The 51742-nt window shown below is 55.6% G+C and carries 47 protein-coding genes (1 of these 47 cut by a window edge); 24 read left to right on the top strand and 23 right to left on the bottom strand.

Features of this window, described 5'->3' with window-relative positions; all coding sequences use genetic code 11:
- Nucleotides 1-393, top strand: a 393-nt coding sequence (locus JHC09_RS04535; protein WP_199530980.1) for an IS1 family transposase, incomplete at its 5' end; no start/stop codon positions are given.
- A 112-nt stretch (nucleotides 394-505) separates the two neighbouring features.
- Here the strand turns inward: JHC09_RS04535 and rpsD are convergent.
- The 5 genes from rpsD to JHC09_RS04510 form a co-directional block, all read right to left on the bottom strand.
- Entirely contained in the window at nucleotides 506-1123 is a 618-nt protein-coding gene (gene rpsD, locus JHC09_RS04530) for a 30S ribosomal protein S4 (RefSeq protein ID WP_169195066.1), read from the bottom strand.
- Nucleotides 1124-1340: 217 nt separating this feature from the next.
- Nucleotides 1341-2579 (bottom strand): MFS transporter, encoded by a 1239-nt coding sequence (locus JHC09_RS04525; protein WP_199530979.1) that lies wholly within the window; start codon nucleotides 2577-2579, stop codon nucleotides 1341-1343.
- Between the two features lie 63 nt (nucleotides 2580-2642).
- Nucleotides 2643-3443, bottom strand: coding sequence for an RNA methyltransferase (locus tag JHC09_RS04520; RefSeq protein WP_182394031.1), 801 nt, complete (start codon nucleotides 3441-3443; stop codon nucleotides 2643-2645).
- Nucleotides 3444-3500: 57 nt separating this feature from the next.
- Nucleotides 3501-4097, bottom strand: a complete 597-nt coding sequence (locus JHC09_RS04515) for a GNAT family protein (protein WP_199368495.1) — start codon at nucleotides 4095-4097, stop codon at nucleotides 3501-3503.
- Nucleotides 4098-4182: 85 nt separating this feature from the next.
- The gene (locus JHC09_RS04510; protein ID WP_199530978.1) at nucleotides 4183-4764 is read right to left on the bottom strand and encodes a GNAT family protein; all 582 of its coding nucleotides are present in this window, start codon (nucleotides 4762-4764) and stop codon (nucleotides 4183-4185) included.
- Between the two features lie 95 nt (nucleotides 4765-4859).
- Between JHC09_RS04510 and JHC09_RS04505 the strand changes: the two genes are divergently transcribed.
- The 3 genes from JHC09_RS04505 to JHC09_RS04495 all read left to right on the top strand — a co-directional run bounded on the left by JHC09_RS04505 (nucleotide 4860) and on the right by JHC09_RS04495 (nucleotide 6979).
- On the top strand, nucleotides 4860-5309 hold the full coding sequence (locus tag JHC09_RS04505) for a GFA family protein (RefSeq protein WP_349236511.1): 450 nt from the start codon (nucleotides 4860-4862) through the stop codon (nucleotides 5307-5309).
- Nucleotides 5306-5641 (top strand): TfoX/Sxy family protein, encoded by a 336-nt coding sequence (locus JHC09_RS04500; RefSeq protein WP_199530976.1) that lies wholly within the window; start codon nucleotides 5306-5308, stop codon nucleotides 5639-5641. The genes JHC09_RS04505 and JHC09_RS04500 overlap by 4 nt, the downstream gene beginning before the upstream one ends.
- Before the next feature lie 120 nt (nucleotides 5642-5761).
- Nucleotides 5762-6979 (top strand): NADP-dependent isocitrate dehydrogenase, encoded by a 1218-nt coding sequence (locus JHC09_RS04495; RefSeq protein WP_199530975.1) that lies wholly within the window; start codon nucleotides 5762-5764, stop codon nucleotides 6977-6979.
- A 271-nt stretch (nucleotides 6980-7250) separates the two neighbouring features.
- Here the strand turns inward: JHC09_RS04495 and JHC09_RS04490 are convergent, their stop codons facing one another.
- On the bottom strand, nucleotides 7251-8990 hold the full coding sequence (locus tag JHC09_RS04490; RefSeq protein ID WP_199530974.1) for a VWA domain-containing protein: 1740 nt from the start codon (nucleotides 8988-8990) through the stop codon (nucleotides 7251-7253).
- A gap of 366 nt (nucleotides 8991-9356) precedes the next feature.
- Here JHC09_RS04490 and JHC09_RS04485 point away from each other — a divergent pair, with 366 nt between their 5' ends.
- Nucleotides 9357-10241, top strand: a complete 885-nt coding sequence (locus JHC09_RS04485; protein ID WP_199530973.1) for a DMT family transporter — start codon at nucleotides 9357-9359, stop codon at nucleotides 10239-10241.
- Nucleotides 10242-10295: 54 nt separating this feature from the next.
- Here the strand turns inward: JHC09_RS04485 and alaS are convergent, their stop codons facing one another.
- Both alaS and recA read right to left on the bottom strand, forming a co-directional pair.
- Nucleotides 10296-12935 (bottom strand): alanine--tRNA ligase, encoded by a 2640-nt coding sequence (alaS, locus tag JHC09_RS04480; RefSeq protein ID WP_199530972.1) that lies wholly within the window; start codon nucleotides 12933-12935, stop codon nucleotides 10296-10298.
- Nucleotides 12936-13171: 236 nt separating this feature from the next.
- A complete protein-coding gene (gene recA / locus JHC09_RS04475; protein ID WP_169195257.1) occupies nucleotides 13172-14245 on the bottom strand; it encodes a recombinase RecA in 1074 nt (357 codons plus the stop codon).
- Between the two features lie 280 nt (nucleotides 14246-14525).
- On the opposite strand from recA, the gene araD1 reads away from it, so the two are divergent.
- A complete protein-coding gene (gene araD1 / locus JHC09_RS04470; RefSeq protein WP_199530971.1) occupies nucleotides 14526-15521 on the top strand; it encodes an AraD1 family protein in 996 nt (331 codons plus the stop codon).
- 68 nt (nucleotides 15522-15589) lie between these two features.
- Here the strand turns inward: araD1 and JHC09_RS04465 are convergent, their stop codons facing one another.
- The 7 genes from JHC09_RS04465 to flgB all read right to left on the bottom strand — a co-directional run bounded on the left by JHC09_RS04465 (nucleotide 15590) and on the right by flgB (nucleotide 21647).
- Nucleotides 15590-18157 (bottom strand): cell cycle histidine kinase CckA, encoded by a 2568-nt coding sequence (locus JHC09_RS04465; protein WP_199530970.1) that lies wholly within the window; start codon nucleotides 18155-18157, stop codon nucleotides 15590-15592.
- A gap of 99 nt (nucleotides 18158-18256) precedes the next feature.
- Nucleotides 18257-19339 carry a flagellar biosynthesis protein FlhB gene (gene flhB / locus JHC09_RS04460; protein ID WP_199530969.1) on the bottom strand — a complete coding sequence of 361 codons (1083 nt, stop codon included), beginning with the start codon at nucleotides 19337-19339 and terminating at the stop codon, nucleotides 18257-18259.
- A gap of 3 nt (nucleotides 19340-19342) precedes the next feature.
- Nucleotides 19343-20110 (bottom strand): flagellar biosynthetic protein FliR, encoded by a 768-nt coding sequence (fliR, locus tag JHC09_RS04455; protein ID WP_349236510.1) that lies wholly within the window; start codon nucleotides 20108-20110, stop codon nucleotides 19343-19345.
- A gap of 1 nt (nucleotide 20111) precedes the next feature.
- Entirely contained in the window at nucleotides 20112-20378 is a 267-nt protein-coding gene (gene fliQ, locus JHC09_RS04450) for a flagellar biosynthesis protein FliQ (RefSeq protein WP_199530968.1), read from the bottom strand.
- Between the two features lie 89 nt (nucleotides 20379-20467).
- Nucleotides 20468-20797 (bottom strand): flagellar hook-basal body complex protein FliE, encoded by a 330-nt coding sequence (locus tag JHC09_RS04445; protein WP_199530967.1) that lies wholly within the window; start codon nucleotides 20795-20797, stop codon nucleotides 20468-20470.
- Between the two features lie 26 nt (nucleotides 20798-20823).
- Nucleotides 20824-21234 (bottom strand): flagellar basal body rod protein FlgC, encoded by a 411-nt coding sequence (flgC, locus tag JHC09_RS04440; RefSeq protein WP_169195251.1) that lies wholly within the window; start codon nucleotides 21232-21234, stop codon nucleotides 20824-20826.
- A gap of 8 nt (nucleotides 21235-21242) precedes the next feature.
- Nucleotides 21243-21647, bottom strand: a complete 405-nt coding sequence (flgB, locus tag JHC09_RS04435; RefSeq protein WP_169195250.1) for a flagellar basal body rod protein FlgB — start codon at nucleotides 21645-21647, stop codon at nucleotides 21243-21245.
- A gap of 188 nt (nucleotides 21648-21835) precedes the next feature.
- Between flgB and JHC09_RS04430 the strand changes: the two genes are divergently transcribed.
- Nucleotides 21836-22504 (top strand): flagellar biosynthetic protein FliO, encoded by a 669-nt coding sequence (locus JHC09_RS04430; protein ID WP_248308878.1) that lies wholly within the window; start codon nucleotides 21836-21838, stop codon nucleotides 22502-22504.
- A complete protein-coding gene (gene fliP, locus JHC09_RS04425) occupies nucleotides 22473-23258 on the top strand; it encodes a flagellar type III secretion system pore protein FliP (protein WP_248308877.1) in 786 nt (261 codons plus the stop codon). The genes JHC09_RS04430 and fliP overlap by 32 nt, the downstream gene beginning before the upstream one ends.
- Before the next feature lie 244 nt (nucleotides 23259-23502).
- Here the strand turns inward: fliP and JHC09_RS04420 are convergent, their stop codons facing one another.
- The 5 genes from JHC09_RS04420 to JHC09_RS04400 form a co-directional block, all read right to left on the bottom strand.
- Nucleotides 23503-26772, bottom strand: coding sequence for a hypothetical protein (locus JHC09_RS04420; protein ID WP_199530966.1), 3270 nt, complete (start codon nucleotides 26770-26772; stop codon nucleotides 23503-23505).
- A gap of 232 nt (nucleotides 26773-27004) precedes the next feature.
- The gene (locus tag JHC09_RS04415) at nucleotides 27005-27928 is read right to left on the bottom strand and encodes a hypothetical protein (RefSeq protein WP_199530965.1); all 924 of its coding nucleotides are present in this window, start codon (nucleotides 27926-27928) and stop codon (nucleotides 27005-27007) included.
- Entirely contained in the window at nucleotides 27925-28368 is a 444-nt protein-coding gene (locus tag JHC09_RS04410; protein ID WP_169195246.1) for a DUF6468 domain-containing protein, read from the bottom strand. Before JHC09_RS04410 ends, JHC09_RS04415 begins: the two co-directional genes overlap by 4 nt.
- Nucleotides 28368-29411, bottom strand: a complete 1044-nt coding sequence (gene fliM / locus JHC09_RS04405) for a flagellar motor switch protein FliM (protein ID WP_248305977.1) — start codon at nucleotides 29409-29411, stop codon at nucleotides 28368-28370. The genes JHC09_RS04410 and fliM overlap by 1 nt, the downstream gene beginning before the upstream one ends.
- Before the next feature lie 146 nt (nucleotides 29412-29557).
- A complete protein-coding gene (locus JHC09_RS04400) occupies nucleotides 29558-30037 on the bottom strand; it encodes a flagellar basal body-associated FliL family protein (protein WP_169195244.1) in 480 nt (159 codons plus the stop codon).
- Between the two features lie 276 nt (nucleotides 30038-30313).
- On the opposite strand from JHC09_RS04400, the gene flgF reads away from it, so the two are divergent.
- From flgF to JHC09_RS04360, 8 genes are all read left to right on the top strand, one after another.
- Nucleotides 30314-31054 (top strand): flagellar basal-body rod protein FlgF, encoded by a 741-nt coding sequence (gene flgF / locus JHC09_RS04395; protein ID WP_210338100.1) that lies wholly within the window; start codon nucleotides 30314-30316, stop codon nucleotides 31052-31054.
- 15 nt (nucleotides 31055-31069) lie between these two features.
- The gene (flgG, locus tag JHC09_RS04390; RefSeq protein ID WP_169195243.1) at nucleotides 31070-31855 is read left to right on the top strand and encodes a flagellar basal-body rod protein FlgG; all 786 of its coding nucleotides are present in this window, start codon (nucleotides 31070-31072) and stop codon (nucleotides 31853-31855) included.
- A gap of 14 nt (nucleotides 31856-31869) precedes the next feature.
- The gene (flgA, locus tag JHC09_RS04385) at nucleotides 31870-32817 is read left to right on the top strand and encodes a flagellar basal body P-ring formation chaperone FlgA (protein WP_199530963.1); all 948 of its coding nucleotides are present in this window, start codon (nucleotides 31870-31872) and stop codon (nucleotides 32815-32817) included.
- Between the two features lie 16 nt (nucleotides 32818-32833).
- Nucleotides 32834-33580, top strand: coding sequence for a flagellar basal body L-ring protein FlgH (gene flgH, locus JHC09_RS04380; RefSeq protein WP_182394045.1), 747 nt, complete (start codon nucleotides 32834-32836; stop codon nucleotides 33578-33580).
- 192 nt (nucleotides 33581-33772) lie between these two features.
- Entirely contained in the window at nucleotides 33773-35269 is a 1497-nt protein-coding gene (locus JHC09_RS04375; protein ID WP_199530962.1) for a carboxypeptidase M32, read from the top strand.
- A gap of 171 nt (nucleotides 35270-35440) precedes the next feature.
- On the top strand, nucleotides 35441-35875 hold the full coding sequence (locus tag JHC09_RS04370) for a curlin (RefSeq protein ID WP_199530961.1): 435 nt from the start codon (nucleotides 35441-35443) through the stop codon (nucleotides 35873-35875).
- A 61-nt stretch (nucleotides 35876-35936) separates the two neighbouring features.
- Entirely contained in the window at nucleotides 35937-36317 is a 381-nt protein-coding gene (gene csgH, locus JHC09_RS04365; RefSeq protein WP_199530960.1) for a curli-like amyloid fiber formation chaperone CsgH, read from the top strand.
- 177 nt (nucleotides 36318-36494) lie between these two features.
- The gene (locus JHC09_RS04360) at nucleotides 36495-36908 is read left to right on the top strand and encodes a curlin (RefSeq protein WP_199530959.1); all 414 of its coding nucleotides are present in this window, start codon (nucleotides 36495-36497) and stop codon (nucleotides 36906-36908) included.
- Between the two features lie 104 nt (nucleotides 36909-37012).
- On the opposite strand, the gene dksA is transcribed toward JHC09_RS04360, so the two are convergent.
- Nucleotides 37013-37429 (bottom strand): RNA polymerase-binding protein DksA, encoded by a 417-nt coding sequence (gene dksA / locus JHC09_RS04355; RefSeq protein WP_169195236.1) that lies wholly within the window; start codon nucleotides 37427-37429, stop codon nucleotides 37013-37015.
- A gap of 166 nt (nucleotides 37430-37595) precedes the next feature.
- Nucleotides 37596-38015: a flagellar assembly protein FliX gene (locus JHC09_RS04350; protein ID WP_282567658.1), complete on the bottom strand. Its 420-nt coding sequence runs from the start codon at nucleotides 38013-38015 to the stop codon at nucleotides 37596-37598.
- A 247-nt stretch (nucleotides 38016-38262) separates the two neighbouring features.
- On the opposite strand from JHC09_RS04350, the gene JHC09_RS04345 reads away from it, so the two are divergent.
- The 8 genes from JHC09_RS04345 (at nucleotide 38263) to flaF (ending at nucleotide 51344) form a co-directional block, all read left to right on the top strand.
- Nucleotides 38263-39387, top strand: a complete 1125-nt coding sequence (locus JHC09_RS04345) for a flagellar basal body P-ring protein FlgI (RefSeq protein WP_169195234.1) — start codon at nucleotides 38263-38265, stop codon at nucleotides 39385-39387.
- Nucleotides 39387-39710, top strand: a complete 324-nt coding sequence (locus JHC09_RS04340) for a rod-binding protein (protein ID WP_199530957.1) — start codon at nucleotides 39387-39389, stop codon at nucleotides 39708-39710. Before JHC09_RS04345 ends, JHC09_RS04340 begins: the two co-directional genes overlap by 1 nt.
- Nucleotides 39707-40174 (top strand): hypothetical protein, encoded by a 468-nt coding sequence (locus JHC09_RS04335; protein ID WP_169195232.1) that lies wholly within the window; start codon nucleotides 39707-39709, stop codon nucleotides 40172-40174. Before JHC09_RS04340 ends, JHC09_RS04335 begins: the two co-directional genes overlap by 4 nt.
- Before the next feature lie 582 nt (nucleotides 40175-40756).
- On the top strand, nucleotides 40757-44542 hold the full coding sequence (locus JHC09_RS04330; protein ID WP_199530956.1) for a flagellin: 3786 nt from the start codon (nucleotides 40757-40759) through the stop codon (nucleotides 44540-44542).
- A gap of 317 nt (nucleotides 44543-44859) precedes the next feature.
- The gene (locus tag JHC09_RS04325; RefSeq protein WP_199530955.1) at nucleotides 44860-47862 is read left to right on the top strand and encodes a flagellin; all 3003 of its coding nucleotides are present in this window, start codon (nucleotides 44860-44862) and stop codon (nucleotides 47860-47862) included.
- A 218-nt stretch (nucleotides 47863-48080) separates the two neighbouring features.
- Nucleotides 48081-50489 carry a flagellin gene (locus tag JHC09_RS04320; protein ID WP_282567657.1) on the top strand — a complete coding sequence of 803 codons (2409 nt, stop codon included), beginning with the start codon at nucleotides 48081-48083 and terminating at the stop codon, nucleotides 50487-50489.
- A 113-nt stretch (nucleotides 50490-50602) separates the two neighbouring features.
- Nucleotides 50603-50998 carry a flagellar biosynthesis repressor FlbT gene (flbT, locus tag JHC09_RS04315; protein ID WP_199530953.1) on the top strand — a complete coding sequence of 132 codons (396 nt, stop codon included), beginning with the start codon at nucleotides 50603-50605 and terminating at the stop codon, nucleotides 50996-50998.
- Complete coding sequence (flaF, locus tag JHC09_RS04310) at nucleotides 50979-51344, top strand: flagellar biosynthesis regulator FlaF (RefSeq protein WP_199530952.1); 366 nt, start codon at nucleotides 50979-50981, stop codon at nucleotides 51342-51344. The genes flbT and flaF overlap by 20 nt, the downstream gene beginning before the upstream one ends.
- 120 nt (nucleotides 51345-51464) lie before the next feature.
- Here flaF and JHC09_RS04305 read toward each other — a convergent pair whose 3' ends face one another.
- A protein-coding gene (locus tag JHC09_RS04305; protein WP_199530951.1) for a hypothetical protein crosses the window boundary here: on the bottom strand, nucleotides 51465-51742 show its 3' portion. 1696 nt of this gene lie beyond the right edge of the window; 278 of the gene's 1974 nt are visible here — the last part of the coding sequence; its start codon lies off the right edge, out of view; its stop codon occupies nucleotides 51465-51467.

Below are 51742 nucleotides of genomic sequence, written 5' to 3'. Positions count from 1 at the left end.
CTATACCTACGTCCAAAAAAACAGCAGCGAGCGGTTATCTGGACCGTTTATAGCCGAAGACAGCGCCGCGTTGTTGCCCACCACATCGGTGACAAAGGCGTAGAAAGTGCGATCACGGCCTACCGCTTGGCCCTGCAGGCTGTGGGTGAGATCGGGGCCATCTTTACCGATGCCAACTCTTGTTACGCACTCGCTTTCAAGCGCAATGGCGTGACCGTGCCACACCTGGAAACAAAGGCGCAAACCCACCTGATTGAGTCCTCAAATTCCTCAATCAGGGACAATCTTGCGCGGTTCAATCGGCGGACAAAGCGCGTCTCCAAAACAATGCAGATGCTCGAGATTACGCTCAATTTGTTCTTCAACAGACACCTCATAAGGAGTCCCAAATGAACAGTCCCTCCTCAGGGGGAGGCTAGGTGGGGGTAAACGCACGCACCAAAAAAACAAAAAAGGGCCGCTCCGAAGAGCGACCCTTTCCGTATCGAAAAATTCGAAACGCGGATTAACGCGAGTAGAATTCGACGACCAGGTTTGGTTCCATCTGAACTGGATACGGAACGTCCGACAGAGCCGGAACGCGCACGTAGGTCGCAGTCATCTTGTGGTGGTCAACATCGACGTAATCTGGAACGTCGCGTTCAGCAAGCTGAACAGCTTCGAGCAGAACGGTGAGCTGCTTGGAGCGCTCACGAACTTCGATCTTGTCACCAACCTTGACCTGGTAGGAAGGAATGTTGACGCGCTTACCGTTGACCAGAATGTGGCCGTGGTTCACGAACTGACGAGCTGCGAATGGAGTAGCAACGAACTTCGCGCGATACACGATCGCGTCCAGACGGCTTTCCAGCAGACCGATTAGGTTTTCACCGGTATCGCCCTTGCGACGAGCTGCTTCGTCATAAAGACGACGGAAGCCCTTTTCGGTGATGGAAGCGTAGTAGCCCTTGAGCTTCTGCTTAGCGCGGAGCTGTAGGCCGTAGTCGGAGAGCTTGCCCTTGCGACGCTGACCATGCTGGCCTGGGCCATATGCACGGGTGTTCAGCGGGGACTTTGGGCGGCCCCAGATGTTTTCGCCAAGACGACGATCGATCTTGTACTTAACGGAATGACGCTTCGACATCGCGTATCCTTCTCGTAGAGAGTTGAAGGTTTCGCGCCCTCCTTTGCCTTGCTTGCACAAGGCCGACAGACTCCCTTGCGAGAATCCCGGGTGCGCCTATAGCCCCGAAGGGCGGGATAGGTGAGCCGGTGTTTATTGACCGACTCCCCAAGAGTCAACCCAAAGCGCCGGAAAACGCGGCAATCTTCCGCCCGCGCCGTCGCTTTTCGCACTCATGTTACACCATGCGCTTGTTGATCTGGCGCTGCTCACGCAATTGCGGAAAGACCCGGCTCCAGATCACGGCAATTGCCATGGCCCCAAACCCGCCGATCACCACCGCTGGCACAGCCCCAATGAAATGCGCCACAGTCCCGGCCCGGAACTCGCCCAGCTCATTGGACGCACCGATAAACACCGAATTCACGGCATTGACGCGACCACGCACCTCTTCGGGCGTCCACAGCTGCATGATGGTTTCGCGAATGGTCACGCTGACCATGTCCGAGGCTCCGACCAATATGAGAGCCGGGATCGAAAGCCACACGGTCGAAGACAGACCAAAAATCACCGTAAACAGGCCAAACAGCCCAACAAACAAAAACAGCAACTTCCCGGCATGATCACGGATCGGGAACCGCGTGAGGTAGAGCGCCATGGCAATGGCCCCGATCCCCGGCGACGCGCGCAGCAACCCCAGCTCCACTGGGCCCGCATGCAAAATATCCTTGGTATAGATCGGCAGCAGCGCATAGGCCCCGCCCATCAACACCGCGAACATATCGAGCGAGATCGCGCCCAACACGACCTTGTTCGAAAATATGTAGCGAAAGCCGCCGAAAATGGTCTCAAGGCTCGTCGCCTGCCCTGCCTTATGCTGCGCAGGCTTGGGGATCAGCATCACAGTGATCATACCACCGGCCAAAAGCAGGGCCGCGGTCCCGAACGCGAAGGCCGGCCCCATCCCATAGAGCAGGCCCCCCAAGGCTGGTCCGGTGATGGAGGCGAATTGCCAAGCCGAAGCGTTGACGGTGATCGCGTTCGAGAGCGCCTCAGATGGTACAAGGTTCGGCGCCAGAGACTGCGCCGCCGGTCCCCAGAACGCCCGCGCCGTGCCCAAAAACACCAGCACAACGAACATCGGCCAGACCTCGTCGCTGTTTCCCCCTGTCAGCACCAAAAAGCTCAGTGCGCATAAGAGCTCAACAGCCAAACAAATGGCCATGATACGGCGTCGACTAAACCGGTCCGCCGTCAGCCCGGTCACCAGCATCAAAACCAGCGCCGGCAAAAACAGCGCCAGCCCGACAAGCACAAGCAGCAACGCATTGCCCGTCACATCATAAATGTGCCACGCAATCGAGACCGACATGATCTGAACGGAAAAGCTGACGAGCAATGTCGTCAGCCAGAAAAAGCGGAAACCGATATAAGTAAAAGCCAGCTTGGACGGCTCAGAGGGGGCGTGCGTACTCATGAGTACACTGCATCGCACTTTGCCTCCACGCCGTCAAAGACCAAATAGAGCGAGAACTCTAGCTCACTCGTCTTTCTGCGACTTCTGCCGATTGGGGTTCGGCCGCTCATGGCGACGATCAATGGAAGAGATCACGCCCCGCAAGGTGCGGATTTCTTGGCTCGTAAAGCGACCACGCGTCAGCGCCGTACGCAGATTGGTGATCACGCTGGGCTTTTTGTCAGGCGCGGTGAAGAACCCCGACCCTTCCAAAACGGTTTCCAGATGTTCCATCAGCCCCACCAGTTCGTTGCGTGGCGCAGGCTCATGCAGCCCATCGCCAAATGGCAGGGCTTTGCCTTCTTCGCTGGTGCGACGAAACTCATAGCTCATCAGCAAGACAGCTTGGGCAATGTTGAGGGAGGCAAAAGCCGCTTCAACCGGCAGCGTCACAATGGCGTCAGCCAGCGCGACTTCATCATTGAGCAGTCCCCAACGCTCACGGCCAAACAGCAAGCCGACCTTTTCGCCCTTGCGAATATGGGTCGCCATGGTCGCTGACGCTTCTTCCGGCCCATAGACTTCTTTTTGCATATCGCGCGAACGCGCAGTGGTCGCATAGACCAGCGTCAAATCGGCAATAGCTTCTTCGAGAGTTTCATAAACCGTCACGCGTTCCAGCACGTGGTCAGCCTTCGACGCCGCAGCAATAGCCTTTTCATTGGGCCAGCCATCGCGGGGGCGGACAAGGCGCAAGTCCCACAAGCCGAAATTGGCCATGGCACGCGCGGCCGAACCGATGTTTTCTCCCAACTGAGGCTCACACAAAATGATCGCCGGAGTTGGTGCGTAGTTGATCGGTTGAGAACTGTCCGTGCCTGCCATGTGCCGCCCATCCTAGAAAGTCTGGGCGGCATATCGCAATTGCTGGCTAGGGGCAAATCAAGCGACGCGGCCACGCACCGGTAATTGCACGATTTTTGTAGCCGGACGCCAATCGCGGTCGAGCAGTGCGAAGTGCATTTCTTCGTCCCAATCGCCTTGATAAAGAGCGTGCTCACGGTAATGCGCTTCGAGGCGCATACCCAGTTTCTGCAGCAATTTCACGGTGTTGTGGGACCGTGCATCACTGCGCACCACGATACGATGCATATTGAAATGGTCGAACCCCAATTCGAACATGGTCGACAAAGCCTGCGTCAAATAACCTTGCCCACTCATGGTCGGCTCAATCGCAAATGTCATTTCGCCCTGACGCGCCATGGCATCATACCAACGCAAGCTAACCTGCCCGATCAGCCGTTCATCACCCTTGCGGCACAGCGCTAGGGTGAGCACATCACCGGGCCGCACCAGATCGGTTTGCTTACGCATCAGCTCGACCGCGTCGGCCTCGTCTCCCGCATATCGAGACGGACGCTCCAAATAGCGGGCAAGCGTTGGCAGAGCGTGATAGCGCGACACGGCCTTCACGTCCGCGCGCTCAAAGGGGCGTAAGATCAGATGAGCAGTTTCAATCGGAAAACGCAAAGTCGACATCCTCGGGTCCCTTTCAGTTGAGTGAAATATCAGCACTTGCCCGTTGAACGGCGTGAGGTGCTCGCGGTTCCCGAAATATTGTCTCCTATAATAGCGTCTTAGAGCCTTGATTTTGCGCGACCCACTCACGGCTCAGCATGGCGTAGTACAGTTCTTCATCCCAGCGCCCTTTGAACAAGCCGTGCTCGATGAAATGGGCTTCCTTCCGCATCCCCAAGCGCTCCATCAAACGCCACGATGGGGTGTTAGCAGCATCGCAACGGGCAAAAACGCGGTGCAGTTCGGCGCTTTGAAAGGCGAGAGCCAACAGCACACGGCACGCTTCGCTGGCGTAGCCCTTGCCCTGATGATCTGGATGGAAAATCCAGCCAATTTCTCCCTGACGCGCTTCAACATTACGCAGGATAAGACACACCTCCCCCACTAGGGTCCCATCGCGTGTCTCGACCGCCAGCGTCAGCCGACTATCGACCTTATCCAAATGCACATGATTTATCCTCTGCTGGATGGCCAGCGCGCATTCTTCGCGGGTCAGCGCCTCATCCATCAGATACTGCGCCACGTCCTCACGTCCGCGATACGCAAACATTGCGTCAGCGTCCCGGCGCGAAAAATGTCGCAAAACCAAACGCTCAGTCTCAAGAGGCGAGTGTAGGTGAAAATCCATGAGCTTTATCACGCCATTGGCGCCTTCCCACTGCTCAAAACATTTGGCACTTTTGGCCCCTTGCGCCACGGAATGCCAAATGCAAGCCTATCCAGATGCCACAAGATGTACAGCATAATGCCATAGTAGAAGCCAATGGACGCTGCGACTGCGGGGCTGTCACGGTCAGGGCGAGCGGTCGCATCCTTTCCATGTTCACCTGTGCCTGTCTTAACTGTCAGACAGTCACTGGCACCGGCCATAGCAGCATAGCGCTCTTGGCAGCAGACGATATTTCCTTCACCGGCGAAACCAAGCCCTATACCCGTGACGCCGCCTCAGGCGCGCGGTTCACGCGCCACTTCTGCCCGATGTGCGGCACCACGCTCCACGCTCAAAGTTCTCGCGCTCCGGGCGTCAGCATCCTACCTGTCGGTATTTTCGCAGGCAATAATCAGTGGTTTAAGCCCAAACAACTACTCTTCGGGCGCAGCCGCCAGCCTTGGGACTGGTTACCAGAAGGCCTCCACATCCACGAAACCTATCCCGAGAAAGCTGCGCCATGAGCATGGCCATGCAAGAGCTACTCGACCGCTTGGACGCAATCATTCCGCCAAGCCTTGTCTACTCGACCAAGAAAATGTTCGGCGGCACCGCCCTTATGGTCCGTGGCCACATGGCGCTTTGGGTCGGAAAAGAGGGTAATATACTCGTCCGCGTCGGAAAAAGCGGAATGGAAACAGCGCTCAAACACGCAGGCACCTCGCTCATGGAAATGACCGGACGCACCATGGGCGGCTTCGTTCTGGTGTCCGGCGATGTGCTGGAAGACGAGGAAACGCTGGCCTTCTGGTTACAAACGGGCCTCGCCTCAGTCCAAATTCTTCCGCCGAAGTGAACACAGACTTCTCGGCATGCCCCCTTGCCGAGCCTAACTTTGCTCTTTCTTTGGCCGATGTTATACGGCTTACTCACGCGCGGCTAAGATGCCGCTATCATGCTTTTAAGGGAGTTTTCGATGAGCAAGATCAAAGTCGCCAACCCGGTCGTCGACCTCGACGGCGATGAAATGACCCGCATCATCTGGCAGGCCATTAAAGACAAGCTCATTCATCCCTACCTCGACCTCGACATCGAATATTACGATCTGTCGGTCGAAAACCGCGACGCCACCAACGATCAGGTGACCATTGACGCTGCAAACGCGATCAAGAAGCACGGCGTTGGCATCAAGTGCGCGACCATCACCCCAGACGAGCAGCGCGTCGAAGAATTTGGGCTCAAGAAAATGTGGAAGTCGCCAAACGGCACCATCCGCAACATCTTGGGCGGCGTTATCTTCCGCGAACCAATCATCTGCAAGAACGTGCCACGCCTCGTTCCAGGCTGGACCCAGCCAATCATCGTTGGCCGTCACGCCTTCGGCGATCAGTACCGCGCCACCGACTTCACCTTCCCAGGCAAGGGCACGCTGACCATCAAGTTCGCGGGCGAAGACGGCACCGTCATCGAGCACGAAGTCTTCCAGGCTCCGGGTTCTGGCGTTGCTATGGCCATGTACAACCTCGACGACTCGATCCGCGATTTCGCTTACTCGAGCTTCAACTATGGTCTCGCCCGTGGCGTTCCGGTCTACCTCTCGACCAAGAACACCATCCTCAAGGCCTATGACGGTCGCTTCAAGGATATCTTCCAGGAAATCTACGACGCCGAATTCAAGCAGAAGTTTGAAGAAGCCAAGATCTGGTATGAACACCGCCTGATCGACGACATGGTCGCCTCCGCCCTCAAGTGGTCCGGTGGCTATGTTTGGGCTTGTAAGAACTACGACGGCGACGTGCAGTCCGACATCGTCGCACAGGGCTTTGGTTCGCTCGGCCTGATGACCTCGGTTCTGGCCACGCCAGATGGTAAGATTGTTGAAGCAGAAGCTGCCCACGGCACCGTGACCCGTCACTACCGCCAGCACCAGCAGGGCAAGGAAACCTCCACGAACTCGACCGCGTCAATCTTCGCTTGGACCCGTGGCCTCGCGCACCGCGCCAAGCTCGATGACAACGCAGAACTCGCCAAGTTCGCGCTGACTCTGGAAAAGGTGGTTGTCGACACCATCGAAGAAGGAAAAATGACTAAGGACTTGTCCTTACTCGTTGGTCCAGATCAGCCATGGCTCTCGACCCTCGGCTTCCTCGATGCGATCGACGAAAACCTGCAGAAGGCAATGGCTAAGACCTAATCCCTTCCAATACAAAATCAAAGAAACGGCGCCCCTGTGGCGCCGTTTTTTATTCGTAGAACCAAAGACTTACACCGTCCAAAGGCTACGCCGGCACACCACCATGTCCTGCGAACCAACCGCTACAAACGCCACCCTGCCCAAGACCCCTGTGGCCTCACTAAAGCACGGTCGAACACCAAAACGGGCCTCGACTGCCGTCCTAATCCACTCACACAGAAAACAAAAAGGGCGCCCATTGGGCGCCCTCCTCAGATTGAAACCGACCACTCTATTTCGTCTTTTTCTTGCCCTCTGTAGGCTCAGCGGCAGGGGCAGACGACGCTGGCTGATCAGCGGCGATACCGGCAGCAGCGGCGGCAGCTTCAGACACTTCCACCTCCACACGCTCACCAGCGATAACCGTGAACGGCACCTCATATTCTACGTCGTCGGCAAACTGCCCCACGGCAACATAGTCGCCCTCGGCAAAAGCGTACTGCCATTCGACGTCATACTTGGTAGTGACCTCACGGCGCGTGCCATCGATACCTAGCCCGGCTTCATAAATGGCCATGCGCTCTACGCCCGGCGCAGTGAAAGCCGCAACCCCGGCATTGAGATTGACCACAAGGTCCAGCCGCTCACCATCGACTATGGTAATAGGGGTCTCAACGCTGACAGCTTCAAAGTCAGTTTTGAGGATATAATCCCCTGGCGCTGCGTAAAATTTAGCCGACGTATCGTATTCCACGTCGATTTCTTCACGGCGTCCGTCGATGGATTTACGGGCCGACATCAAACCATACCGCAGCTGATTGCTGGTCACATCCACGCCTTCGGCATAGATCGCCGTCGCCTCCATAAAGCCCGCGTGGAGATTGATGTCCTTCTCTAATATTTCACCCGCAGTGAGAGAAAACTCTTCGGTATAGGTGACGGTGTCATGGGTCACCTCCATCTCCAGCGGTCCTGCTGGAAGCCGGAAAATGCCTTCGCCGAACTCAATAGACCTGTCATCACCATAGGAGATGCGGATCTGGGTATTGCTATTGGGCGTCTCACCTTCCGAGGTTACGGCTCGGACCTTCACCAAACCGGCATTCAGATTGACCACCGGTTCGGCCAACTCACCGTCGCCGACACTGATTTTCTGCTCGACCGTCGCCCCGCCCAAAGTGGCGCGCAGATAGTAATCACCGGGCTCAACGTTGAACTTGGCCCCTGAGTCATATTCGGTTTGCAAACGCTCACCGACACCGGTTGCAGCGACTGCGTGCACCTCCCAGACCAATTGGCCCAATTCATTATGATAAGGCACGCCCTCGGCCAATACGGCCTGCGGCACCAGATTAAACTCATGTTCCACTGGGGCAGGTTCAGGTGCTGGTTCGGGTTCTGGAGCTTGGGCGACTTCGGCTACGGCGGTGCCGAGCGCATCAACCAGCCCTGCCCCATCATCAGCCGAGAAATACTTGCCGCCGGTGTTCTCCGCGAGGCAGGCGACTTGTCGCCCTTCCTCATCTGTCAAACCAAAACCCAGAACGTGGGTGGTGAAATTGACGCCTTGCGCTTCTAACTCATTGCCCAGCGCACAGGGATCAACCTCGCAAGTCTCCAACCCGTCAGTAATGAGAATGACCGTTGCGGCATCCTCTGTGTAGCGCAGTTCCTCCGCCGCCAAACGCACAGCATCACTGAGTGGCGTCATGCCCTTAGGGTTTATTTTCGCTGCAGCTGCATTGATTGCCGCAGCTGTCCCAGACGCAGGCGCCACCAGCAACTCGATATCGCCGCAGTTTCCCTTTTCGCGGTGACCATAGGCCATAAGACCGAGCTCTAATTCACTCGGCAGGGTGGACAGCACTTCGCTCAACGTATCGCGAGCAATGCCAATTCTGGGCGTTCCATCGACTTGGGCCCACATTGATCCGGACCCGTCCAAAACAATAATGGCCTGTTCCGCGGACGTTACCGGAACAACCATAGCCAGAGCGACGCAAGCTCCGGAAAAGAGTTTAATCAAGTTCAATCTAGGCTCTCCTCACGAGGCAGAACCGAAACCAGCCCTGCACTATGCTTCGCACCCAGAGACGAAAATAGGCAAACAACTAAACTGATAGCAATAGATCACGCCATCACAAGTCAAACTAACCCATAACAGAGGCCAATAAAGTAACGCACAAATGCAATTTGGAATTGAGCCAAACCAACGACGAAGAAATTAAACAACTGTCGTTTAATAATTTTCACATCCTGAAGCGACGTAACCACCCCCTGTCTTCATCACCTTCTTGAAAATTCATACAAAGCGGCGCACTCCGTGAGTGACGGAGTAAGATTTCGCTCGTATGGTAGTTTCTCCTAACGAATCTCCCTTTTTCACTGAGTGATCCTGATGCCTATCGGCGTCCTACTTGCGTTTGTCGCCTACGCCGTTTTCTCTATGAGCGACGCTCTGATCAAAGTGATCGGCTCTGGCATATCTGTCTTTGAAGTCGCGTTTTTTACGGCCATATTCTCCATCATCCCTTTGATGCTCCGCAAAGACGGCGAGCGTTTTCGCGACATATACAAGCTCCACCACCCTTGGCTCTTGCACCTCCGCTGCGCGACGGCAATTACGGGGAGCGCCTGCGTAGTCTACGCTTTCACGCATATTCCCTTTGCCGACGTCTATGCGATCGGCTTCACCACACCTGTATTCGTCACCGTACTTTCAGTGGTGTTTCTCAAGGAACACGTCACCATCCAGCGCTGGCTGCTGCTGGTCCTGTGTTTCTTGGGTGTTGTATTGGTCATCCGCCCGGGCGTGCGTGAAGTCCTACCCGGCCACTACATTATGATGTTCGGCGCCTTCCTTGGCTCGATCACCACCATCATTCTGCGCCATGTGGCGCCCCGCGAGCGGCGCGTTAGCATTGTCGGGCTGCAAGTGCTCTATTCGGCGATCATCAATGGCTTGTTGATGATCCCAACCTTCGTCATACCAACGTGGGAACAGATGCTGATCTTCCTCAGCATTGGCCTGCTCGGAGGGCTCGGCGGGCTACTTGTCATTGCAGCCACGAAGGTCACACCCGCAAACATCGTGGCCCCTGTCCAATACAGCCAGCTCATCTGGGCTATCCTATTTGGGGCACTCTTCTTTGGCGAATACCCGGATTGGGTCGCTATTATCGGCATGGTGATCGTGGTGATTGCAGGCCTACTCAACGTCATCAGCGACCGCAGACCGATCCGCTGGAAGCCCCGCATCTTCTTCTTTCGTACCGGCCAATAGCCATAAAAAAAGCCCCGTCTCACGACGGGGCTTTTGTATATCGAGCGGACGCGCTTAGAGCAGCGCGCGGATCGCTGCCACAGCGTCTTCAGCCTTGGAGGCGTCTGGACCACCACCCTGAGCCATATCTGGACGACCGCCACCGCCCTGACCGCCGAGAGCAACTGTAGCGGACTTGATCAGTGTGCCTGCTGCGTACTTGGCGGTAAGGTCGTCGCTGACGCCAATAGCCACAGTGCCCTTGCCGTCTTCACCCTTGAGGACAACGACAACGACGCCGGAACCAATACGCTTCTTCTCAGCGTCAACGACCGACTTGATGTCTTTAGCCGCAATGCCTTCAACCACGCGACCAACGAAGGTCACGCCGTTGACTGTTTCCGTCGCGCCGCCACCCTCGCCGCTGCCGCCGAGCGCCAACTTCTGACGGGCATCAGCAAGAGCCTTTTCAGCACTCTTAAGCTGGTTCTGCAGCGCTTCAATGCGATCAAGAACCTCGTGGGTTCCCGAACGCAGGAGACCGGCCGCCGAGGAAACCAGCTGGATATTGGTGTTGCCACGATGACGAGCTGATGTGCCGGTGAGTGCTTCAACGCGACGGACACCAGCAGCAACTGCGCCTTCCGACACAATCGACACCAGACCGATATCGCCAGTACGCTTCACATGCGTACCGCCACACAGTTCAACGGACCAGCCAACACTGTTACCGGTTGGCTCACCCATTGAAACAACGCGAACTTCGTCGCCATACTTTTCGCCGAACAAAGCACGCGCGCCAGATTCCTTGGCTTCTTCCACGCCCATTAGGCGTGTTTCAACTGGGGTGTTCTGGAGAATGATCGCGTTGGCGATGTCTTCAACTTCTGCCAATTCCTGTGGGGTCATTGGCTTGGTGTGGACGAAGTCAAAGCGCAGACGATCGGCCGAAACCATCGAGCCCTTCTGCGCAACGTGATCACCGAGAACGAGGCGGAGCGCTTCGTGCAGCAAGTGGGTCGCGGAGTGGTTCGAACGGATCGCCGAACGACGTGTGTGATCGACAACCAGCTCAACAGCCTGACCGACCTTCAGCGCCCCCTCCTTGACGGAGACACGGTGCGCGAAGACGCCCTGATACTTGTTGGTATCGGTGACAATGGCAGTAACGCCATCAGCCTTGATCACGCCGCTATCGCCGACCTGACCGCCGCTTTCGCCATAGAACGGTGTCTGATTGACGACGACAATGCCGTCCTGACCAGCGGAGAGTTGAGTGACTTCCTTGCCATCGACCAAGATGACATTGATCTCAGCTTCAGCGGTTTCGGTTTCGTAGCCGAGGAATTCGGTCGGGCCGAGCTTGTCCGCAAGACCGAACCAAACGGTGTCGGTGCCCGCTTCGCCCGAACCAGCCCAGTTCTTGCGCGCTTCAGCCTTCTGCTGCGCCATAGCGGCATCAAAGCCTGCTTGGTCAACAGTGATCGAACGCGAACGCAGTGCGTCTTCGGTCAGATCGAGTGGGAACCCGTAGGTGTCGTAGAGCTTGAACGCGGTCGCGCCAGCGAGAACGTCGCCTTCGCCCAGCGAAGCGGTTTCGGCTTCGAGAATCTGCAGGCCACGGCCAAGGGTCTTGAGGAAGCGGCCTTCTTCAAGACGGACGGTTTCCGCGATCATAGCTTCGCCACGACTTAGTTCTGGATACGCCTGACCCATTTCGCGCACGAGAGTTGGAACCAACTTGTGGATCACTGGCTCGTTAGCACCCAGAAGGGTCGCATGACGCATCGCACGGCGCATGATGCGGCGCAAAACATAGCCACGGCCTTCGTTGGATGGCAGAACGCCCTCAGCAATGAGGAAGCTCATCGAACGCAAGTGGTCGGCAATTACGCGCAGCGAGCGATTGCCCGGACCGTTGATGTCGGAATTGGTTGCGTGAGCGGCAGACGAGATCAGCGCCTTGAACAGGTCGATATCGTAATTGTTGTGAACCCCCTGCATCACTGCAGCGATACGTTCAAGACCCATGCCGGTATCGATGGACGGGCGTGGCAGGCCAGTACGCGAACCATCGGCATGCTGTTCGAACTGCATGAAAACAAGGTTCCAGATTTCGATCCAACGATCGCCATCTTCATCAGGAGAACCCGGAGGGCCGCCCCAGACCTTATCGCCGTGGTCATAGAAGATTTCCGAGCACGGACCGCAAGGGCCGGTATCGCCCATCTGCCAGAAGTTGGACTTGGCGCCGAGGCGAACAATGCGATCTTCAGAAAGACCAGCAATCTTCTTCCAAAGCTCCATAGCCTCATCATCGTCCTGATAGACGGTGACCATCAGCTTGTCTTTTGGAAGAGCCCAGTCCTTGGTGAGGAGGTTCCAGGCCAGTTCAATCGCGTCCGACTTGAAATAATCGCCAAACGAGAAGTTGCCGAGCATTTCAAAGAAAGTGTGGTGGCGAGCGGTAAAGCCCACATTGTCCAGATCGTTGTGCTTACCGCCAGCGCGTACGCACTTCTGCGCCGTCGTTGCGGTCGAGTAAGGACGCTTTTCAACGCCGGTGAAGACGTTCTTGAACTGGACCATGCCCGCATTGGTAAACATCAACGTCGGGTCATTGCGCGGGACGAGCGGGCTCGAGGCAACGGCTTCGTGGCCATTGCGTGCAAAGTAGTCGACAAAGCTCGAACGAAGATCGTTTACGCTGGTCATACACAGGCTTTCATGGCGAGCGGGCGCAGTGACGCCCGAGTAGGAAAATTTGGGGGCTATTTATCGTGATGGCTCGTTGTGTGTCCAGCGTTGGACGGGGAAAAACCGGCGAGTTTTCAGCAAGTGGCGCATTTGCCCCAAGCGCTGTGACGGCTTTGTCAATTATTTGACCTAAAGCGTCCCCCCGGAAAACAAAAACCCCCGCCGAAGCGGGGGTAGTGCAATCCATTTCAATCTTAGTCTTCGCTACCTGCGTCGTCTTCGCCGGCCGCCACCAAGAGCACTTCACCGAGGAGGCCGGAGCTTTCGCGCACACCCTGTTCGATGGTGTTGGCGACTTCTGGATTATCCTTGAGGAACTGTCGGGCATTTTCACGCCCCTGCCCCAGACGCTGACTTTCCCAAGAGAACCAAGCGCCCGCCTTATCGACGATGCCGGACTTCACACCCAGATCGAGCAATTCACCAGTCTTGGAAATGCCTTCGCCATACATGATGTCGAATTCAACCTGACGGAACGGCGGTGCAAGCTTGTTCTTGACCACCTTGACGCGGGTCTGGTTACCAACGATCTCTTCGCGATCCTTGAGAGCACCGATACGACGGATGTCCAAGCGAACCGACGCATAGAACTTTAGCGCGTTACCGCCTGTGGTGGTTTCTGGCGAACCATACATCACACCGATCTTCATACGGATCTGGTTGATGAAGATGACCAGACACTTCGACTTCGAAATCGACGAGGTCAGCTTACGCATGGCCTGGCTCATCAGACGCGCCTGCTGGCCCGGCAGGCTATCGCCCATTTCGCCCTCAAGTTCAGCGCGAGGGGTGAGAGCCGCAACCGAGTCGATGACGAGCACGTCGATCGCGCCCGAGCGCACCAAGGTGTCCGTGATTTCAAGCGCCTGCTCGCCAGTATCCGGCTGCGAAATCAACAGGTCGTCGATATTCACGCCAAGCTTACGAGCGTAGACCGGATCAAGTGCGTGCTCGGCGTCCACAAACGCGCAGATTCCGCCCTTACGCTGGGCCTCCGCGATAACATGCAGCGCCAATGTAGTCTTACCGGAGCTTTCCGGACCAAAAATCTCGACAATACGGCCCTTTGGCAGACCACCAATGCCCAGCGCGATGTCGAGACCCAGCGAACCGGTTGAAATAGCTTCAACTTCAATCGCCTGGTTTTCACCCAAGCGCATGATTGAGCCTTTACCGAAATTACGTTCGATTTGGCTCAGCGCGGCCGCAAGAGCCTTGTCCTTGTCCATAGATCCACCTTCAACAACGCGAAGCGACGAAGCTGCCATAATGCTGTCTCCTTATTTCACGCTCTCGAAGTCACTGCAACGAGAGGATCTAGCCAATGTGCGATATCTGTATCGCATTTGTTCTCATTTTGTACCCGTTCAGTCAAGGCCGAAAATGAGAACAAAGCCAGACTTTTGAAAGACAGCCTGTTCAGGGCCCAATTGCCGCGATTCTGCTGCGCCTGTCGCGTCACTTTAAAAAGTATGATTTATGGCTAGACAGCTGCCAAAAGCTTGGGTTTTATGCCCCCGCTCAGGGGAAGCGCAGCCGAGGACTGATATGCATCTCATACAATATTTGGACGACAACAACACGCGCGCGGTGGGCGTAACGCTCGAGGGCGTCACGAGACGCCTCAACGAGATCACGAGCGTCTACGCTTTGGCGCAGAAGGCTTTTTTGACCGAAGGTGGCATCCCTGCAGTGGTGAAGGCTGTGGGTCTTGGTGAGACTGTCGACAAGGCAGAACTCGCCGCCGCAGGACGCTTGCTTTCGCCCATTGACCACCCCGATGCCGCCCATTTGCATGTTACCGGAACGGGCCTAACCCACCTTGGTTCGGCAGCAACCCGCGACGCTATGCACAAGGCAAATGGTTCAAAGCCTGTCGAAGAGCTGACCGACAGCATGAAAATGTTCCGTATGGGACTTGAGAACGGCAAACCGAAAGACGGTGAGCGTGGCGTCCAGCCGGAGTGGTTCTACAAGGGCAATGGCAATATCGTTGCGAGGCCCGGCCAGCCAATCCCGTCCCCAAGCTTTGCCCTCGACGCTGGTGAAGAGCCGGAGATGGCCGGCATTTACGTGATCGATGCGGATGGCAATCCGCGCCGCATCGGCTTTGCTGTGGCCAATGAGTTTTCTGACCATGTCACCGAGCGCATCAACTATTTGTACCTCGCACATTCGAAACTGCGCTGGTGTTCATTTGGCCCTGAAATCCGTGTCGGTGATTTACCGAAGCACGTGGAGGGCACCTCGCGCATCCTGCGTAATGGCGAAGTGCTATGGCAAAAACCGTTCCTCTCCGGCGAGGACAATATGAGCCACACCATAGCCAATCTAGAATACCACCACTTCAAATACGATCTGTTCTGCCAGCCAGGCGATGTGCATGTGCATATGTTTGGGACAGCAACGCTTAGCTTCGCTGATGGGATTTTGACCCAACCCGGCGACGTCTTCGAAATCGAAGAGACCCAGTTTGGCTTACCGCTCCGCAATGGAGTTGCTATCGATGCCGACAAGGACGTGAAAGTTTTGGGGCTCTACTGATCCCCACACCCGCGCAATAAAAAGCCCGCTTCTCGTGAAGCGGGCTTTTTTTGTTCAGACAACACAGATCAATTCGGCTTGTCCTGGCGCTGCAGGACTTCCTTGACCTTAGAATTGATGTCGTCGAGCGAATAAGGCTTAGGCAGGAAGTCGACGCTCTGATCGTCCTCAATATCGCGTCGTACGCTTTCCTCAGCATAGCCAGAGACGAAGATGATCTTCAGATTCTTGATCTTACCACGGATCGATTTGAGCATAGTCGGACCGTCCATTTCCGGCATCACCACATCAGAGATGATCAGATCGACCTCATAGTTGTGATCTTCGAGTACCCAGATCGCCTCTTCACCGCTATCGGCTTCGAGCACTTCATAGCCGGTGGCGCGCAGCGCGCGAGCGGAGAAGGCACGGACGCTTTCTTCGTCTTCCACGAGCAGAATACGCTCGTGACCGGTAAGGTCCTTTGCTGGCACGGCAGCCGCAATAGCTGCCTTCTGCACTTCTTCAATCGTCGGTACATGACGCGGCAGGAAGATCTTGAAAGTTGTGCCCACGCCGACAGTTGAAACCGGATAGATAAAACCTTCGGTCTGTTTGACGATGCCGTAAACGGTCGACAGGCCAAGCCCGGTGCCTTTGCCCAATTCCTTGGTGGTGAAGAAAGGATCGAAAATCTTCTGCAAGATCTCCGGGCTCATACCGGTACCGGTATCTTCCACCTCGATGAGCACGTAATCGGCTGCTGGCATCCCTTCATGACGCATGGAAACAACGTCGATCTCGCCCACATTGCTAGTGCGAATGGTGATCGAGCCACCATTTGGCATAGCGTCACGGGCGTTAACGACGAGGTTGATGATAACCTGCTCTAGCTGCACCACGTCAGCGCGAACCGGCCAAATATCACGGCCGTGATCAACGGCCAGCTGGTTCTTTTCGCCAATCATGCGCTTCAACAGCACCGTCAAATCATCAACGATCAGCGGCAGTTCAAGTACTTGTGGCCGCAGGGTCTGGCGGCGCGAGAAAGCCAAGAGCTGCCGGGTAAGACCGGCCGCGCGGTTAGCGTTCTGCTTGATCTGCATCAGCTCATTAAAGGACGGATCGCCCAACTTGTGCTTAAGCAAGAGGAGATCGGAGAAGCCGATAATGGCTGTGAGGAGATTGTTGAAATCGTGGGCAATGCCGCCTGCCAACTGACCAATCGCTTGCATCTTCTGGCTCTGCGCAAACTGCGCTTCGAGCTTGCGCTGATCCGTCATATCAAGCGCGTAGACATTTACCTGTTCAGGCGAACCAGCACTGAGTTCCGACGCCGAGATATAAAGGCGAACCGCGTGATCGCCTTCCATATTAAGCGTCGCATCTACAGGCTCGACAGCCGACCGCCCCGACATAGCGTCAGCAATGGCCTTCACCAGCTTGTCGCGGCTGGAGCCATCGACCAAGTCCACGACTGGATGCAGTTCCAGACTTTGCGCTTCCCCTGACCACTGGAAGATACGGCTAAACGGGGCATTAGTACGGACAATCCGCCCTTCCCCATCAAGCGTCGCAATCGCGAATGGCGTATCGTTGAAGAAGCGCGAGAAGCGCACTTCAGCGGCACGTAGCGCTTCTTCATTGTCTGGGGCACTGGAGCGATCGAGGACCAACGTGCGGGTTTCGCCGAGTTCGCCATCGGCCAAGCGCGCTGCACGGTGCAACAGACGCACAGGCAATGTCGTACCATTGCGGCGCACGAAATCGATGTCGATGATCTCCGTGCGAATTTCGCCATCGCCACGACCACGCATCAGCAGTGACGCACCATCGCCACGGACAATGTCCGATAGCGCCAATTGGCCGACATTAAACTCGGCCAAATCATAACCCAGCCAATCCGCCAACGTCGAATTGAGATACTGGATACGGCCCTGGGCATCTGCAGAGAAGAAACCCGAAGGCGAGTGATCAAGATAGTCGATTGCGCGCTGCAGATCGCGGAACGCCGTCTCGTTGTTTTCGCGATCACGCGTAATGTCTTCGACCGACCAAGTGACTAGAGGCTTGGTCGTTTCGTCGCTAGCGGGGAGCGGACGCACCGCGACGCGATACCAGAAAACGCGATTGGCTTCGGCTTGAGACCCCCCAAGGCCGCCCGGAATTCGAATGTCTTCAATGGCATTTCGGCCTTCCTTGGCAGCGCGCGACAGTCGGTAAACCGCCTCGCTCGCATCGGCATATCCCGCAAAAAGGCGCGGTACGCCAACAGGGACCCCATTGGTGACGCCGCCGGGAAAGCTGCCGTAATGGTGGTTCACGTATGAAATCTTGCCATCACGGTCAGCAATCAGCACACCAAAGGGCATGCTATCGACCAGAGCATGATTGACGGTACGGCGTTCTTCGGTTGAGGCGAAGCGGAAGAGATTGGCCGCAAGCCCGAACAGGAAAAACACACCCGCTACAGCTAGCAGCCCAACGAAACTCATCACGATCTCGGGCGATATGCGATCTCCGAAGAGAGAAAACACAACCGCCGCCGCAATCAGCGCCGCGCCGAGTAGTATAACGCGCCACAATCCCGTGCCGCCACGCGCAGCGTCGAGGACGGGTTCGGGATAGCTATGCTCGCCGAGCGGCGTCCTTGCCATAATTACGTGCTCCAACGTCCCGAATCGAGACAATTAAAAAAGGATTAGCAAATGGGGGCCGGTGTTGGGAGCCCGAAGGAGTTAATCTTCATAGTCAATCTACCGCGTCGGACGCCAACCTCCACGCCGATTTTTCAGGCCCATCACGAAACCGATGACTTCAGCAACAGCCTTGAAGTGCTCGATTGGAATGGTTTCATCAAGATCCACAGTGGCATAGAGCGCGCGAGCGAGGGGTGGGTTTTCAACCACAGGCACGTCACTATCTTCGGCCAAAGCGCGAATGCGCAGAGCAACGGCATCGACGCCCTTGGCGACGCAAATTGGCGCAGCCATCTTAGCATCGTATTTTAGCGCCACCGCAAAGTGCGTGGGGTTTGCGATAACCACGGTAGAATTAGGGACCTGCGCCATCATGCGCTTACGAGACCGTTCTTGCCGCAGCTGACGCAGGCGTCCCTTCACATGCGGATCGCCTTCCTGCTGCTTATACTCTTCGCGCGTTTCCTGAACGGACATCATCTGACGCTTCCACCACTTCTGACGAACGTAGAAGTAGTCCGCTCCAGCGATAATCGTCACGACAATCAGAACTGCGCCGAGGATTTTCACGCCGAGCTCTTGAAAATCCAAGAGCATAACGAGCGGATCAGCGGTCATCATCGTGTCCAGTCGGTCGCGTTCCGGCCAACACACTGCAACAACGACGGCGCCAACGATGATGATTTTAAGAAGCCCCTTGCCGAAGTTCACCAGAGCTTCAGAAGAGAACAGGCGCTTTGCCCCTGCTAAGGGAGAAATTTTGGATAGCTTGGGCGTGATGGGCTGTGCGGACCAAACCGGCTTGTGCTGTACCAAATTCGCCAGCACGCCGCAGGCAAACAGAATGATAAGCGGGATCAACATGACCCCGAGGACAGAGTAAACCAAGCGACTGATGAAATCAGAAAAGCCAGCAGCACTGATGTCGATCTGATCAACATTCATCAGGACAAGACTGAGCGACGTGTTGAGTTCGCTCGCAGCCCAAGGCGAGACCGAGGCGAAAACACCGGTGATGCCTATCAGCATAAACCAGGAGGTAACCTCTTGGCTTTTCGCGACATCACCCTTTTTGTGGGCGTCATCGAGCTTTTTCTGGGAGGGGTCTTCAGTTTTGGAGTCTTTATCCTCGTCTGACATCTCTTAGCCTCGCCACATCGTCAGATGCTCTTCGAAGGCGGTAAGATACCAGCCCAGCATCATCGAGAGGAGAAGGAAGAGGAGCAGGATGCCGACCAAGATATTGGCTGGCATAAGCACAAAATACACCTGTAACGCAGGCATGAGACGCGCGAGGATGCCCGAACCAAGGTTAAAGACCAGGCCGAAAACGATGAACGGCGCTGCCATCTGTACGCCGACAGCGAAAGCACTCGCCACGGTTTGCAGTGCAAGCTGCATAAAGTCTTCAAACATCATCGGGGCCGATATGGAGAAGACCCCGTAGCTGTCATAAATCGCGGCAAGAGCCAGATGGTGCAGGTCTGTCGAAAAGATGAGCGCCAAACCCAAAAAAGACAGAAAATTCGCAAACACGGCGCTTTGCGCACCAGCTTGGCCGGGGTCAGCTCCGAGCGCACCCGATAGACCCGTTTGGAACGCCACAATGGTCCCTGCCACGAGGGTTGCCATTGTGGTGATACGAATAATCCCGCCGATGATCAGCCCAATAGCTAGTTCATGCAGCAACAGGCCAACGACAGCGCCTAAGTCTGTCGGCATAGCGGGAATGAGGGGACTAAGAAGGGGAAAAACCACAAACGTAAACGCTAGCGCAAAGCACAAGCGAAGCCGCATCGGAATAGTCTTCTCTCCGAGGGCGGGCATCAGCATCAGCAACGCGCCAATGCGTGCGAACAAGACCATGAACGCAAAGGCCACATCTGGCAGCCAATTTAGGCTGACCGTCACCTCAGAACCCGACGATAATCATGTCGACGACTTTATCCATAAAGCCCGACAGGGTCGCCCCCATAAAGGGCAGGATCAGCAACATGGTAAGGAACATCGCCACCACCTTCGGCACGAAGACGAGCGTTTGTTCTTGGATTTGCGTTAGCGCCTGGAAAAGCGCGATGACAACACCGACGGCAAGGCCAACAAGCATCAATGGTAGCGATACGATGAGCAAAGCCCAAATCGCTTGTTGAGCAATATCGAGTGTTTCTGCGCCAGACATGACAGGGTTCCGGTGGAATCAGGCCGTTAGGGTAGCGCAATTCGGGGTAGCCCGGCTCTGAATTTGGCCGGGCTCCCCAAAACTTAGTCTTAAATCGACATCCGCATGATTTCTTCGTAGGCGGAAATCACACGATCCCGAAGGGTGACCATGCTTTCAATAGCCATTTCGGTTTCAGAAAGCGCAGTCACCATATCGATGACATTCGCCTTGCCATTGACCATATCAATGGCCAGTGCATCCGAAGTCTGACCTTTGTCGAGCACGCTCTGAACATTGCTCGCCAGCATGGACGCAAAGTCGTTACTCGGACCGAGGTTCGCCTGCAGATCGGTCATCGGCAGCGGCTGCATATTAACGAGACGGCTAGCGTTGGTATAAGCGCTAGTTGCGGCATTTAGTGGGGTAGTAAGTGCCATAACAAAAGCTCCAATAAAAAGGGTTATTAACCGCCAAGAATGTCGAGCGTGCGCCCGAGCATCTGACGTGTGACCGTGACAACGTTGAGATTGGCTTCGTAGCTACGCTGCGCCTGCCTCATGTCCGCGGTCTCAATAATGCTGTTCACGTTTGGATATTGAACGTAGCCACTCTCATCTGCAGCAGGGTGACTTGGCTCGTAGCGTGGAATGAAGTCGGATTGGTCCAACGCCAACCGGCCAACCTCGACGATGCGTCCGCCCACTTCAGCATCAAAGCTAGCGTGGAATGTTGGGATCCGCCGACGATAGGGGTCCTCACCCGGCGCTTTGCCAGCCGAGTCCGCATTGGCGATATTCTCTGCTATGACGCGCATGCGCGCTGTCTGAGCATGCAGTCCAGTAGCGGCGATCTTGAGTGATGAATTAAAATCCATGATCTACCTCAAACGTTCTTACCCAGCGCCACGCGCAGGATACGGACCGACTTCTGATACAGCGACGTCGCCGCTTGGTAGTCCATCATGTTGGTTGTTACTTTCATCATCTCATCCTCGAGCGTGATCCCATTGCCCTCGGGTGTGACTTCGAAGTTTGCCATTCGCTGGGCTGCGAACTGACCGCCTTCTGAAGATGCAACGATGTGCATAGGCTGGGTTGCGATCGTGGAGATCGAAGCTGAACTCATTTGCTTTGCTCTTTTAGCAAAGTCATACTGCGCAAGATCTCGACCGCGATAACCGGGTGTTTCGGCATTCGCGACGTTCTCTGCGAGCAATCCTTGTCGGCTTTGATGCCAACGCATTTTATCGGTCAGTGCTGAAAACACCGGCATGTCCATCAGTCCCATTTCCCGACTCCGCAGTTGTTAATGGGCAATTCTTGCCGATTTTAGGGTTAACAAATGGTTAATTTTAGTCGCAAAATGCTTTGCTGACAGCAATATGCGGCAATAATTACCCATCAAAAGGCCGATCTTGCCCTTAAATACAAATCGGACTATCGCCTTACGTGCCTGACAAAATGGGAGTTTCGACCTTGCAGTTTATCACCAGCCTCTTCGGAGGCAGCGGCAATACGGTGGTTACCGCCGTGCTCGCGCTTGCCATCGTCCTCGTCCTTATTCTGCTGGTAAGCTGGCTACTCAAGTTCATCAGCAATGCATCAGGCAAAGCAGTACGCGGTCGCAACAAGCGACTCGCCGTCATCGACACGTTAAATGTTGATCAGAAAAGACAATTGCTCATTGTGCGCCGTGACGATGTCGAGCATCTCATCCTCATTGGTGGCACCCAGGACATCGTCGTAGAAGCGGGTTTTTCGGCGCCTGAACACCCAGTCGCGGTCCCTTCGCGACGCGGCTTGTCACCTTCAGCCGGGCGCCGAATGCCCCCCCCTGCCCAACCAACAACACCGACGGACGTCGCGCATACCGATTCTCCGGAGCCTGTTGTGACGGCTGCGCCAGGCACTGTACTTGAGCAGTTGCAACGTGCAGGTCACCCATCGGACAGGAAGGGTCACGTATCGCTGCGCCACACCGGTCTTTTGCGTCCTGTCCGCAAGGGAGACGAAGATTCCGCGTCGCAAACGTCGGATTATTCGACCGTTAAGCCTGTCGACTCAGATAAAGAGGGCGCTGACACCGATTTGGGCGGGAATGCGTCGCTTGATAATGACACTAAAAAAGATGCAAATCGCAGCTAAACCAGCACGCAGCTGGGGATGGAAAATCTGGCTGCCAGTGATCCTCGCTGGCAGCTTTTTAGTTGCCGCGACATCCACAGGCTACGCTCAAGACGTCTCTATAGACTTCGGGGACGAAACGACCCTCACGGAACGCGCCGTGCAGTTGATCGGCATGATCACACTGCTATCGCTAGCGCCCTCGATCCTCGTCATGGTGACGAGTTTCACGCGCATCGTTGTGGTACTTTCCCTTCTCCGCACAGCCATTGGCCTACAGACTGCGCCGCCGAACTCAGTGATGATCTCGCTGGCGCTCTTTTTGACACTTTTCATCATGCAGCCAACGCTGCAGCAGTCTTACGACCAGGGCATAGCGCCGCTGATGGCCGGAGATATTGAGGTCGCCGAAGCCTTCGAGAGAAGTGCAGCACCGCTCCACGAGTTCATGCGCTTCAACGTGCGCGACAAGGACCTCTCTCTATTTTACGACCTAACGTCAGCCGAAGTCCCTGAAACCGTAGAAGAAATTCCGCTGCATCTGCTCGTGCCAGCGTTTATGATTTCTGAGTTGCGGCGGGCATTTGAAATCGGCTTCCTACTCTTCCTGCCCTTCGTCATCATCGACATGGTGGTCGCTTCTGTTCTGATGAGCATGGGTATGATGATGTTACCGCCGGTGACGATCTCACTCCCCTTCAAACTCATTTTCTTCGTCCTGGTCGACGGCTGGTATCTCGTTGCCGGGTCACTTGTTCGAAGTTTTGGCACATAGCCAAGCCAAACCTTGGAGTTTGTAACGCCGCGGCTTCACTGAAAGCCGCGGCGTTTTTTTTTGCTGTGTCAGACAACCGACGGCTCGGTCACCGCCGTAGAGCTGGTCGGGGCCTTATCTGATCATGTTGGAGCACATCAATGGGAGGCACGTGCCCGCTGCCCTAAAAGCCTAACTATGCGCTCAAAATGAAAACGCCGCGGCCTCCAGTGAGGCCGCGGCGTTATTGGATCAAGGTGCGCGTTTAACGCGAAGCCATTCCCGCTTCCACCTTACTCGGGCTGGCAGGCGTCAATGCCCCCTCCCCGCCATAGGTTTCGTGGTAAGAAGTGAGGAAAGCTGTGAGACTATCAATCGCAGCAATCTCGGCCGCAACCTTCTTGAACTCCATCGAGCTCGCTTGGATCGGGCCAGTGACATAATCAAACATTGCCCACTCTGGAGCACCGACCATTTCATCGCTGAACTTTGTGCGCAAGCGCGATGCACCATACTTATCATTGGCCAAAACATAGCCAACACCAGCCTTCACAAGGTTCAAACGCGCGGCCGCATCGAGCGGAGTGCCTTCGGGGCGATTACCGTAAATTGCCTCAATCATTTCGCCGGCCTGCGAATAACGCTTCGCTTTCCAATGCGCGTCGATGCGGAGCATGTCCACATCCTTGCCACTCAGCATGCGGACAAGATCGAGCGCCAGCACATCGCGCCCAGCATCGATCATAGCACGCGCTTCCAGAATGCGGCGCTGGCGCTGCAAGCTATCGGGCAGATCTGGCAAACGCGTATCGTTCAATACGCGCATGGCATCCTGTGGACGACGGTCCGCCAGATAAATCACAGCAAGGTCCGTGCCCAGTTGAGCACGCGCTGCCCCACGCAGGCGATTATCCAGCTGATACCGCAAGAGTTCGGCTGCCTGGGGAAGCAAATCCACCCGCACGAGACGACGCGCCAGATTGCGGATCATTTCGTCACCTCGCGCGCCTGGCGGCGTCAGGTGCTGGAAGTCGTAGTATATGCTCAGCGCTTCGATCGGGCCGATGGAGTCGGCCACACCATTGAGATAGAGATCGCTGAACGTCTCCTGCGCTTCGTCGCGTAGCGCGTTAAGCGTTGGACTCTCGTTGTAATGCGAGATCGCATTGCGCACCGCCTCGAAACCAAGGCGATAATCCCCGTTGCGGAAATACAAGCTTGCAAGCAGCGCCTGCATGTCCGCCTCTAGCCTGTCGCCACGCCAAAGCATGATCTCCGACGAGAGCGTTTCCGTTGCCTTTGCAAGGTCCAGCCGCCCCTGCTTATCCAGCAATAGAAGCGTGCGATATACAGCTTCCGCACGGCTCGGACGCACTTCCGAAGCAATGACTTGACCGTAGATGTCGAGTGCTTCGTCAGGGCGGTTCTTAAGCTCTGCCATGCGCGCAGTGGCGATGAGATAATTAGACGCCATCTGTTCAGGCAGCAGCGCAAAGTTCAAATCATCCAGCACAGATTCTGCGAGCACAGGGTCTTCTGCCTCTACCGCAGCGCGTGCCGTCGCCAATTGAAACTCGCGGCGAGCCCACTCGGGATAATTCTGCTGCACGGCTTGAGCATCAAGTGCATCGGAACGCGCGCCACGGAAATCACCCGCATTCGCTCGCGCGATCGTGCGCCAGAACTTGGCGTCGATATCTTGGTCGAGCGACGGCGAATTTAGAACGTTGAGCGCGTCGAGCGAGCGTTCAGCAAGGATGTTCGCTACAGCAGCCGTCGTCCGCATCTCGCGGGTCAACGCCTCGTCGACCTGTTCCTCTTCAAGCAGACGGATGACCCCTAGAGCCTCCTCCGCGAACTGGTTGGCGATGTAATACTGGGAGAGGTTAAGACGCGCCGCGTCACGCTCCGCGCCCTGCGTCAATGCCGCAGCCATTTCCAGTCGATCGCGCTGCTCGGTGAACACGAAGGGATCTTTATGTTCGAGCGTACCGAAATCGATAAACCCACTGCGGTCCATGACTTCGCTGGACGTTCCGATATTCCGGAGCGTATCAAGCGCCGAAACGGTCAATCCAGTCGCCTCGGAGACAACCGCATAACTATCCTCAAGCGCAACCGTCACAGTGGATGACTTCGGCTTGACGACCAGACCATGCACACTGCGCAGTGCAGTGAAATCAACATAGTCCAGTGTGCGCGTTAAACCGCGCGCAGGTGGATAGGCCGTAACGACGGACAGGGTATCGCCCACAATCGGATCTTGAAACTGGTGGATACGTCCCGGGCGCGCGATATCAGCCACCATCTCGAACGATCCAATATCGTCGCGACGACGACTGAGTGCCATTGGCTCAGTCGGGCTCAGCATCATGTCACCAAGCGACAGTACCCATGCCATGCCTTCCGAGCCGATAGTCGCGAGGCGCTCCTGGGAAAGATCCAATCGGACGATTTGCGTGTCACCAGATGTCAACACAGCATAGTCGTCAGTAATAGCCTCGAGGTCAGAAGAGTACGCCGGCGTACCGATGCCCGAGACGGTATCAAATATGAGCCACACACTGTCGCCGCGACGGAATACCGCCGCCGGAATATCTCTCTCAAACGGAAAGACGACGCGTACCGTGTTGCCCAGCACGTTGACATAAGGCGTGATCGTCTCGGCCGGAGTTGCCTGCAAAGCCGAGATAGTAGGCTCTGGCGGACGTGACGCCTCCGCCTCTGCCTGCGCATTTTTTGCCGCCTCATCGGCGAGCGCGGTCGCCGTTAACGCAGGAAGATCAATACCACCCGTGTCGATATCCAAGACATACTGGCTGGACGAAATGGCATAGAACCGAGGCTCAACACCTTCGGCGAAACGGAGTGACGCGACCGAACCGTCAAGCGAATAGCCCGTAGCAATCGAGGCCAGCTGCTCGGGGAGTTGGTCGATAATTTGAGAAACATCGATCTCAACTGGCCATTCAAAATTGATAGCGCCCAGCTCGCCCTTCTGAACGAAGTTAGCGTCAGTGGGCACGGACCAGTCGAATTGAATACGTGTAAAGGTAGCGGCAGTACCAATGCGCACTTTAGCGGTTGGATTTAGCTCCGCAGCCATGCGGGCCTTACGGTCTTGTTCGGCCTTAATCGCAGCCTGGCGGGCGCGCTCGGCCAACTCATCCACAATCTCTTGCGGGAGTGGTGGCGGCATCCCCTGCCAACTGGACGGCATGAGATCGACGAAAAGCTTCTCGCCTGCTTCTATATGATTGAAGTTGTAGGTATTTTTTAGTCCAACTCGAAGACCGCGTCGGTCGGGATCGACCCGCGCCACAGAAAGGTAGTTTGGCATAGTGGTGCCGACATCGGGCAGCACTAAATCGACCTGTTCTTCAAACTGAATCGAGAGCACGCCATTATCGATTTTCATCGAGTATGCAGGCAATGCATCCAAGTTTGGAAAGCTGAGTATGAGGCGGGCAAAGCCATCTTCTTCAGTGGCGAATAACTGCCCCTTTTCTTGGGCCCATGCGGAAGAAGCTACCATTTGGCAGCTTAAGGCCACAGTAGCTAAAAGGAGGTACTTCGTCCCCTTGGGACTCTTCTTAATAGCGCTCTTCACCGGCCTTCTGCCCGTCCGACGCCAAAACGCGTTCATGAACAAGGCTACTGCCAGGCACCTCATGAACGCGAGGCTTTCCATAACTGACCCGCCGCATACACGACGGGCCTGTTATATCTACCTAGCGCTACTTAACAGCAGCCTAAGCCATTCACAGCTATTGACCAACAATCTGTGGTAAAGCGGCCAGATCGTCGACTGACATCTGTTCTGCCGGCTCAGTGGTATCCGTCGCCATGCGCACGGTCAGCTCTTGAGCACGCGCAGTCGTCATCGCCGCCATAATGGGAGCCATCTTACGCGGCGTCATCATCTTCGCCACTCGGAACAGGACTTCCATATCCAGCTCATCAAAGATTGCTGCAGCGTCCTTCGGCTTCATGGTGCCGTACATCGCGACAAGGGCGCCGAACTGACCTTCTTCCATAGCCTTGCGCTCTTCCACCAAGGACGAGATTTGGGTCTCGATGGACTGCAAGGTCTGCTGACGCTCTTCAATGCGCTTTTCAGCTGCTTCAACAAGTGCCGCACGCATAGCGAGCTCTTGCTCATAAGTATGGAGCTCGGTGCGACGCTCGGTCAAACGCTCAGTGATCACGCCTTCGGTGCTCTGTACACCGCCATCAACCAGCGGCACGGCACCAGTTGGCGTTAACAACTGCGCCTTTGCATCAAGCATTGGCGGGCAATCTGCCGAAATCACTAGCAAAGCACCAGGAGCCGCGTCTTCGGACCCATCTGCCGGAACTGGAGCACATGCGTTATCCAAGGCGACTGGGTTCGACAAGGTAAGATCGGTAACCGCAGCTTCGCCGGTAGGAGTGCCCGACGGAGCCATAGTTGGAGCACCGTCAGCGAGAGTCGGCGACATATCGTCAATCGTCGGCTGATCAGAGAGGGTAACAGTCTGATCGGCCAAGGTTGTTCCAAGCGCGGTAGACGCGCCTTCACCATCAGCTGCAGCCACCCCCGACACTCCAGTCAAGACGTAGCCGCCTGAGCTTACAAGCCCAATAGTCTTGAAGACCAGAAGCGCCGAGATTGAAACAATAACAACTGGGAGAAGGCGGATTTTAGTCACGCAGCGACTCCACGGTTACGAACGCGAGCCTGCAGTTGATCAAGTGCCGACTGCACCTTGTTGGCCACGGGCTGCTCAACCTGCACAGAAGGCTCTTCAGCCTGAGCATTGCGAGCAACACTTGTGATACGGGCAATGCGCTCCATGAGAACATTACCGGCATTAACGTGGTTCGCCAGTTCGATGCCAAAACGCTCAGCTTCCTGCAGACGCGAGGAAAGCTGGTTGTCAGCCTCAACCGCAGTACCCTTCAGCTCTTTAATTGCCTGATTGGCGAGATTGGTCGCAGCAACAAGATCTGCAACCATTTGACGAAGCGCGTCACGATCCTGATGCAAACGCTTCAGGCGCTGGTTCAGAACGACACAGTAACCGATCGTCAGCAGCAAAAGTACAGCGACAGACCCTTCAACGATCACACCCAGTGGTAGGCCGAACATCAGCGCTGCTCCATCTTCTCGTCAATAGCTTCAAAGGCGGCCATGGTGACCTTTGGCGGATTTAACGGGCGCGCGACGCGCACCGATACTTGGTTACCGATATGCCCCATGATGGCTTCGGTGAGTTCGACATCACCACAACGCAACCGGATCGGGTCGCTCGGCGTGCGGTCAAACATCAATGTATGGCCAGGCTTGATGTTGAGAACCTTGGCAAGCGGTAGTCTCTGCTCATGCAGCACCGCCTCCACTTCAACATCGGCCTGATAAATCTCTGACGCGAGGTGACCTTCCCAGATCGGATCGCGGCCGAATTTTTCACCCATGAACATCTGCAACAGCTGATCACGGATAGGCTCGATGGTCGCGTATGGCAGCAGGATTTCAACCTTACCGCCGCGATCATCCATCTCGATACGAAGTTCGATCAGAATGGCCGCATTGGCCGGACGGGAAATCGCAGCAAAGCGCGGATTGGTCTCCATGCGCTCAAGCTTAAAATTCACCTGCGTTACCGGCTCAAAAGCGCGATGCGTATCTTCAAGAATGACCTCGATCATCCGGCGCGCCAACGCCAGTTCGATCGTTGTATAAGGCCGCCCCTCAACACGGATATTGCCACCTACACGACGCCCGCCCAACAACACATCAATCATCGAATAGATGAGGTTGGAGTCGACCGTTAGCAGGCCATAATTTTCCCACTCTTCCGCTTTGATGACCGACAAAATGGCCGGCAGCGGAATGGAGTTCAGATAGTCGCCGAAGCGCACGGACGAGATCGAGTCCATGGTCACTTCAACGTTGTCAGACGTAAAGTTGCGCAGCGAAGTCGTCGACAAGCGCACAAGGCGATCGAAGACGATTTCAAGCATCGGCAGGCGCTCGTAGGAGACCAGAGCCGAATTGATAAGCGCCTGAACGCCTGTCAGCTCAACATCACTGCCCGCACTCGCATCAAAACCGAGGAGACTGTCGATTTCGTCCTGATTAAGAACGCGATCAACACCACCGTCTGGCTCACCAGCCGCAGCTTCAAGCATTGCGGCCCATTCAGCAGCAGCGGCCGCAGCGCGCTGCTCTTCAGTCATATCTTCGTCAGAAGGCGGCGATGGTGGCGTGGACAGACTGTCCAGGTCATCAAGGCCCCATTCGTCGTTGAGTTTATCGTCGTCGCCCGGACCAGCCATTACTGCACCAGAATTTCTTTGAAGAGAATGCTCTCAACCTCAGCCGGGTAGATGGCCAGATTAACGCGACGCAACAGTTCTTCTTTGAGACGATAAATGCCCGCCGAGCCCTCTAGATCGCTTTTACGCAGCTCGCGCAGATAGACTTGGAACGCATCAACAACTTTCGCGAGGCGCGGCTGGATCTGCGTCATCATTTCTTCATTGGCTACTTCAAGCGCGATCGACAGCTTCATGTAAGCCGGACCACTTCCCGCAGAATTCAAATTCACGGTCATCGGTGGCAGGTTAAAAATGAAGGTGTCTCGTGCAACTACGGGCGCCTCACCCTGAGCTGAGCCATTTGAGCTACTCAGGAAGAAGTAGAGGCCACCACCGCCAAGCAGCAGAGCCAAAATCGCCGCAGCGATAATAATCAAGAGTTTCGGGGGGCGCTTCTTTACAGGCGCGTCTGTACCAATTTCAGCTTCCGCAGCCATAGTTTTGCCCTACCAAAAGTCTGCATCACAAGACGATTCCGGATGCCCTCTCAGCTAATGCCCAGATGGTTAACGAAACCTTAACAAACCTCTAAACCGGCATTTTTTGCCGGGTAAGTTTTACCTAGGTGATAGTTCTTTGGCGGCAAGATTTTCACACACGTTAGTCACCAAACCCTTGGAAACGCTAGCGCCAATCAGTTGGCATGGTTTCTGCAAGGTTAACGGCGAGGCCCTGCTTGGGGAAGTAAGGCTTCGGGACTAACGGGGATCTAAATGATTGAAAACGCACAACTGATCAGCCTGTCGAGGCAAATCGCACTGCAGCGCCGCATGGATGTGATGGCCAACAATATGGCCAACATCAACACGACAGGGTTCAAAGGAGAGAATATTCTCTTCGAAGAATACCTTATGCCAGTCGCGCGCCACAACGACTTCCCCACACTCGATCAGCCTCTTTCTTACGTTCAGGACTGGGCCACAGTTCATGACATGAGCGCTGGCGCTTTCATGAACACCGGCAACGACCTGGACGTAGCGCTGAATGGCGAAGGCTTCTTTGCTGTCGAAACGCCTGCAGGTGAACGATACACCCGCGCAGGGTCATTCCAGTTGAGCAACACTGGCGTCCTGGTCGACCTGTCGGGCAATCCAGTTATGGGCGTTGGCGGCCAGTTCCAGTTTGGCCCTGAAGAGATCGGCATCACCATCAGCCAAGACGGCACCGTATCGTCCAGCGCCGGTGTTAAGGGTCAGCTGCGTATCGTTGAGTTCGCAAACACCGAAGAGCTCGTACGCTCGGGCGACAATCTGTTCGCTGGTGGCACCCCACTCGAAGCAACAACGACCGTTGCTATGCAAGGTTACCTCGAACGCTCCAACGTCTCGGGCATCTCCGAGATGGCCGACATGATCCGCATCACGCGCTCTTACGAGAGCATCTCAAGCCTCACCAAAAAACACGACGACCTGCGCCGTGACGCCATCCAGCGTCTCGGAAGCGCACAAGCATAATTCGGAGAGCCTGCCATGAAAGCACTATATATCGCATCGACCGGCATGGGCGCTCAGGAGCGCAACGTCGAAGTTATCTCAAACAACATCGCGAACATGCGCACCACTGGCTACAAGCGCCAGCGCGCTGAGTTCCAGGACCTGCTCTACCAGCAAATCAGCCGCGCCGGCTCGCAGACCTCAAGCCAAGGCAACATGATCCCGGCAGGCCTCGAAATCGGTTCGGGTGTTCGCACCGTGGCGACTCCACGCGTGATGAGCCAGGGTTCCGTCAACCCGACCGAGCGTGAACTCGACGTCGCTGTTCGCGGCGAAGGTTTCTTCCAAATTGCCCTGCCAGATGGCCGCACCGCATACAGCCGCGACGGCTCGTTCGAACGCGATGCTGAAGGCAATCTCGTAACCTCCAATGGCTACCTCGTTCAGCCGGGCATCAACATCCCAGCCAACGCTCGTAGCGTTTCGATTTCGCCAGACGGCACGATCGAAGCCTTTATCGGTACGGACGGCCTTCCAACCCAACTCGGCCAGCTTCAGCTTGCTCGCTTCGTGAACAAGTCTGGTCTTGAATCGATGGGCGACAACCTGTTCCTCGAAACTGCTGCCAGCGGCGAAGCGCAGATCAGCGTTCCAAACGTCGATGGGTACGGCGACTTGATGCAGGCCTATTTGGAAATGGCAAACGTCAACTCGGTAACCGAAATTTCCGATCTGATCGCAGCGCAGCGCGCATACGAAATGAACGCCCGCGTCATTTCTGGCGCTGACGAAATGATGCAAGCGACTAGCCAGCTCACCTAATGAGGATCACGGGAATGTCCGCACTTCGCTCTGTTACCTTGGCATTGAGTGTCGCGCTCTCATGCAGCTGCGCCTTTGCGATGCCGCTTATGAAGTCCGACGTTACGATATCGAGCGCCATCGTGACCTTCGGCGATATGTTCGACAACGCCGGGGCAGACGCAGAAAAAGCGCTGTTCCGTGCGCCCAACCCAGGAACGACTGGCGACGTCGACGTAAACACCGTTCGTCAAGCCGCCAAGCGTATCGGCGTTCCCGTGTTTGATACCAATGGGCTGGAGCAGGTGCGGGTCTCAAGGTCTTATACTCTTGTCGACCAGGCGATGCTCACGGAGCTGATTGAAGCTGACCTACGTCAGAAGGGTGTCGTCACCGGCCAAATGCAGGTGCAGGCCCATTTCAACGACGGTTTTGAGCCAATTAAAGCTGCCGATAGCTTTCAGCCAGCCAAGCTGGATGCCCTCCGCTACTTGCCAGGCAGCAACAGTTTCACGGCCCGCTATGTCATCGAGGGCGTCGGCAGCGCATTCACCTTGTCCGGCACGCTGGACCTGTTGATCGAGGCACCGCACCTGGTCGCGGCTCTCCCCGCAGGCGCCGTTCTGGCACCAGAGCATATATCTATGCGCCCGATTTCTGTCAAACAGGCCGATGCTCAGGGCATTCCCCACTATGATCAGCTTATCGGCAAGGCGCTCAATCGTCCAAGCCGCGACGGTATGCTGCTGCGTGCAACTGATGTCAGCGTGCCGCTGACAATCGCCAAGAACGACCTCGTTACGATCGTCTTCAACCAGGGCCCAATGACTTTGACCGTAAAAGGTCAAGCCATCACCAGCGCTGCGCAAGGCGAGGCAGTACAAGTCCTTAATCTAGCTTCTAGGCGCATCATCAGCGCCACCGCAATCTCCCCCGGGGCCGTGGCCGTATCCACAGCACCAATGAATATTGCCGGCCTCTAATTCGGGATAGATGAAAATGAACTTCACCAAGACCATCACTTTCGTTGCCCTCGCAGCATCCCTTGCCGCATGCACCACCACCGATAGGCTCGCGCAGGTTGGCCAAGCCCCAGCGCTCACGCAAATCGCCGATCCAACAACGACCGCGGGCTACCAGCCAGTGCGCATGCCGATGCCTGAGCCGCTCGCTGACACCTATCAGCCGAACTCTCTCTACCGCACTTCGGCCAAGGGCTTTTTCAAGGACGAACGTGCCCACCGCGTCGGCGATATTCTTACCGTACAGGTGACGATCAACGACAACGCCCAATTCAACAACCAGACACAGCGCGCTCGCAACTCGAGCAATAGCGCAGGCATGGGCGGTATTCTTGGCTCCGCAGTGAACACTGCCTTCGCCAGCGGCACCGTCCCGATCGATGCGGAAAACGCTGTCGACTTCAACTCAGGCCTGCGCGACACCGGTTCGGGCTCAGTCAACCGTAAGGAAACGCTGACGACCTCGGTCGCAGCTGTCGTCACGCAGGTTCTGCCAAACGGCAATCTGGTGATCGAAGGCCGTCAGGAAGTCCGCGTCAACTTTGAAGTCCGCGACCTCATCGTCGCCGGTATCGTTCGCCCATCCGACATTCAGGCCAATAACACGATCCCATCGACCAAGATCGCTGAAGCCCGCATTTCCTACGGTGGCCGCGGACAGATCACCGATGTCCAGCAGTCGCGCTATGGCCAGCAGGTCCTCGACGCCATCCTGCCGTTCTAATCCATCCCCGACAGTGTCCTCCCCGGACACTGTCAATCCCCGGCCTGCCGCATGTCAGGCCAGTCCAATCTGTAAGTTTGGACATCCCAAGGCGCAGCTTCCCCGGCTGCGCCTTTTCTTTTTTGCCCAGCGACCCCGCTCTTGATGCCAGCCTCAGCATATGAAAATGCTTGGCCAACACTGGAGCCTTTCATGACCTTTGCCAAACTTGACGATCTCGGCCGCAAGCTCGAAGCGCTTGAACACGCCCTCTCCATTCTGGGCGCCGATGAGGCAACCCATATGGCCGTTGGCGGCGGCGAGAAGCGCGCTGATGCCGTCTCGACCCTTGCGGGCATGCACCACGCCCAAGCCACTGCCCCACATATCCGCGACTGGATCGAAACCGCCAAGGCCGAAGACCTCTCTGCCGACCAGCGGCTCGCTGTCGAAGAGTTTGAGCGCGACTATGTAAAGGCCACCTGCCTGCCGACCGAGTTCGTTGAACGCTCTTCAAGCGCCAGCATGCGCTCTGAACAGCTCTGGCGCGAGCTGCGCGCTAAGGGCAACTGGAAGGGGTTTGAACCTGCACTGCAGGGCGTGGTCGACATTTCCCGTGAGGAAGCTGCGCTCCGTTCGGAAGCAACCGGGTTAGCGCCGTATGATGCGCTGATGGACAAATACGACGCGGGCAATCGCGCCGCCGATATCGACGCTGTATTTGCCGATCTCAAAAACTTCCTCAAGGCCTTCATTCCCACCGCACTTGACGCCCAAGAGGCCCGCCTAGGCAAGCGACAACGCAAGGCGCTCAACGCCCCATACTCAATCGAGAAACAGCGCGAGTTAGGCCTTGCGGCCATGCAGGCGGTCGGCTTTGACTTTAATCACGGTTCGCTCGCCGTATCGCATCACCCCTTCTGTGGTGGCGTACCGACCGACGTCCGCATGACCACACGCTACCGTACCGACGAATTCCTGACCTCACTCATGGGCGTTCTACACGAGACCGGCCACGCGCTTTACGAGCAAGGCCTACCGAAGAACTGGTCGCATTGGTCGCTTGGCAAGGCGCGCGGCATGGGAATCCACGAAAGCCAGAGCCTGTTCGTGGAAATGCAACTCGCCCGCAGCCCTGAATTCTGGCAATTCGCCATGCCACTCGTCACTCAACACCTCGGCGCAGACGCGCTGCCGGGTTGGGACATTGACGATGTTCTAACCGAAGTGAATTTCGTGGAGCGTGGCTATATCCGCGTAGACGCCGACGAGGTGACCTATCCGCTCCACGTCATTCTCCGCTACGAGCTGGAGAAGGAGCTGATTGCAGGCACGCTGCAGGTGAAAGATATTCCCGAGGCTTGGGACGCCAAGATGCAGGACTACTTAGGCCTCTCGACCATAGACAACCCCAAGGACGGACCGATGCAGGACGTTCACTGGCCGAGCGGTGGCTTTGGCTATTTCCCGAGCTATACGCTGGGCGCCATGACAGCCGCGCAACTCGCCAGCGCCATGCGCAAGGATCTACCCAACATGAGCGCCGACATTACCAAAGGCGACTTCTCGGAGATCAATCAATGGCGGGCAGACAAGATTTGGAGCCAAGCCTCCCGCTATTCGACGCCTGACTTGATCACCAAGGTGACGGGAGAAAAACTCAATGCAGATTATTTCAAATCACACCTAAAGAGCCGCTACGCAGGCTAACGCCCTGCCCGCGCGAAAATATCAGAGCCAGAGGTCGGCGAAACCCTCGCCGACTTTTTTCTTGGGTGAATGATTTCTGAATTTGCGCTTCAGCGGCCGTTCCAAATCGCCCTCGTAAAAAGGTCCCATCAACAACGCGACCGGAGGGGTCGCAAAACGAGGAGACCTAAAATGATCCGCACTTTCATCATCACCACCATCGCCGCAGCGACACTCGCAACCGCAGCAGCTCCCGCCATTGCAAATGGCATCTCGATCTCACAGTACGGCTACGGCAATGCCGTTGGCGGCGGTCAGACTGGCTGGAACAACTTCTTCGCAGGCTACCAGAACGGCGCTTGGAACGAGGCAGTTAGCTCGCAGAACGGCGGTAACAATGTGTCCGCTATTGGTCAGGACGGCCACGACAACTACGGCGACATCTCTCAGCAGGGCTGGAACAATCAGGCGGGCGTCGGCCAGTTTGGCACCAACCACACCAGCGTCATCACCCAGGACGGTAATGGCAACGTCGCCGCCGGCGTGCAGGTTGGCAATGGCTGCAATGCCAATGTCGTGCAGCATGGCTCGAACAATGTCAGCGCCTTTGTGCAGGCTTGCCCATAACACCGATAAACCAATGAATTGGGCCGGCGCTGCCGGCCCTCATGCTTTTGAGGAGGATAGAATGACACACTCTGTTATCCGCATCGCGACCCTCGCCGTCATTGGCTGTGTTGCCGCGAGCGCGTTTGCCAACCAGCCACCGGTCAGCACCGGCATCAGCTGCGGCATCCATGCCAGCACCGAACGCGGCATGAAATCGCTTGAAGCCGTTGTTTATAGCCTCGAGACCATCAGCGGCGAATATCGCCTGTCAATGAAGGGATCAGGCGGGTCGGGCTCGACCAATATCAACCAGGGCGGCGGCTTCACTGCCCCCAAAGCACAGACAATCACCATGAGCAAAGTGACGGTCAGTGCCGATGCCAAACTGAACATCGACTTCACGATCACAGCCAAGGGCGTGACCTATGATTGCTCAAACACCATCAGCTACAAAAGCTAATCCTTTGAACATTATTGCTTTTATGCCCCGGCCTCGTCCGGGGCATTTTTGTTTCAAATTCGACATGATTAACACTGTCTGAACGAGATCTTCCTGCGCCGTTCAGTTGCTCCTCGCTAATCTCGTCTCATCAGCTGGAACACCAGCACTGGGAACGCAAACACTGAGGAGACTAAAATGACCAAGACCTTCACCAAGATCATCGCCGCCACCGCAACCGCCGCTATTCTGGCTCTTAGCGCCGCACCAACTCAGGCCGCAGGTCAGATTTCGTTTGGCTTCGCCCCAACCGACCCAGACCAGGCTCAAGCGCTTGGCGTGGGCCTTCAGCTCGTCTCGCTGTTTCAGGGCATGTCCGGCACCGGCGCAAATGTCTATCAGAACGGCTCGGGCAATTCGGCAGGCGGCTCGCAGAACGGCTCTGGCAATCACGGCCTGATCTGGCAAGAAGGGAATGGCCATAACGGCACTATTCACCAGAACGGCAATGGCAATAGCTGTGGCCTGTTCCAGTTTGGCAATGCCACCAACGGTCAGTGCCTACAGAACGGCAATGGCCAATCGGGCATCACCACCGTCTTCGGGTTCTAAGCCCCCCATCAGCACGACCCAAGAGCGGAGCCCCAGCTCCGCTTTTTGCTGTTTGGCGGACAGAAACAAAAAGCCCGCATCTCTGCGGGCTTCTGTGAAATTCTCTATTCGTCGCGATAGACCTTTTCGCGGCGCTCATGAAGTTCTTGAGCTTCAAGACTCAAGGTCGCTGTCGGACGGGCGTCCAAGCGCGCTATGCCGATAGGGTCCCCAGTCTCTTCGCAATAGCCATAAGTGCCATCATCGATGCGCTTGAGCGCCGAGTCGATCTTGGCGATCAGCTTACGCTGTCGATCACGCGTACGCAGTTCAAGCGAGCGATCGCTCTCTGAACTGGCGCGATCGGCCATATCAGGATGGTTCTGGCTCTCTTCCTGCAAGGTCTCGAGCGTTGCGCGGCTTTCGCGCAAAATTTCATCCTTCCAAGCGTTCAACTTCGCCCGAAAATACTCCCGCTGGCGCGGGTTCATGAAAGGCTCGTCCTCGCTGGGTCGATAGTCCGTAAGTTCAACCGAAGACATCAGCAGACTCAACTCCAATGCGCTCTTATGGGCGGCCTATATATTCGGCTGAGTCGAACCCCGCAAGCATACAAAGCAGATTCGAGCATGATGACCGACGACAGGACAGTGCCGATCACCTCAAAACCATTAGAAAATCAGGGGAAATATAACATCCCGCTCCGAACTAAAGTGTCGGGAAACGGCCGGACTTTGCCAATTCAACGAGTACTCTGAGCTCAATTTCATCCAGAACAGCATCGAGTTCTGGGTCAACCTTATCGCGCAAGGTTGAGAGATGTTGGCTCATGGCATCTAAACGAGACGGTGAAACATCACCCAGCAAGAGGTCTGCCTTCATACCTTCAAGTAGGTCTAACAACGCAGCCCCACGTTTGACCGCGCGACGGCGGCCCTCAGTGACGTCAGCAATGCCCTGCAGCGCCAGAATTGAACCAACGCCCATCACTGCAGAAGCAGGAGGCGTTTGTTTAATCCGCCCCACACCGCCCTGCCCGGTCGGAGCAAAAACAGCGCCCGCGCCCGCTTTCGACAACGCGCCGCGGTTGGACACAGACCCAGACCTATTTGAACCCTCGATGCGCAAGCGGATGACTCACCGTGACGAAACCTACACCGGCAAAATCTGCCCACAGCAGTTAATGAATGGTTAATATGCCCGGCAAGAATTGCTTATCACCTTCTCAAATCGCGAATAAACGGCCCGCGCACGATCGATTTACTCTTTGGAAACATATGGATAGAGGGCAAAAACATAAACTGGCACGGTTCTCGCATTTACCTCTCCGACTGGCTCCGCAGATCTTGCACGGCGCCAACCTTCGGGGAATGAAATGCAATACCGTCTGGTCCGATCGATTATAGCCGCAACACTCACCGCCGCCTTGGCCTTGAGCCCACTTGCGCCCGTAACCGCCGCCCCTGCGCGCATTAAAGACATTGTCGACATGGAAGGCATTCGCGAGAACCAGCTCGTGGGTTATGGCCTTGTTGTCGGCCTCAATGGCACTGGCGACAGGCTCAATAACTCCCCGTTCACCAAGCAGTCTCTGCAGTCGATGCTCGAACGCATGGGCGTGAATACGCAGGGCGAGAACGTGCGGACTGCGAACGTTGCAGCGGTCATGGTCACAGCCAATCTGCCGCCATTCGGCACACAGGGCACGCGCATCGACGTCAGCGTTGCTGCCATGGGCGACTCGCGGAGCCTCCAAGGCGGCACCCTGCTGGTTACCCCTCTCGTAGGTGCCGACGGTGAAGTCTATGCCATCGCGCAGGGCCCGGTGCTGATCAACGGCTTTGAAGCCACTGGCGACGCTGCCCGTGTTATCTCAGGCGTGCCAACCACAGGCCGTATCGCCTCTGGCGGTTTGATTGAGCGTGAGATCGATTTCCATCTCGGCTCTCAAAACTCTGTACGCTTGGCTCTCCGCAACCCCGACCTCACTACGTCACGTCGTATCGCCTTGGCGGTCAACGACTTCATCGGCGTGCCAACTGCGGTGCCTGAAGATCCATCAACCGTGCGTCTAACGCTGCCGCCCGGCTTCAACGGTAACATCGTGGATCTACTGACCGATATCGAGCAGTTGATTGTGCAGACCGACCAGTCAGCAAAGATCGTCATCGACGAAAACTCGGGCATCATCGTCGTTGGCAAGGACGTTCGCGTTTCCAGCGTAGCCGTCGCACAGTCAAATTTGACAGTGACTATCGCTGAAAACCCTCAGGTCGTGCAGCCTGCCCCGTTCTCAGATGGACAAACGGCGGTCGAACCCAACACCGATCTCCAGGTCACCCAAACGGACTCTGCACTCCAAGTGGTGGACCAGTCAGTGACCCTGCAAGAACTCGTCGATGGCCTAAACGCTCTTGGGATTGCCCCTCGAGATCTCATCGCCATCCTTCAGGCCATCAAAGCGACTGGCGCGCTTCAAGCCGAAATTCAGGTGCTCTAATGGACGCGATTACCAACTCCACGCTCAAGCAAAGTCCTCAGTACGCAGCCTTCCGCCAGCAGGCCGAAGAGCTTGAAGGGGTCTTTCTAAACCAGCTGACCAAAGCCATGTTCGAAACCGTACAAAGCGACGAAGGCATGGGTGGCGGCAGCTTCGGTGAAGATACCTGGCGCGGCATGCAAGCAGAAGAGTTCGCCAATGCCATCGCTCAAAACGGTGGAATTGGTCTCGCTGATCAGATCGTCGCGCAGCTTTTGAGCCAACAAGAAGCCAATTCTAACCCAATCAATATTGTTTCCGGCATCGGAGCCTACCAGAAATGACCGCAGCGTCCCGTTTGGCAGAATTAGACAGCCTAGATCCTCTCGATCTCTGCGTACGCGCCGAGGCCTCTCTGTCGTCACTGGTCGACGTGATGAACAAAGAAACCACGCTGCTCCGTGCCGGTCACTTGCGCGAAGCCGGTCAGCTCACGCCAGAGAAGACTGCCCTCGCGCAGGACTACGTTGGCTTTGCGCGCGCTATCCAGCGCCAGAACGCCCGTATCGTTGCTGAAGCGCCAGATGCATTGCGTCGTTTGCAAAATGGCCACGAAAGCTTGGCCACACAAATGGCCGAGAACCTGCGCGTTCTCGCGACGGCAAAATCCGTCACCGAAGATGTGCTAACCGACGTGTCCAAAGCCGTTGGTCAGCAGGAACGTACCCGGACTTATGACATGAGCGGAACCATCACACTCGATCCTGAAAGCGCTGCACGCGGCATCGCCGTCAACCGCGCACTTTAGCGCCCAGCCGCCTCCCATTCATTGGTTGCAAATAGGTTTTGCAACCAATGACCTAGCCATACGTTTCTGGTGCAGTAGGCAGCATTGGAGATCACGATGGCTTCGACCATTGTCGTTCGCGGCTCTACGGGAACGACAACCAATCCAGATCAGCGGCAGCGCTTGATTGAACATCAGGCGGCGAGCAGTAGCCGATACGCCGGTCCACGCACGGACAGTACGGGACTAAGGCCCAGACCTCCACAATCAGCCCCTCTCAGCACGGTTTTAAGCCAACCTGTTTTCGATGGAGAAGTCGGCTTCACCACATCATTGCTCGCACAGAGAATGACAGGCGAACGGCGGGCCTACGCCTCGCTTCGCAGCCGCTTATCTACCGCTGCACCACAACTGCGCCTTAGAGACTTTCTCGTCTAACCCCAGCAGCCGACAGCGTTTTGTCTCGAATTTAAGTTGATTTGTGACCTCCGTGTAAGCGGAACACCGTACTAAGCTCTTAAGCCCAGTTTACGCCCCTCAAGATCAGCATGAGCGCGCCTCAGGAAGAGGTTTCTCAAGCGTACCCTAGAAAGGGGCCTGATCATGAGTGACATTTCATTGTCAAAAGCCGTTCGCACGAACCTGCTTTCTCTCCAAAATACCGCTCAGCTGATGGAAAAGACCCAACAGCGCCTAGCGACAGGCAATAAGGTCAATTCCGCTCTGGACAACCCGTCCAACTTCTTCACGGCCTCAGCACTGAATAGCCGCGCGGCTGATATGAGCAATCTTCTCGACTCTATGGCCTCCGGCATCAAAGTGATCGAGGCCGCTAACAATGGCTTGACTGCTCTGACCAAGAATTTGGAGTCCATGCAGTCGACCCTGCGGCAGGCCCGCCAGGATAAATCGTTCCAGACGCAGTCCTTCGATGTAACCGACGCATCCGTATTGCGCTTAAAAGGAGGACAGCTCGGCGACACAGTCAGCGAGCTTAGCCTAGCGACTGCCACGGTTGACGGGCAAAAAGCCACTGTCCAGACGATAGCCGCGACCTCATATCGCGGCCCCGTAATTGCATCCGACGCACGTGCTGGCACAGGCGCGCGCGCCATCATCAGTGCGGACGCTGGCTTCAAGACTGGCGACACCTTCTCAGTTGCAGGACAGACTGTAACCGTAACTGGCGCGACACCCAATGCTGAAAGTGTGGCTGAAAACATCCGGCTCGCACTCGACGGTCACGAGGATACTCAGGACGAATATACGGTGTCGATCGGAGCCGCGAGCACGCCCTTCGATGGCAAGATCATCATCGAGACCGTGAGAGCCAAAGACCCCGCAGCGACAATCAACCTCGACCCAGATAACAATCCTGAAACAGGCGTCACCCAAGCCATCAAAGGCAGCATCAGTTTCAATTATTCTGACGTTTCAACCGCTATCGAAGCGGGCGGACAAACCATCACAACTGGCGGCTCGTTCTCGCAATTTGTCGAAAATCTCCGTAGCGCTAGCGTTGAAGGCGGTTATAGCGTCGATGTCGACGAAGACACCAAGCAAATCACGCTGACCGCCCTAACACATGGCGCAAACCCACCGACCATAACCGGTGTCACCCCCTCCAATCCAGGCGTCGAGGCAAGTCCCGCAAGCCTAACGTTCCGTCTTAACAGTGACTACCAACCAGCCTCGACCGCCCAGACCAAATTCCAACTCACGAACAGTGCTGGCGAGCTGACCTCTGGACAAATCCTCACCATCGACATCGGGACCAGCGAAGAAGAAATCGAGCTTGCTGCCGATGCCACGTCCACTGAAGTGGAGGCAGCGCTACGGGACCATATCGTCGGCGGCTCGACGCTTGGCGCCTTGTACAGCATCGCCGTTGATGACGACTTTAATGTCAGCATCAGCGCCTTGGAACCCGGAGCTGCTGCGGCACCTATCGTCACATCTGACGCGATCGGTATTCGTGATCCATCAGAAATGAATGCCGCGGCAGATGGTGAAGATCTACGAAACCATTATGCTGAATTGGCAGGCGCCCGCATTGTTCTCGCGACAGGTTCTCAAGCCAATACGGAATATGAGTTCGACGCATCAGTTACAAGCGCTGACGTCAACGCATTCCTCGCTGAACTCCAAACTGATGGCTACACCGCTGCATTCGGTACGGACGGCCTAACTATTTCTCGAGCCACAGGCGAAAGCTTTAGTATTAACGTCTTCAACGGCACCGGCGACGCAGCAGACGCTCTCGGCATCGACGTCACCCCTGAAGGGGATCCAGTCAGTGTCAGTGCCGGTGACACCGACGTGATAGTGAAGACACCGACCGTTGTAACTCCAGGAGCAGACGCAGTCCCTGGCCCTGCCGCTGCGCTCGTCTTCTCATTCGGCCTCGAGTTTTCGGGAGCAACATCAGAGCCGCTCGGAACCCACCAAGAGCTCAAAATTGGCGACTTCGAGGTAGTACTTCAAGCGAATATGTCTGCCTCTGAAGTTGAAGATGCGATCAATGGCATAACTGACTTTTCCGACGATTGGGTAGCGTCAGTAGACGACGACTTCGTGGTAACAATTACGGCGGCGGCCGTCGGTAACATTGACCCGCCCACCGTTGCGGTTATGACGACGCAGCCCTCAGAACATGCTCCCACCGATGGCATAAACTTCTCAGCTGTTGACAGTGCCTATGCAGATTTTGATGGCCAAGAAATATCCGTCAGCGTGGGCGGAGACGCTGCTGTAGACATCGAACTTGGCGACACACTTGATGAGTTCAACGAAGTTGTAGCTGAACTTGAGGGCTTAGGGTTCACAGTCTCCCGCACGCAAGACGGCATCAGCCTTTCTCGCACCGACGGCGAAGCGTTCACATTTACCACGACCGATGTCGCCAGCGCAGAGGCACTAGGGCACGAAGACGCCTTCACAACGCCAGTATCTATTGACGCCACCGATATCGATCTGGCGACACAGGGCATTGTCGGCGGGAATATTGCAGTAGATTCTGTGGACGGTGAAGATGCGACTGTCGGGGCGACCCTACCGGCAGATCGAATTTTGACGATCAACGGAGAAGAATATGAAATCTTCACGACCACCACACCGGCCGATCTGCAGGCATTGCTTGCCGACGAGGACGACGGCATTGGTGCGGACTATGACGTTGAAGTGGCAGATGATTTTACAGTAACGATAACGGCCAAAACCGCAGGCGAAGAAGGAACAATTACCTTCGAAACCGATGCAGCAATGGTCGGCACGCCCGATAATACTCCCGGCATTGACGCCGCAGACCCAATCTATGGCACACCAACGGCGCCGGAGGCTGGCGCCCACTATGAAACCGTCGCTGCCGCGACCAATATTTTCACAGTCTCCTATGGTGCGAAAACCGCAGAAATAAGCATCGGCGGCATTCGCGGCGGTACAGGTGACGACGCAACAGCCCCTTCGCTCTACGACATCAGCCAATGGGAAAGCGCCACGGTCGAGAGCATAAATGCGCAACTCGCCGAAGAAGGCATCACCGGGGTAGAAGCCCAATTCGACAGTGTCGGCAAACTGTCGATTATAGCCAAGAACGCAGAAGCACAAACGCTTGCAATAGCCGGCCAAGATGCAGTCGCTCTATTCGGCACCAACGCGGTATCGACCGGTGTGGCCGAACGCAGCGAGCTCACATCCATCAAGACCGTCGACAAATTTGTGGAGCTGATCAATCGCGATCACGCATCTCAGGTGCGAGCATCAAATGACAATGGCCGCCTCCGGATTGAGAACCTTTCCACGCAGCGGCTTGAAATCGACATCGCAGGCGCGAACGGGCCAACAACGCTAAACATCGAAGGCAATTCAGTTCGCGCTAATCTGTCTAAACAGTTTAACGAACTGCGAGATCAGCTTGATAAACTGGCCGACGACTCGTCCTTCAACGGCATTAATCTACTCCGCGGTGACAAGTTGAAGATCACCTTCAACGAGAGCGGCAGCTCGGCCATCGATATCCAAGCGAAAGACCAAAACGGCAATGTGCGCAGCCTCAACTCCGCAACTCTGAGCATTGCCAGCCTCGACGCGCAAGATCTCGACACCGACGCAAAAATCGACGCCTTCCTGACCAAACTATCAGCGGCCTTGAGCGATCTCCGCTCTCAGTCATCCACTTTCGGTTCGAACCTCTCCTCGGTTCAAAACCGGCAGGACTTTACCAAGAGCATGATTACCACGCTCGAAACCGGCGCAGCCAACCTCACCTTGGCTGACATGAACGAGGAAGCTGCAAACTTGCTAGCGCTGCAGACACGCCAGTCACTGAGCACTTCGGCACTGTCGATGGCCTCACAAGGCGATCAAAACATACTGCAACTGCTTCGTTAAACTCTTCACAAATAAGCGAATATTTAGGCGGGCCAAGGCCCGCCTTTTTTATTGCCCGGCACAACAGCCCCACAGTGCAGGTCGGGCGGAAGAATCCCACAAAAATATGTAATATATTTCACTCGGGAGTTCCGGCTAACAAAATCGCGAAAACACATTACGCGCCCGAATACTAAGTATAAAACCAGATCAATAAATCACCCATTAGATGAAAATAGGGCCATCAACTGTTAATTCCCCATTAGGACATCTACGTACAGTTTCAGCGGACCTCAGGAAGAGGCATGAACTAGCGTAACCCTAGGAAGGGGATTATTATGAGCGACATTTCGCTTTCTAAAGCAGTCCGCACCAATCTGCTCTCACTACAGAGCACCGCCACCATGATGGAAAAGACGCAGGAGCGTCTCGCCACTGGTAACAAGGTGAACTCGGCGCTGGACAACCCATCCAACTTCTTCACAGCCTCTGCCCTCAACAGCCGCGCTGCTGACATGGGCAATCTGCTCGACTCTATGGCGTCGGGCATCAAGGTCATCGAAGCTGCCAACAACGGCATCACCGCGCTGACCAAGAACCTCGAGTCCATGCAGTCCACACTGCGCCAGGCACGTCAGGATAAGTCGTTCCAGACCGACACCTATGAAGTTGGTAAGGATAGCACCCTTAAGCTCTCCGGCGGCCAATTTGCAGATGGCTTCGAAGTCAAGCTGCAGGAGCCAAATGGTGGCACTGCGGCCTCGGTCTCGTTCGATGTTGCTTACACGGATGCCACTGCCAGCGGCAACGAAGGTATCGGCGCTCGTGCGCTGATCGAGTATGACGCCTCCTTTGGGTCAGGCGACAAACTCAAGATCAATGGCCAAGAAATCACGCTTGGCGCTCCTGCAACCGTAGACGCCACCGGCGTTGCCGGTGCTATCAGCGCCGCTATGGGCATCGCTGGCATCACCGGCATTACCGCCACAGCGTCGGGCTCCAAGATCGTCCTCGAAAACACCGACAAGACTGCCGCCTCACCTTCGGTTGAGTTCGTGTCAGGCGTTACCGCTGCAACCTTCGGCGAAACGTCCTTCACCTACGACGCTGCCAATGTTGGTTCTGTTAAGGTAGGCAATCAGGATATCTCAACAGGCGGCGGCACCTTCGAAGCCTTCGTCAAGTCGCTTCAGGACAATGGCAAGGACGGCGGATACACCGTTATCTCCGACGCCTCGACCAAGAAAATTTCACTGATTTCAACAACCCCCGGCGGTGATGCGCCGACCATAACCGGCCTCCGTGAAAATGGCCCCGCCGCGAATACGCCAGCTACTGCGGCAACAACCACACTTGCACTCAATCCAGGCGATGTCGCTAGCCTCGTCAGTGCCAACGACTTGTCCATCGGCGGAACTGCCGTATTGCTGACCGGCGTTACTAGCGGAAACGGCGTCGCTGCTGCTATCCAGAGTACATTTAGCGGATCGACCGTTACCTATACAAGCGCCGTTACAACGCCAGCTACCCAAGCCACGACTAGTCTGACAATTGATTCCGCTGACATTAGCGGACTGATCACAGCAGACGACCTCAGCATCGGCGGAACCGGCGTATCGCTTACCGGTGTTACTAGCGGAAACGGCGTCGCTGCTGCTATCCAGAGTACATTTAGCGGATCGACCGTAACATACAACGAGGCTGTTACAACCGCCGCAACGCGCTCGACGCTTACGCTCAACTTGGACCCAGCTGATATTGGTGACCTTGTTACTGCTGGCGACTTTGAAATTGGTGGTGTGGCCATCGATCTTACTGGCGTCACTACCATGAGCGAACTGGAGACCGCAATTGGTACTGCGTTCACTGGGGCAACCACATCATTTGATGGCACTGACGAGCTCGTCATTACATTTGCAGCCGTCCCAGCCGGCCAGCCGGCATACGCCGCAAGTGATATCACTGGCACAGGTGTAAGCTTCGTAGGTGCAACTGCAGGCGACGCCCAGGTCTCAACTGGCACCTTTTCCATCACCTACGCAGCGGACCCAGACGGCCAGACTGCACAGATTGCTGGGGACATAGATGGGACAGGCATCACCTTTGTCAGTGCAACAGATGGCGATGCTGAAGTCTCAACTGGCACCATTAGCATCACCTATGAAGCTGACCCTGCAGGGCAGGATGCACAGATTGCTGGGGACATAGATGGGACAGGCATCACCTTTGTCAGCGCAACAGATGGCGATGCTGAAGGCACTGGAGGTCCTGCAGTAACCGATGGTATTTCGGTTACGCGTACCAACGGCACTGACGGTGCGTTCGTCACGACTGAAAACGCGGCCTCGCACAAGTTCAACGTGACTTATGGTGACAAGTCGGCTGCGATCAATATCGTTGGTCAGGACGGCTCGCCATATGCCAAGACCAACCAACTCGACCTGATTAATGATCAGCTCAAGGCTGCTGGTATCCTCGACGTGAAGGCATCGTTCGATGCGGACGACAAGCTCGTATTCACGGCCAATGGCCCTGAATCCAAGACACTCGCCATTTCGGGTAAGGACGTCGCTCTCTTCGGCACCGAAAACGTTTCGACCGGCACACCAGCTGTTTCGGCCTACAAGTCCTCCAGCACCGTTGATCGCTTCGTTGAAGAGATCAACCGCAATCCTGGCACAGTCGGCAAGGTTCGCGCCTCGAACGACAATGGCAAGCTGCGGATCGAGAACCTCTCAACTCAAGCACTTGACGTTGAGTTCGACAAGGACGGATCCGGTGTTGGCGCTCCAACACAGCATGCGATCAAGGGCAACGTCATCCGCGACAACCTGTCCAAGCAGTTCAATGACCTGCGCGACCAACTGGACAAGTTCGCCGATGACGCTTCGTTCAACGGTATCAACCTGCTGCGCGGTGACAAGTTGACCATCACCTTCAACGAGTCCGGTTCCTCCGCGATCCAGATTCAGGCGAAGGACAAGAACGGCAATGAGCGTCCGATTACGGCCGCCAACCTAGACTTGGAAAGCTTGATCGGCTCCGACCTCGACGATGACGCCGACATCGACGCACTTCTCGGCAAGCTGTCGACCGCCCTGTCCGAACTACGCTCTCAGGCATCGACCTTTGGTTCGAACCTGTCCGCTGTTCAGAACCGTCAGGACTTCACCAAGAGCATGATCAACACGCTCGAAACCGGTGCGGCAAACCTGACGCTGGCTGACATGAACGAAGAAGCAGCAAACCTGCTGGCTCTTCAGACCCGTCAGTCGCTGAGCTCCTCGGCTCTGTCGATGGCTTCGCAGCAGGATCAGTCGGTTCTCCAGCTGCTCCGCTAATCGGACGCAAAAACCAATAGGAATAGGCGGGCTTCGGCCCGCCTATTTTCGTTTGAGGAGGCCAAAATCACGCGATAACTGCCTGCCGTCTACCGCACGGCGAGTTGTCACTAAAAAAGGATTAACAAGCACCGTTAACAACTCATTAATATTTACCTCCGTAAACATTTCCTTACTTAAATAGAAAGTCACGAGTCTTTCTGCGCGAGGTAAGAGAAATGTCGGATATTACTCTGTCAAAAGCCGTACGGACTAATCTGCTTTCCTTGCAAAGCACAGCAGACCTGATGGCACGAACACAAGAACGTCTTGCGACAGGAAACAAGGTCAACTCTGCCCTTGATAACCCGACGAACTTTTTTACTGCGTCAGCACTCAATAGTCGCGCATCAGACTTGAATTCGCTCATGGACAACATGTCCAACGGCATCAAGACTTTACAGGCAGCGGACAACGGCTTGACGGCCATTACCAAGACGCTTGAATCGATGCAGTCGACCCTGCGCCAAGCCCGACAGGACAAGTCCTTCCAGAACCATATCTACGAAGTGACCGCAGACAGTATCCTGACAGTGAATGGCGGCCAGTTCGAACTACCAACAGAAATAAAGCTCGGGGTAGAAACTGTGGGGCGGAAGGCGCAGCTAACAACCATTGATGCTCAAGCATATCAAGGCCCCATAGCCGCAGCGACTGGCTCCCAGGCCTCCGAGGCAACGGGTATTGGTGGCCGAACCAAGATCAATGTTGGTGGGGGCCTCGCCAATAACTCTGTCATCAAGGTCGGCGGCATCGATGTTACGCTAACCGGCGCTGCCGCTATCCTCACACCAGCAGAAATTGCACAAAGCATCGACAACGCAATCAACGCAAACAGCTCGCAAATTCTCGGTGACTACACCGTGAGTGTTGGCACAGGCGTCAACGCCGATAGCGTGATCATCGAAACAGTTGAAACTGATCAACCGGCCGCCACAGTGGCCCTCGTCTCTGGTCACAGCGCAGCCCAAAAGGCGACTTCGACCTTCGCCTATGGATCCGTACCAACAACAGTGACTGTAGGAGGACAGTCAATTTCAACCGGTGGGTCGTTTGAGACGTTTGTCGCCAGCCTTGAAGCCAGTGCGACAGCCGGTGGGTATCGCGTTGTTGCAGATCCGCTAACACAAAATATTACACTCGAAGCACTGGAGTATGGCGACCCCGCACCGGCAGTGACAGGATTGTACGCCGGCGAACTTGCTGTGGCTGCGGAAACCCGCATCGACCTCACAGGGGCAAGCGTCACTGCCGGTCAGACACTCACGTTCGATGGCCAGACCCTCACTCTAGCCACCGGAGGCTCCAATCCTGCCGATCTCGCGCAGGAGTTGGAAGCGTTGATTGCTCTAAACACCACGCTGAATGGTACTTATGAGGCATCTATTTCAGGCAACATACTCACAATTCGCAAGCGTGTTGGGGGCGAGCTAGGTTCTGGCCCAACTGTGGCCAATAATTTTACGACGGCACCGACAAACCCCGCGGTATTTGAGAATGGTGAGGATGAGATACCCGGCGACGTCACCACAACGCCTATAACGACCGGCGTTCACATCGAGACCGTTGAAGCTGCGAGTGACACCTTCTCGATCAACTACGACAATATATCAGTTGAGATATCCATTACGGGCGTCAAAGGCGGCGTAGGCACAGCCATCTCTGCAATGGATATCCAGACATGGCAGAACAGTACGGTCGAACGCATCAATGCTGAGTTGAAAAACGCCGACATCAACGGCCTAGAGGCCGTTTTTGACGCTGATGGCAAATTTTCCATCGTCGCTCGCGTGCCAGAAGCCAAAACCTTGTCAATATTCGGCCCGCGTGGGGTTGCCCTTTTCGGCCCGGACAGCACAGTTACCGGCACACCGACTGTCGACGGTTACTCCGCAAAAACCGCTGTCGACAAGTTTGTTGAGGAAATCAATCGTAACTACGGTTCAAAGCTTCGCGCGTCGAATGACAATGGCAAATTGCGCGTTGAAAACCTTTCGACAGCGGAGCTTGAAGTTCAATTTGATCCAGACGGTGCAGGCCCTGTCACTACAAGACCTTCCACGATCAAAGGCAATTCTGTTCGCGACAATTTATCTTTGCAGTTCAACGACCTAAAAAACCAGCTCGACCGTCTTTCAGATGACGCTTCATTTAACGGCATAAACCTGCTGCGCGGCGATAACTTGAAAATCACATTTAATGAAAACGGCAGCTCGTTCATTGATGTGCAGACGAGTGATGGTCGGGGCATCAATGCCAGCGCTTTAAAAATCGAAAACCTCATCGGCCGTGACCTCGATACAGATGAGGGCATTGATGCGCTGATAAATGATATCAAATTGGCGCTTTCGGACATTCGTTCGCAGGCGTCAAAGTTTGGGTCGAACCTGTCCATCGTTCAAAACCGCCAAGACTTTACCAAGAACATGATCAATACGCTGGAGACAGGTGCCGCTAACCTCACCCTAGCCGATATGAACGAAGAAGCTGCCAATTTGCTCGCGCTGCAAACGCGACAATCACTATCAAGCTCATCTCTTTCTCTCGCCAGCCAAGCCGATCAAAGCGTGCTACAACTGCTCCAATAACGTATTGATATGTATTCACTTGAGTAAACCGGGCACATTTCTTGCCTTCTCTTGCCTTGCAATCTCAGGCAGAAGCTCATTGGATCATATCCCTTCAAGCGGAGCGTCGAGTAATGGCCCTAAAAGTCGAATTGAAGCCAGGCGAGAAACTGCTGGTTGGCAACTGCATTATTACAAATTCAGACCAGAGAACACGCCTCTACATTGATGGTCGCGCGCCAATTTTACGCGAAAAAGACATCCTCACCTCTGACACCGCAAAGACCCCTGCGAAGCGGATCTACCTTGCAGTTCAGCTGATGTATATTGAGGATGACATCAGTGTCGCCAAGGAAGAGTATTTCGCACTTATTAACGACTTCACGACAGCAGTTCCTTCGTCAATTGAGATAGTTAGCCAAATAAACAACGAGATATTAACCGGCCAGCTTTACAAAGCATTGAAGGCCGCACAACGGCTTATCGAGTACGAACAGGAACTCGTTTCTCATGTATCAAACCGGGGCTAATGCCTACCAGCAAACCGCACGAGTCGTCGAAACTTCACGTGAACGCGAGTCCGCACTGTTAATGCGCGCAGCGGCGTCGATCCAAAAAGTAACAGACGAATGGCCTGCGAGTTCAGACCAGCTTGAACCTGTCTTAAACTTCAACCGAAAGCTCTGGACTGTGTTCATGACTTCCGTGACGAAGGAAGATAGCCCCCTGCCCGATGACGTCCGGCAGAACATCGCCAATCTTGGTATTTTCGTGATGAACCAGACACGCGAAGTACTGCTCGAGCCCGAACCAGGCAAGCTTGAGGTGTTGGTTCGATTGAACCGCCAGATCGCAGCCGGCTTGCGCGGCATGTAGTTTGCGACACACCCGATTTTAATGCCCCGCAAAATGCGGGGCATTTTTTTGTGACCGCTCCTTACAAATGCAAAAGCCCCGCTCGAAAGCGGGGCGTTTGCATTTGCGAACTCGGTTCGATTAGAGGAAGTTCACCAAGCTCAGTTGGCTGACCATCGCCGTTGCCTGATAACTCGCCTGAAGCCGCGTCTGCAGCGCAAGCAATTGCATAGCAACGTCTTCCTTGTTGACGGCCTCGGCTTCGCCCAGCAGGTTTTCCAGCTGCGCTTTATAGTTGGTGTGCCTCTGGGTGGCCGCGAGCAGGTTGGATTGAGCCACCCCCAGTTCCATCGTCACCATTTCGATCGACCCACGCTCACTATTGCGCGCTTCGGACAGCTGCGAAGCCTGTCGGCTCG

It is taken from the genome of Devosia sp. MC532, from assembly GCF_016461625.1.
In the GTDB taxonomy this organism is placed as follows: domain Bacteria; phylum Pseudomonadota; class Alphaproteobacteria; order Rhizobiales; family Devosiaceae; genus Devosia.
The sequence above is the reverse complement of the archived record's forward strand: the minus strand, read 5'-3'. Positions and strand labels throughout refer to the sequence as shown.

Excerpts from the sequence above, each read along its gene's own strand:
- flgB (WP_169195250.1), bottom strand. The coding sequence starts at position 21,647 with ATGGGACTGATGGACATGCCGGTGTTTTCAGCACTGACCGATAAAATG.
- JHC09_RS04345 (WP_169195234.1), top strand. The coding sequence starts at position 38,263 with ATGCAATACCGTCTGGTCCGATCGATTATAGCCGCAACACTCACCGCC.
- JHC09_RS04325 (WP_199530955.1), top strand. The coding sequence starts at position 44,860 with ATGAGCGACATTTCGCTTTCTAAAGCAGTCCGCACCAATCTGCTCTCA.
- JHC09_RS04375 (WP_199530962.1), top strand. The coding sequence starts at position 33,773 with ATGACCTTTGCCAAACTTGACGATCTCGGCCGCAAGCTCGAAGCGCTT.
- recA (WP_169195257.1), bottom strand. The coding sequence starts at position 14,245 with ATGGCAGCTTCGTCGCTTCGCGTTGTTGAAGGTGGATCTATGGACAAG.
- alaS (WP_199530972.1), bottom strand. The coding sequence starts at position 12,935 with ATGACCAGCGTAAACGATCTTCGTTCGAGCTTTGTCGACTACTTTGCA.
- flhB (WP_199530969.1), bottom strand. The coding sequence starts at position 19,339 with ATGTCAGACGAGGATAAAGACTCCAAAACTGAAGACCCCTCCCAGAAA.
- JHC09_RS04515 (WP_199368495.1), bottom strand. The coding sequence starts at position 4,097 with ATGTCGACTTTGCGTTTTCCGATTGAAACTGCTCATCTGATCTTACGC.
- JHC09_RS04505 (WP_349236511.1), top strand. The coding sequence starts at position 4,860 with ATGCCACAAGATGTACAGCATAATGCCATAGTAGAAGCCAATGGACGC.
- araD1 (WP_199530971.1), top strand. The coding sequence starts at position 14,526 with ATGCATCTCATACAATATTTGGACGACAACAACACGCGCGCGGTGGGC.
- JHC09_RS04370 (WP_199530961.1), top strand. The coding sequence starts at position 35,441 with ATGATCCGCACTTTCATCATCACCACCATCGCCGCAGCGACACTCGCA.
- flbT (WP_199530953.1), top strand. The coding sequence starts at position 50,603 with ATGGCCCTAAAAGTCGAATTGAAGCCAGGCGAGAAACTGCTGGTTGGC.
- JHC09_RS04360 (WP_199530959.1), top strand. The coding sequence starts at position 36,495 with ATGACCAAGACCTTCACCAAGATCATCGCCGCCACCGCAACCGCCGCT.
- flgF (WP_210338100.1), top strand. The coding sequence starts at position 30,314 with ATGATTGAAAACGCACAACTGATCAGCCTGTCGAGGCAAATCGCACTG.
- JHC09_RS04500 (WP_199530976.1), top strand. The coding sequence starts at position 5,306 with ATGAGCATGGCCATGCAAGAGCTACTCGACCGCTTGGACGCAATCATT.
- JHC09_RS04330 (WP_199530956.1), top strand. The coding sequence starts at position 40,757 with ATGAGTGACATTTCATTGTCAAAAGCCGTTCGCACGAACCTGCTTTCT.
- flgH (WP_182394045.1), top strand. The coding sequence starts at position 32,834 with ATGAACTTCACCAAGACCATCACTTTCGTTGCCCTCGCAGCATCCCTT.
- dksA (WP_169195236.1), bottom strand. The coding sequence starts at position 37,429 with ATGTCTTCGGTTGAACTTACGGACTATCGACCCAGCGAGGACGAGCCT.
- JHC09_RS04335 (WP_169195232.1), top strand. The coding sequence starts at position 39,707 with ATGACCGCAGCGTCCCGTTTGGCAGAATTAGACAGCCTAGATCCTCTC.
- fliP (WP_248308877.1), top strand. The coding sequence starts at position 22,473 with ATGACACTAAAAAAGATGCAAATCGCAGCTAAACCAGCACGCAGCTGG.
- csgH (WP_199530960.1), top strand. The coding sequence starts at position 35,937 with ATGACACACTCTGTTATCCGCATCGCGACCCTCGCCGTCATTGGCTGT.
- flgC (WP_169195251.1), bottom strand. The coding sequence starts at position 21,234 with ATGGATTTTAATTCATCACTCAAGATCGCCGCTACTGGACTGCATGCT.
- flgG (WP_169195243.1), top strand. The coding sequence starts at position 31,070 with ATGAAAGCACTATATATCGCATCGACCGGCATGGGCGCTCAGGAGCGC.
- JHC09_RS04400 (WP_169195244.1), bottom strand. The coding sequence starts at position 30,037 with ATGGCTGCGGAAGCTGAAATTGGTACAGACGCGCCTGTAAAGAAGCGC.
- fliM (WP_248305977.1), bottom strand. The coding sequence starts at position 29,411 with ATGCTTGAAGCTGCGGCTGGTGAGCCAGACGGTGGTGTTGATCGCGTT.
- flgA (WP_199530963.1), top strand. The coding sequence starts at position 31,870 with ATGTCCGCACTTCGCTCTGTTACCTTGGCATTGAGTGTCGCGCTCTCA.
- flaF (WP_199530952.1), top strand. The coding sequence starts at position 50,979 with ATGTATCAAACCGGGGCTAATGCCTACCAGCAAACCGCACGAGTCGTC.
- JHC09_RS04485 (WP_199530973.1), top strand. The coding sequence starts at position 9,357 with ATGCCTATCGGCGTCCTACTTGCGTTTGTCGCCTACGCCGTTTTCTCT.
- JHC09_RS04420 (WP_199530966.1), bottom strand. The coding sequence starts at position 26,772 with ATGGTAGCTTCTTCCGCATGGGCCCAAGAAAAGGGGCAGTTATTCGCC.
- JHC09_RS04520 (WP_182394031.1), bottom strand. The coding sequence starts at position 3,443 with ATGGCAGGCACGGACAGTTCTCAACCGATCAACTACGCACCAACTCCG.
- JHC09_RS04320 (WP_282567657.1), top strand. The coding sequence starts at position 48,081 with ATGTCGGATATTACTCTGTCAAAAGCCGTACGGACTAATCTGCTTTCC.
- fliQ (WP_199530968.1), bottom strand. The coding sequence starts at position 20,378 with ATGTCTGGCGCAGAAACACTCGATATTGCTCAACAAGCGATTTGGGCT.
- JHC09_RS04465 (WP_199530970.1), bottom strand. The coding sequence starts at position 18,157 with ATGGCAAGGACGCCGCTCGGCGAGCATAGCTATCCCGAACCCGTCCTC.
- JHC09_RS04525 (WP_199530979.1), bottom strand. The coding sequence starts at position 2,579 with ATGAGTACGCACGCCCCCTCTGAGCCGTCCAAGCTGGCTTTTACTTAT.
- JHC09_RS04495 (WP_199530975.1), top strand. The coding sequence starts at position 5,762 with ATGAGCAAGATCAAAGTCGCCAACCCGGTCGTCGACCTCGACGGCGAT.
- JHC09_RS04340 (WP_199530957.1), top strand. The coding sequence starts at position 39,387 with ATGGACGCGATTACCAACTCCACGCTCAAGCAAAGTCCTCAGTACGCA.
- JHC09_RS04510 (WP_199530978.1), bottom strand. The coding sequence starts at position 4,764 with ATGGATTTTCACCTACACTCGCCTCTTGAGACTGAGCGTTTGGTTTTG.
- JHC09_RS04445 (WP_199530967.1), bottom strand. The coding sequence starts at position 20,797 with ATGGCACTTACTACCCCACTAAATGCCGCAACTAGCGCTTATACCAAC.
- JHC09_RS04410 (WP_169195246.1), bottom strand. The coding sequence starts at position 28,368 with ATGTTCGGCCTACCACTGGGTGTGATCGTTGAAGGGTCTGTCGCTGTA.
- rpsD (WP_169195066.1), bottom strand. The coding sequence starts at position 1,123 with ATGTCGAAGCGTCATTCCGTTAAGTACAAGATCGATCGTCGTCTTGGC.